Genomic DNA, 57,275 nt, shown 5'->3' on the forward strand with positions numbered 1-57,275 from the left:
CCGATTCATCAACAAAGATGCCCTCTTTGCGCCGCTCCTCGGGGATCAGCGCCATGCCCTTTTCAACGGCGGCATGGGGCGTTGAAGGCTTCCATGGCCTGCCGCGCAGCTCGCCGCGCGTAACCCGGCTGGCGCTGGCACCGAACAGTGCCTTGCACAGCTCGGTTTTCCCTGCGCCCGCCAGTCCGGCAATGCCCAGGATCTCGCCCTTACGCAGCGTCAGCGTAATATCCTTCAGCAGCTGTTCATCGTGCAGACCGTCAATATGCAGCAGGATCTCCTCGCTGAACGGTGGGCGGCGCGGTGGATAGATGTCGTCCAACTGGTGGCCCAGCATTTTTTCCACAATCTGTTCGCCGCTCAGATCCTGCATGGGTCCGCTTTCAATCAGCTCGCCATCGCGCAGCACCGTCAGGCGATCGCAGATCGCCTTCAGTTCGTGGATGCGGTGCGAGATAAACACCACGCCAATCCCGCTGTCCTGTAGCCGACGAACCACTGCAAACAGGCGCTCGCTTTCATGCTGATCCAGCGGTGCCGTTGGTTCATCCAGAATCAGGAAGCGGCAGTGATGCGATAGCGCGCGGGCCAGTAAAATCTGCTGTTTTTCCGCCAGCGTGCAGTGCTCAACCTTACGGCGGACATCTATCTGCACATCCAGCTGTTCCAGCAGCGAACGGGCCTGGCGGCGCATGGCTCCCCAGCGATACAGCTGGCCGCCTTCGGCCAGCCGGTCCAGCATGATATTTTCCGCCACGCTCAGGCCGGGAACCAGCGCCACATCCACTTCCTGCTGAACCAGGTGAATGCCCAGCTGTTTGGCATCACGCGGGGAGCGAATGCTCACCGGCTGACCGTCGAGCAGAATTTCACCGGTAAAGTGATCGTAGGCGCCTGACAAGACGGCCATCAGCGTTGATTTACCGGCCCCGTTGGCACCGGTCAGTGCATGAACAGAGTGTCCCTCGAGGGTCAGGTCGACGGATTTGAGTGCCATAAAGCCGCCAAAAGCGATGGAGATATGGCGCATTTCAAGGCGATTTTGCGCGGTCACAGGCGTGTATTCTCTGGCTAATCAATGAGGGTGCGCTGCATTTTTTAATGAATTATCACGGCAGGCAACAAACGAAAGAGCATAAGCTAACACAAAATCTTATTAGCCATCCAGATGTCCATATATAACAGAATTAAGCGCTGATCGATGGGTGATTATCAGTATGTAAAATCAGATAAATGCAATTAGCCAGCATTTTTATATGTTTGCGTGCGGAGGGATGAAAGGATACGTGTGGGAAGCAGGAAGCAGGAAGCAGGAAGCAGGAAGCAGGAAGCAGGAAGCAGGAAGCAGGAAGCAGGAAGCAGGAAGCAGGTTAAGCATCGGTATAAAAAAACCGGCAACGCATCGCGTCACCGGCTTTTATCACGCCTGCAGCAAATTACTTCGCAGCAGCGAACAGGGCAGCAGCCTGATCCCAGTTAACCACATCCCAGAATGCTTTGATGTAGTCAGGGCGTTTGTTCTGATATTTCAGGTAGTAAGCGTGTTCCCACACGTCCAGACCGATGATTGGCGTACCGGATGCACCGGAGATCGCTTCACCCATCAGCGGGCTGTCCTGGTTAGCAGTAGAAACGACCGCCAGCTTGTCACCTTTCTTAACCAGCCACGCCCAGCCTGAACCGAAACGGGTGGTTGCTGCTTTTTCGAATTCTGCTTTGAACGCGTCAACGCTGCCGAAATCTTTTTCAATAGCCGCTTTCAGATCGCCGCCCAGCGTGGTGCCGGTTTTCAGACCTTTCCAGAAGAAACTGTGGTTAGAGTGGCCACCGGCGTTGTTACGCAGTGGGCCTTTCTTATCCGCTGGCAGCTGGTCCAGTTTAGCGATCAGTTCATCAACAGGCAGGTTAGCGAATTCAGTGCCTTCCAGCGCTGCATTAGCGTTGTTAACGTAAGCCTGGTGGTGTTTGGTGTGATGGATTTCCATCGTCTGCTTGTCGAAATGGGGTTCCAGCGCATCGTATGCGTAAGGCAGGGATGGTAGTGAATAACTCATGTTCATCATCTCCATTAATATCAGGGGGGCACCAGTACGGCACCGGGTAAGCAGTCGGATCATTATAGTTAAATAAATGATCGGGAAAAGGGTTATCAATGCCCCGAACAAAGTAAGGGTATCGTTCGCAGCTGCTGAGATGCACGGGTTATAGCATTTCGCCGCAGGGTTACAATGAAATGATCTAAGGAAAATTTAACCCGGCAGTCGGGGGATCTGGCCGGTTTGACCCGGCCAGCAGAGCGGCAAACTAGCGGGTGAGCGCCGCCAGCGACTTGTCCAGCGCACCGACCAGCCAGTCGATGTCGCTTTCCTGGAATGCCAACGGTGGGCGCAGCTTCAGCACATTGCCGTAAGGCCCGGCTACTGAAGTCAGAACATGGTTGTCGCGCAACATCTCGGTAACGTCCAGCGCCAGCGGCTTGTTCGGGGTTTTGCTGGCTTTATCCGTCACCAGTTCAAAACCGATAAACAGCCCGGCACCGCGCACGTCGCCCACGCACTCGTACTTATCTTTCAGCGTTAACAGTTCCGCCAACAGTTTCGCTCCCACCACGCGGCTGTGTTCCTGTAGCTTTTCTTCTTCAATCACCTTCAGCACCGCCTGTGCTGCGGCCATCGCCACCGGGTTGCCGCCAAAGGTATTGAAGTAAGGGATATCGTCACTGAACGCGGCCAGCACGTCACTTTTGGCCAGCAGGCCGGAAACCGGTATCCCGTTGCCCATCGGTTTACCGGTGGTGATCACATCCGGCACGACGTCGTGGCGGGCGAAGCCCCAGAAGGTATCACCGGTACGAGCGAAGCCCGGCTGGACCTCATCGGCAATAAAGATACCGCCGTTCTTATGTACCACGTCAACGGCCTGCTTCAGGAAGCCTCTTGGCCCCGGCAGCACGCCGTCGGAGGAGAAGATGGAATCGGCAAGGAAACCGGCGAACTTGATGCCGTGCGCGGCCATATCGTCGATCTGCTTCTGAATTTCAGCGGCGAACCAGGCACCGAGATCGGGGCTATTAACGCGATAATGATCCGGCGGCGGCACCAGACGGGTGGTTGCTGCGAGCGGCTGTCCACTACCCAGCGCCGGAGAAGCGCCGGAAGTCAGATCGCTGGTACCGTGATAGGCTTCCTGACTGACGATAATGCCCGTACCGCCGCTGTATGAACGCGCAATACGGATTGCCAGATCGTTGGCCTCCGAACCGGTACACATATACATGGCGCGATCGACGGCGGCCGGTGCGGTGGCGAGCAGCTGTTCGGAGTAATCAAGGATCGATTCGTGCAGATAACGGGTGTGGGTATTCAGCTGCTGCATCTGCTGATATACCGCATCAATCACCGCCGGGTGGCAGTGGCCAATACTGGCAACGTTATTGTAAACGTCGAGATATTTGTTTCCCGCCGCATCCCACAGATACTGTCCCTTACCTTTCACCAGATGCACCGGCTTGCGGTAGAACAGGCGGTAGGATTCGCCCAGCACTTTGCTGCGCTTATCGGTCAGTTTACGCACGTCGGCATCCAGCCCGTCAGCGTGCTCGGCTCGAAAACTGTTGGTATCCATGATGGTTGAACGTGTAGCCATTGATTGCTCCCGTTACAAAAATGAGGTTTGCCCGGCGGCAGGCATTCAGTGATGTCTGGGGATTATCATGGCAACTTTTTCGAAAAACGCAACAAAATACACAAACGCAATAAAATACACATGCAGAGTACCGCATTGTCAGTTAGGCTATGACGGTGAGTTATCGTCAGGAAATCAGAATTATGCTGCAGGAAACACGCTTACACCGCATCCGCGCGCTGCTCAGTACGCTGAATCAGGTGAGTACCGAGCGAATCATTAAAGAGCTGGGTATCTCCCGGGAAACTGCCCGTCGTGACATTATCGAGCTGGAAGCGCAGGGCATGGCGCGCCGGGTACACGGCGGCCTGGTCGCCCTGGACGCCGCACCGGAACCGCCGCTGACCGTGCGCAGTGCCTCCATGGCAAAAGAAAAGCGGGCGATTGCCCGAGCGGCAGTGCAGCTTTTACAGCCCGGGCAGACCCTGTTTATTGATGCGGGCAGCACCACCACCATGCTGGCCGAAGAACTGCGTTCGATGTCCGGCCTGACGATTATCACCAACAGCCTGAATGCCGCGCTAAAACTTAGTGCAGCGGAAGAACACGAGACGCTGAACAACGAGGTGATCCTGCTGGGCGGCAGCATGCGGGCGGGGGCGCAGGAAACGCGCGGTGAGCTGACGGTCAGTGAAATTTATCGTTATCGTGCCGACCTGGCGCTGCTGTCGCCGGTGGGCGTGGACGCCAGGCAGGGGGCCAGCAGCTTCCATCCGCATGAGGCGGCTATCGCCAGAGCGATGACCGAACAGGCTGGCGGCCTGATCCTGCTGGCCGACCACACGAAAATCGGCATCAGCAGCCGCATAAACTACGCCAGCGTCCAGCAGATCGGTACGCTAATCAGCGATCAGGGTGCCGCCGCACTGCCTGCACTGGCGGCCTTACAGCAGAAACTTCCGCAGGTTCTGCTGGTTTAACTCAGCCGCCGATCAGCCGCTGCGGGTGGGTATACACCATCGCGCGGCCGGGCTTGCTGAAGCCGACCAGCGTCAGATTGCTGCGCTGAGCCACTTCAACCGCCAGTCGAGTCGCGGCGGAGACGGCAAACAGGATCTCCACACCGCACATCGCGGCCTTCTGCACCATCTCATAGCTGGCGCGGCTGGACACCAGCACTGCGCCCACACCCCAGTCGGCCCGGCTGCGCAGGCCAAGCAGTTTATCCAGCGCCACGTGGCGGCCAACATCTTCACAACCGGCGGTTAAATTACCGTCAGGCCGTATCCAGGCGGCGGCATGGGTGCAGCCGGTCAGCTGGCCCACCGGCTGGAAGTTACCCAACTGACGCAGGGCCGTATCAAGATGGTCGAGGTTAAAGGTCTGGCTGAACGGCAGAGCGTCGATGGGTTTGCCGATCTCTTCCAGCTGCTCCACGCCGCAAACACCGCATCCGGTACGCCCGGCCATCGCCCGGCGGCGCTCTTTCAGCCCCATAAACCGGCGGCTGGACAGCTCAACGTGCACTTCAATCCCTTCGCAGGCGGGATGAATATCGATGCCATAAATCTCCGTCGGGCTGCTGATAATCCCTTCTGATAACGAGAAACCTATGGCGAATGCTTCCAGATCTTTCGGCGTGGCCATCATCACGACGTGGGAGATGCCGTTATACACCAGCGCCACCGGAACCTCTTCCGCCAGCCAGTCCGAACGGGAGTGTTGCAGGTTGTCTCGCGGCCACACCTCAGCTAAACCGGCCCCGATAACCTCTGCCGATTTTTTGTCGATATTGTGCTGTTTTTCGCTCAATCTGTTTTATCCTTAACCAACAACCACACGGTTAATGTGGTAACATTGCGACCGTATGCGTTTAAACTGAGGCAATTGTGAACCTCTGAAGGAAGCGCCGCAAAAATAATTGAGCAACATCGATACAGGAAGAATGCGATGAATGTCAGCAGAAGACGTTTTTTTAAAATCTGCGCGGGAGGGATGGCAGGCACCACGGCTGCCGCTCTGGGATTTGTCCCGACTGCCGCGCTGGCGGAGAGCCGCCAGTACAAGCTGTTACGCGCTCGTGAAACCCGCAACACCTGCACCTACTGTTCTGTTGGCTGCGGCCTGCTGATTTACAGCATGGGCGATGGCGCAAAAAATGCCAAACAGTCAATATTTCACATTGAAGGCGACGCGGACCATCCGGTTAACCGCGGTGCGCTCTGCCCGAAAGGGGCTGGCCTGCTGGATTACATTCACAGCGACAGCCGCCTCAAATATCCCGAATATCGCGCACCCGGCTCCGATAGCTGGCAGCGCATCAGCTGGGATGAAGCCTACGATCGCATTGCCCGCCTGATGAAGGACGATCGCGATGCCAACTTTATTGCCCGCAATGAAGACGGCGTCACCGTTAACCGCTGGCTGAGTACCGGCATGCTGTGCGCTTCCGCCTCCAGCAATGAAACTGGCTATCTGACGCAGAAAATCACCCGTTCGCTCGGCATGCTTGCCGTCGATAACCAGGCGCGCGTCTGACACGGACCTACGGTAGCAAGTCTTGCTCCTACGTTCGGTCGCGGTGCGATGACCAATCACTGGGTCGACATCCGCAATGCGAATCTGATTATTGTCATGGGTGGCAACGCCGCTGAGGCGCATCCGGTGGGATTCCGCTGGGCGATGGAAGCCAAAATCCATAACAACGCCAAACTTATCGTTATCGATCCGCGCTTCACACGAACCGCGTCGGTCGCTGATTTCTATACGCCTATCCGTTCCGGCAGCGATATTACCTTCCTGTCCGGCGTTCTGCGTTACCTGATCGAACATGATACCGTCCAGCATGAATACGTCGCGTCCTACACCAATGCCAGCCTGCTGGTACGGGAAGACTTCAGCTTTGAAGACGGCCTGTTCAGCGGTTATGACCCGGAAACGCGCAGCTACGATAAGAGCAGCTGGAACTATCAGCTGGATGGCGAGGGCTATGCCCTGCGCGATCCTACGCTACAGCACCCCCGCTGCGTGTGGAACCTGCTGAAAACGCACGTCAGCCGCTATACGCCTGAAATCGTGGAGCGCATCTGCGGCACGCCGAAAGCGGATTTCCTGAAAGTCTGCCAAATGCTGGCAGAGACCAGCGCCCGCGATCGTACCGCGACCTTCCTCTATGCCCTGGGCTGGACGCAGCACTCGGTGGGTGCGCAGAACATCCGAACTATGGCGATGATCCAGCTGCTGCTTGGCAACATGGGCATGGCGGGCGGCGGTATTAACGCCCTGCGCGGCCACTCCAATATTCAGGGATTAACCGACCTTGGCCTGCTGTCGCAGAGCCTGACCGGCTATATGAACCTGCCTTCCGACAAACAGGCCACGCTGCCCGCTTATCTGGATGACAACACGCCGAAAGCGCTGCTGCCGGGCCAGGTGAACTACTGGGGCAACTATCCCAAGTTCTTTATCAGCCTGATGAAGTCCTGGTGGGGTGATAAAGCGCAGGCGGAAAACAACTGGGGCTTTGACTGGCTGCCGAAGTGGGATAAAGGCTACGACGTGCTGCGCTACTTCGACATGATGCACCGTGGCGAAGTGAACGGCTATCTGTGCCAGGGCTTTAACCCGCTGGCCTCCTTCCCGCATAAAAAGAAAGTCAGCGAGTCGCTGTCGAAGCTGAAATTCCTGGTGGTTATCGATCCGCTAAACACCGAAACCTCGACCTTCTGGCAGTCCCACGGCGAGTTTAACGATGTGCATCCGGCTGATATCCAGACGGAAGTGTTCCGCCTGCCGTCAACCTGCTTTGCAGAAGAAGACGGATCGATCGTCAACTCGGCGCGCTGGCTGCAGTGGCACTGGAAGGCGGCGGACGGTCCGGGTGAAGCGCACAACGATGGTGAAATCCTGGCCGGCATCTACTCGCGTCTGCGCAAGCTCTACTCCAGCGAGGGCGGCGCACTGCCGGAGGCGGTGCTGAACATGACCTGGGATTACCTGACGCCGGATTCACCGGCATCGGAAGAGGTCGCGCAGGAGAGCAACGGCCGCGCGCTGGTCGATCTGGTCGACGACAAAGGCACCGTACTGGTGAAAAAAGGCCAGCAGCTCAGCAGCTTTGCACAGCTGCGTGCCGACGGCATGACGGCCAGCGGCTGTTGGATCTTTGCTGGCAGCTGGACGCCGGAAGGCAACCAGATGGCGCGGCGCGATAACAGCGATCCGGCCGGTCTGGGCAATACGCCGAACTGGAGCTGGGCGTGGCCGCTTAACCGCCGCATCCTCTATAACCGTGCCTCTGCCGACCCGCAGGGGAAAGCGTGGGACCCTGAGCGCCAGCTACTGCACTGGGACGGCGCAAAATGGACCGGGCAGGACGTTGCCGACTACGGCACGGCTCCGCCGGGCAGCGAGGCCGGGCCGTTTATCATGCAGGCGGAAGGGATGGGGCGTCTGTTTGCTCTCGATAAAATGGCCGAGGGACCGTTCCCGGAACACTACGAGCCGTTTGAAACGCCGATCGGCACTAACCCGCTGCATCCTTCGGTGATTTCAAACCCGGCGGCGCGCGTCTTTGCCGACGACCTGAAGGCGATGGGCACCGCGGCGGAGTTCCCGTACGTCGGAACAACGTACCGCCTCACCGAGCATTTCCACTTCTGGACCAAGCATGCGCGGCTTAACGCCATTGCGCAGCCGGAGCAGTTTATTGAAATCGGTGAAGTGCTGGCGGAGAAGCTGGGTATTGCCAAAGGGGACTGGGTGAAGGTCAGCTCTAACCGTGGCTACATCAAGGCCGTGGCTGTGGTGACCAAACGCCTGCGGCCGCTGATGGTCGACGGCAAAACGGTCGACACCATCGGTATCCCGTTGCACTGGGGCTTTACTGGCGTGGCGAAGAAGGGGTTCCTGGCGAATACCCTGACGCCATTCGTCGGTGATGCCAATACGCAAACGCCGGAATTTAAGGCGTTCCTTGTCAACGTGGAGAAGGTGTAATCGATGGCTTATCAATCTCAGGACATTGTCCGCCGCTCTGCCACCAACGACCTCACCCCCGCGCCGCGTGCGCGGGACCATCAGCAGGAAGTGGCCAAGCTGATCGACGTTACCACCTGTATCGGCTGCAAAGCCTGTCAGGTGGCCTGCTCCGAGTGGAACGATCTGCGTGATGAGGTGGGCAGCAACGTCGGGGTGTATGACAACCCTGCCGATTTGTCCGCGCAGTCATGGACGGTGATGCGTTTCGCGGAAGTGGAAGAGAATAACCGGCTGGAATGGCTGATCCGTAAGGACGGCTGCATGCACTGTGCCGATCCCGGCTGCCTGAAGGCCTGCCCGTCCGAGGGGGCGATTATTCAGTATGCCAACGGCATCGTCGATTTTCAGTCGGAGCAGTGCATTGGCTGTGGCTACTGCATTGCCGGCTGTCCGTTCAACGTGCCGCGCATCAACCCGAAGGACAACCGTGCCTACAAATGCACGCTTTGTGTCGACCGGGTTAACGTCGGGCAGGAGCCCGCCTGTGTGAAAACCTGCCCAACCGGCGCGATCCACTTTGGCAGCAAAGAAGATATGAAAACGCTGGCGGCCGAACGCGTGGGTGAGTTGCAGGGGCGCGGCTATCAGCACGCCGGGCTATACGACCCCGAAGGTGTGGGCGGTACGCACGTGATGTACGTGCTGCATCATGCCGACAGGCCGCAGCTTTATCACGGTTTGCCGCAGAACCCGGCGATCAGTCCGGCGGTGACTTTCTGGAAAGGCGTCTGGAAACCGCTGGCGGCGATTGGTTTTGCCGCCACCTTTGCCGCTTCGGTATTCCACTATGTCGGTATCGGACCTAACCGTGTTGAAGAAGATGATGATGAGGAGGAACAGCCATGAAAAAGCCGCAGCGAATTCAGCGCTACAGCGCCCCGGAGCGTATTAATCACTGGCTGGTGGCCTTCTGCTTTGTCCTGGCCGCGGTGAGCGGCCTGGGATTCTTCTTCCCGTCGTTTAACTGGTTGATGCAGATCATGGGCACGCCGCAGCTGGCGCGTATCCTGCATCCCTTTACCGGTGTGGTGATGTTTGTGGCTTTCCTGCTGATGTTCTTCCGTTACTGGCGGCACAATTTGCTGGAGCGAAACGACATCCTGTGGGCAAAAAACATCCATAAAATCGCCCAAAACGAAGAGGTGGGAGATACCGGGCGCTATAATTTTGGTCAGAAGTGCGTATTCTGGGCAGCGATCCTCAGTTTAGTGCTGCTGCTGTTAAGCGGCGTGGCGATCTGGCGTCCCTGGTTCGCCGGCTACTTCAGCATCCCGCTGATCCGGCTGGCGCTGGTGGTGCATTCTGTCTCAGCCGTTGTGCTGATCGTGGTGATTATGGTGCACGTTTATGCGGCACTGTGGGTGAAAGGGACGATAACCGCCATGGTCGAAGGCTGGGTTAGCGTAAGCTGGGCCAAACGGCATCATCCGCGCTGGTATCGCTCACTACGCGAGCAGCAAAACCCACCGCGACAACACGAAAAAGGTCCCTGATGACGATTAGAATTATTCCGCAGGACCGGCTGGAGAAGGAAAAAAGCAACGCGGCGGGGGGCATTCCGCCGTTACTTTTCCCTCAGCTGAAACACCTGTACAGTCGCCGGGCTGCCCGTTTGCGGCAGCTGGCGGAGAAGAATCCACTGGGCGACTATCTGCGCTTTGCGGCGGTTATTGCCGCCGCGCAGGAAATCGTCCTTTACGATCATCCGCTGCGGATGGATTTGCAGGCGCGGCTGGAAGAGAGTGCCCGCCTCGGCAAACCGCCGCTGGATATCGCCACGCTGCCGCGCGATGCCCACTGGCAGCAGATGCTGCATTCGCTGATTGCCGAACTGAAGCCGGAGATGAGCGGGCCTGCATTGTCGGTACTGGAGAATCTGGAAAAAGCCTCTGCCAGCGAGCTGGAGCAAATGGCCGGAGCGCTGCTGGCCCACGACTTCGCCCAGGTGAGCAGCGATAAAGCGCCGTTTATCTGGGCGGCGCTGTCGATCTACTGGGCGCAGATGGCGGCGTTGATCCCCGGTAAAGCCAGAGCTGAATCGGGCGAACAGCGCCAGTTTTGCCCGGTGTGTGCCAGCGTGCCAGTTGCCAGCGTAATCCATATGGGCAGCCACAAAGACGGCTTGCGCTACCTTCACTGCAACCTGTGTGAAAGCGAATGGCACGTGGTGCGGGCGAAGTGCAGCAACTGCGAGCAAACGCGAGACCTGCACTACTGGTCGCTGGATAGCGAAAACGCCGCGATTAAAACCGAAAGCTGCGGCGACTGCGGGACCTACCTGAAAATGCTGTACCAGGAAAAAGATCCGGCCGTTGAGCCGGTTGCCGACGATCTCGCTTCGCTGATCCTTGACGCGCGGATGGAGCAGGAGGGTTTTGCCCGCAGCAGCCTGAATCCGTTCCTGTTCCCTGGGGAGTAAGCCATGAAGACGGCAGGCAATTTTTTTCCGCTCCGCAGGGATGAGGTGACGACTAACCGTGAGTAATCTGTTCCATCAGCTTCCGTCCATAGACAGCCTGCTGCGCCAGTCCGCGATGCAGGCGCTTTCTGCGGAATGGGGCCACGTCAGGCTGGTCGCCATTCTGCGTGAGATGCAGCAAAGCGCACGTGAGCATATCCGGCAGCATCATCAGCTCCCTGCCTGGAGCCAGGACTGGGCGAGCCATGCCCGCAGTCTGCTGCATCAGCACAGCCGCAGCGGGTTGCGTCCGGTGCTGAACCTCAGCGGTACGGTTTTGCACACCAACCTTGGCCGCGCGCAGCTGGCTGAAACCGCCGTTGCCGCCGCAGCACGGGCGATGCGATCCCCCGTGACCCTCGAATATTCGCTGGATGATGCGGGGCGCGGCCACCGTGACCGGGCGCTGGCCGATTTGCTATGCCAGCTTACCGGGGCGGAGGACGCCTGCATCGTCAATAACAATGCGGCGGCGGTGCTGCTGATGCTGGCCGCGCTGGCACCGGGTAAACAGGTGATCGTCTCACGCGGTGAGCTGGTGGAAATCGGCGGTGCTTTCCGCATCCCGGATGTGATGACTCAGGCGGGCTGTACTCTGCGCGAAGTGGGCACCACCAACCGCACCCATCTGAAAGATTACCGCCAGGCGATTGAGGAAGACACCGCGCTGCTGATGAAGGTGCACACCAGCAATTATCAGATTCAGGGCTTTACCAGGGCCGTCAGTGAAGCGGAACTGATCGCGCTCGGGGAGGAATCTGACCTGCCGGTGGTGGTTGATTTGGGCAGCGGTTCGCTGATCGATCTTAGCCAGTATGGCTTACCCGAAGAACCGATGCCGCAGCGGCTGATTGCGGCGGGTGCCAGCCTGGTCAGCTTTTCCGGCGATAAGCTGCTGGGCGGGCCGCAGGCCGGGATTATCATCGGCAAAAAAGCGCTCATCGAACGCTTGCAGCAGCATCCGCTGAAGCGCGCGCTGCGGGTTGATAAAGTCACCCTCGCCGCGCTGGAAGCCACGCTCCAGCTGTATCGTCAGCCGGATAAGCTGGCGGAACAGCTGCCCACGCTCAGATTCCTGACCCGCACCCGGCAGGATATTCATGCCCAGGGGCTGCGGCTGCTGCCCGCTGTGGAAGCCGCCTGCGGGCAACAGTTCTGCGTGGCGCTGGCACCCTGCTCCTCGCAGATTGGCAGCGGCTCGCTGCCGATTGAGCGGCTGCCCGGTACGGCGCTGACTCTGACCTCTCGCGACGGCAGCGGCAGCACTCTGATGGCGCTCACCCGCAAACTGCGTGAGGGTGATGTGCCGGTGATCGGGCGCATTCACGACGGCTCTCTGTGGCTCGATCTGCGCACGCTGGAAGACGAAGAACTGTTTATCAGGATGATAAGTGCATGATTATTGCCACCGCCGGTCACGTTGACCACGGTAAAACCTCGCTGCTACAGGCGCTGACCGGCGTGAATGCCGACAGACTGCCGGAAGAAAAATCGCGCGGTATGACCATCGATCTTGGCTATGTCTACTGGCCGCAGCCGGATGGCGCGATCGTTGGTTTTATTGACGTTCCCGGCCATGAAAAATTTCTCAGCAATATGCTCAGCGGCATTGGCGGCATCGATCATGCCCTGCTGGTGGTCGCAGCCGATGACGGTGTGATGCCGCAAACCCGTGAACATCTGGCGATCCTTCAGCTTGGCGGGCGGCCACCGTTGACCGTGGCCATCACCAAAAGCGACAGCGTGGAACCCGAGCGGCTGGCTGACGTAGCGCAGCAGATCGATGCCCTCACTCAGCAGATGGGCTGGCAGCAGGTTGCTCAGTTTCCTACCAGCACCCTGAATGGCGCAGGGATAGCGGCACTGGCGGATCATCTGCGCCAGCTGCCGGTCGGGAAGTCCCGTCGCGAGGGGCCGTTTCGTCTCGCTATCGATCGGGTGTTTAACGTCAAAGGGGCCGGGCTGGTAGTGACCGGCACCGCGCTGTCTGGCGAGATCGGCGTGGGCGATACGCTGTGGCTGAGCGGCGTGAATCAGGCAGTCCGCGTTCGCGGTTTGCACGTGCAGAATCAGCCGAGCCAGAGTGCGCACGGCGGGCAGCGGGTGGCGCTGAATATTACCGGCAGCGTGGAAAAATCAGCGATTGCGCGCGGCGACTGGCTGCTGTCTGCACTGCCGGAAACGCCCTGCGAGCGGGTTATCGTCACACTGGAACAGCACCAGCCGCTGCGGCAGGGCCAGTCGTTGCATCTTCATCACGGTGCCCGCCATATCACCGGGCGGCTGTCGCTGCTGGCGGATAATCTGGCCGAGCTGCTGCTCGACGCACCGCTGTGGCTGGCCGATAACGATCGCCTGATCCTGCGTGATATCGGCGCGAAACACACGCTTGCAGCGGCGCGGGTGCTGCTGCTGGCGTCACCGAAACGCGGCAAGCGCCAGCCCGGGTTTCTTGCCTGGCTGCACCAGTTAGAGCAGGCGCGGGAGGATGCTGAGATCATCGCTCTGTATTTGCAGCAGCGCCCACGGCCAATGTCGGAACTGAGCTGGGCGCGTCAGCTGCATGAAGAAGCGCTGGTTAATCTGGACTACCGCCTGCGTCCGGAGATTATCGCCGGGTATATGATATTGCCGCAGATGATTCAGGACTGGCAGCAGCGGCTGCTTGACGAGATGGCGCACTATCACCGCAGCAATGGCGATCGTCCAGGCCTGGGGCGCGATCGTCTGCGGCGCATGGCGTTGTCCGACCGGCCTTCTGCGCTGGCAGGCAGTTTGATCGATGGGCTGATCGGCAGCGGCAGGCTGGTGAATAGCCGGGGCTGGCTGCATCTGCCCGACTTTGCCATTCGCTTCGAGCCGCAGGAAGCCGCGCTCTGGCAGCGGGCTGAACCACTGTTTGCCGATAGCGCCCGATGGGTGCGGGACCTGGCCCTGGCGCTGACCTGCCCGGAGGATGTGATGCGGCAGGCATTGCGCAAAGCGGCACAAAGCGGGCTGATCGTCGCCGTCGTGAAGGATCGTTATTACAGCCACAGCCAGATAACCCGTTTTGCCGACATTATTCGCCAGCGTGATGCTGAAGGACTGGGCAGCAGCGCCGCAGATTTTCGCGATCGCCTGGGCGTTGGCCGCAAGCTGGCGATACAGATTCTGGAATTTTTCGACCGTAGTGGTTTTACCCGCCGTAAAGGTAATGAACATCTGCTGCGTGATGGCGGAATGTTTCTGTAAATCGTACTTCACCGATTTTATATGCCGCTGCCGTAACGTCCCCCTGAGTTGATTGACCACAAAAAAACCATTCGCAAGCTGTGGGATAAAAGTAAGTGCGCTTACTTTTCAGTGCTCTGCACTGAGCCAATCAGTACTAACAGGGGAAGTTATGAATTATTTCAGGAAAGAGGGGCGGCTGAAGCGACTGTGCGGCTGGCGTGCGCTGTTGCTGATGCTGCTGGGCCTGGCCATCGGCCTGCTGCTGGTCGCCGGTGGTGTCACCGTGATGCATAAAACCAGCGATACGGCCTTCTGCGTTTCTTGCCACAGCATGGAAAGACCGCTGGCTGAGTATCAGGGCAGCGTTCATTTCGAAAACCACGCCGGTATCCGCGCCGAGTGTGCCGACTGCCATATCCCCACGGCTCCTGTTCCCTATTTGTTGACCAAGATCGCCGCAGTTAAGGACGTTTATGGCGAAATTACCGGAAAGATAGATACCGAAGAGAAGTACAACGCCCATAAACTGGCGATGGCGGAATCGGTTTGGAAGACCATGAAGGCCAACGACTCAGCCACCTGCCGCAGCTGCCACAGCTTTGAAGCGATGGATATTCTTGCGCAGCGGCCTGAAGCCCGTAAGGCGCATCCGGTAGCGATAAAAGAGAATCAGACCTGTATTGACTGCCACCGTGGTGTGGCACATATCCTGCCGGACATGACCTCAAGTAACGCGGCCGGTGCCAGCCAGCTTGCGGCCCTGGCGACCGACGTCAAACCGGCGGACAGCCCGCTTTACAGCATTAAAACGCAGTCTTTTGTACTGGAGCCTGGCATCACCAGCTCAGCCGGTACGCTGTTCCCGTCTGCACCCGTGATCCCGTTACGTCATCAGGGTTTGCTGACTGAAGCGCGCCTGGAAGGCTGGCAGCAGGACGGTGTAACCGGGGTGATCTATGGCGCTCCCGGCCGGCGAATTATTCGTGCGGTGCTGGATGAAAATAGTCAGCAGCAGTTGAAAACGCTGGGATCGCAAACCGACAGCCAGACCGATACGCAGTGGCATCATGTTGCTCTGACCGCCTGGTTCCCCTCCAAGGCGCTGATCGCCAACCAGCAAAAGATCTGGCAGTACGCCAGCGACTTGATGTCCGCTAACTGTACCGGCTGTCACGGCCTGACCGCACTGGATCACTTCACCGCAAATCAGTGGATTGGCGTGATGAAAGGTATGGCCTCGCGTACCGCGCTGAACGAGGAGCAGCTGCGCATTTTGACGCTGTACGCGCAAAACCACGCCAGCGATATGCCACCTGCCGGACAGCCCTCTGAACAAGGAAGCTCTCGTGAAAAATAATGTACTCTCCGGCCTGTCGCGCCGTCGTTTTCTGCAACTGGGCAGCACGCTGCTGGCCGCCAGCTCGTTAGATCTGCTGTTTTCTCCTTCCGCCGTGGCCCGGGCGGTAAGCCAGGCGATGCCGCTGTTTGCCGCGCTGCGCCCGGCGAAGAAAGGCATTCTGACCTCCGCTCACTGGGGGGCTTTTGAAGCCATTGTTGAGCAGGGAAAAATGGTGGGTGTGCAGCCGGTTCAGGACGATCCGGCACCCAATGAACTGATTGAGATGGCGCCGTGGCAGGTGCACGCCGCCAATCGGATTACCTCACCGGTCGTGCGTAAGAGCTGGCTGGAAAATGGCCCCGGCAGTCGCAACGATCTGCGCGGGCGCGATGAATGGGTGAAGGTCAGCTGGGAAAAAGCCATCCAGCTGGTTAGCGATGAAATCCGTCGATTGCAGTCGGCCTATGGCCCTTCCTCGATTTATGCCGGGTCCTGCGGCTGGAAAAGTACCGGCATGCTGCATAACTGCCGGGCGCTGCTGCATCGCCTAATGAATCTGAGCGGCGGCTTTCTGAGCTACAGCGGCGACTACTCTACCGGTGCTGCGCAGGTGATCATGTCCCACGTTGTCGGTTCGACCGAGGTATACGATCAGCAAACCACCTGGCCCAACGTGATTGATAACAGCGAACTGGTGGTGCTGTGGGGATGTAACCCCTACACCACGCTGAAAAACAGCTGGAACGTGCCGGATCACGTCGGGCTTGAAGGCTTTGCCGCACTGTCGAAAAAAGGCACGCGGATTATCGCCATCGACCCAATCAACAACCCCGGTTCAAAACAGCTGAACGCGGAGTGGATCGCGCCGCACGCCTACACCGATGCGGCGATGCTGCTGGGTATTGCGCATACTCTGCTGAGTGAAAAACTGCATGATGAAGCCTTCCTGCAGCGCTATACCACCGGCTTTGCTCCGTTCCGCGAAAGCCTGCTTGGCGAGCATGACGGCGTGGCGAAAACGGCGGAATGGGCCAGTGCGATTTGCGGCGTTGAAGCGGAAACGCTGCGCCAGCTGGCGCGCGATATGGCGAAGAAGCGGACGATGATTATGGCGGGCTGGGGCATCCAGCGGCAGCATCACGGTGAACAGCCGCACTGGCTGCTGGTGACCGTGGCTGCCATGCTTGGCCAGATTGGCCTGCCGGGCGGTGGTTTTGGCTTTAGCTATCACTACTCTTCCGGCGGTAGCCCGTCGGCGAAAGGCGGTATTCTGTCCGGCATCAGCGCCGGAGAAGCGCCACAAAACTCACCCGTTCCGGTTCCGGTGGCCAGAATGGCCGACTGCCTGGCCAATCCGGGAAAAACCATTGATTACAACGGCCGCCAGGTCACCTATCCCGACGTTAAAATGGTCTACGTCGCCGGCGGTAACCCGCTGGTACACCAGCAGGATACCAATAATCTGCGGCAGGTCATGCAGCATCCTGAAACCATCATCGTGCATGAACCCTGGTGGACGTCCACGGCAAAATTCGCCGACATCGTCCTGCCGTGCACCACCAGCTATGAGCGCAACGATATGGATATGGGCGGCGACTATTCCCAGCGCTATGTTTTCCCGATGCACCAGTGCGTGCCGCCGCAGCACGAGTCGCGTAACGACTTCGATATTTTCCGCGATATTGCCGCGCGGCTTGGCGTTGAGCAGGCGTTTACCGAAGGGCGCGATGAAATGCTGTGGCTGAAAACGATGTACGACAATATGAAGACCCAGGCCCGTAATGCGGGCGTGCCGCTGCCGCCGTTCGATCAATTCTGGCAGTCGAACAATTACATCCGCTTCCCTGTCCCGGAAGAGAATAAAAACTGGATACGCTTTGCCGATTTCCGTTCCGATCCACTGCTCAACCCGCTGGGTACGCCGAGCGGACGTATCGAAATTTTCTCCCGCAGCGTGGCAAAAATGGGTTACGACGACTGCCCGGGGCTGCCGGGCTGGTTCCCACCGCACGAATGGCGCGGCAGCGACGTTGCGCAGCGCTATCCGCTGTCGTTGAACTCCTCGCACCCGGCGCACCGCCTGCATTCGCAGCTGGATAATACGCCTCTGAGAGACAAATATGCGGTCAGCAATCGGGAGGCGATTCTGATCAATACCCAGGATGCTGCGGCCCGGAAAATCCAGTCCGGGGACCTGGTGCGCGCGTACAACGACCGTGGGCAGATCCTGGTGGGAGCGCTGGTGAGTGATGATATCCGACCCGGCGTGGTTCGGGTGTGTGAAGGGGCCTGGTACGACCCGGCAGATTTGTCAGAGCCTAAAACCCTGTGCAAAAACGGCAGCGTTAACTGCCTGACCTTTGATATCGGCTCCTCCCGGTTAGCGCAGGCTAACTGCGGCCATATGGCCCAGCTGGAGGTGGAAAAATATTGCGGCGAGGAGCAGAAAAACACCGCACATTCGGTGCCTTTTGGCGCTTAAACGGTTAAATTCAGTACCCAACCCGTTAATAAGGAATGTTATCTATGCAACGCTGTGGCTGGGTATCTGAAGATCCGCTATATATCGCCTATCACGACCGCGAGTGGGGCGTTCCCCATCATGACGCCCGTTCGCTGTTTGAAATGATTTGTCTGGAAGGCCAGGTTGCCGGGCTGTCCTGGCTGACCGTGCTGAAGAAAAGAGAAAACTATCGCCAGCATTTTCATCACTTTGACGTTCAGGCCGTTGCCCGGATGGATGAAGACGATATTGAACGACTGATGCAGGAGAGCGGCATTATCCGCCACCGGGGAAAGATTAACGCAATTATCGCCAACGCCCGTGCGCTGCTGGCGATGGAAGCCGCCGGTGAATCGTTCAGAGACTTCGTCTGGAGTTTCGTTGATAACGAACAGCAAATCACCCGCTTCGGCCACTACCGTGAGGCACCGACCACCAATGCGGCTTCCGATGCACTCTCTAAAGCGCTGAAAAAGCGCGGATTTAAGTTTGTCGGCTCCACGACCTGCTACTCATTTATGCAGGCCTGCGGATTAATCAGCGAACACACGACCGACTGTTTTTGCCACCCGGATAACATTAAATAGCTTTCTCTTACACTTTGAGAATTCGCCTGAGTATTTTCCTCACAATTGAGCGCCATAATTGGCGCTTACAGGCGACGTTGCCTGCGGTGAACGAAATGAAAGGAATACTCATGAAAAAAAGCGCTATCACTCTTTCCCTGATATTGAGCGGCACGCTTGCGCTGGCCGGTTGTACCACTAACCCTTACACCGGTGAGCGTGAAGCAGGGAAGTCCGGTATTGGTGCGGGTATCGGTGCCGCGGTAGGCGCCGGGGTGGGTATGCTTTCTTCTTCGAAGAAAGATCGCGGCAAAGGCGCACTGATTGGTGCAGCCGCCGGTGCCGCTCTCGGCGGCGGCGCGGGTTATTACATGGACGTGCAGGAAGCGAAGCTGCGCGACAAAATGAAAGGTACCGGAGTCAGCGTGACCCGCAACGGCGACAATATCGTGCTGAATATGCCGAGCAACGTCACCTTTGACAGCAGCAGCAGCACGCTGAAACCTGCCGGAGCCAACACGCTGACCGGCGTGGCGATGGTACTAAAAGAGTACCCGAAAACCGCCGTAAACATTATCGGCTATACCGACAGCACCGGCAGCCGCCAGCTGAATATGTCTCTGTCGCAGCAGCGTGCGGACAGCGTCGGCAGCTCGCTGATTACTCAAGGTGTTGAAGCAAACCGCGTGCGCACCAGCGGAATGGGGCCGGATAATCCGGTGGCTTCAAACGCCACTGCCGAAGGGAAAGCTCAGAACCGCCGTGTAGAAATCACTCTCAGCCCGCTGCAGTAATCCCCCAGGCCCCGGCACACAACGTGCCGGGGCCGTTATTCTCTTTTTTGGGAATAATCATTCAGGACCATAGTGACCATTAGCAGTTTGTGCTACCCTGCGCAAAAACTGATCAGTATTCACACATCATGTCACTGAAAGATATTGCCTCCGCGCTGGGGCTCTCTGTTACCACCATCAGCCGCGCGCTCAACGGCTATGACGATGTGGCTGAGGAAACGCGCCTGCGCATTCAGCAGGAAGCCCAACGGCGAGGATACCGCCCTAACCCGGTCGCCCGCAGCCTGAAAACCGGAAAAACCAACGCCCTGGGTTTGCTCTTTCCCTCTTCACCTCTTCCTTTTAACGGCACCAGTTTTGTCGATGTGATCGGCGCTATCGCCCAGGCGCTGGCCGAGCGTGAAGTGGATCTGCTGATCTTTGCCGACACGCCTGAAAACGACCACCGCTCTCTGCAGCGGATGCTGCGCTCGCGCTACGTCAGCGGCCTGATTGTGGCGCATACCGTACGGCACGACAGTCGGCTGGCCAAACTCCAGCAGCTGAATTTTCCGTTTCTGGCGCTGGGCCGCAGCGAGCTGAAAGAACCTTATGCCTGGTTCGATTTTGATCATCATACCGGGCCGCGCCTGGCCGTTGACCACTACGTTGCGCAGGGTCTGCACCGTATCGCCTGGCTTGGCAGCCACCTCGATCAGGCCTTTGTCAGCCAGCGGCGAGAAGGTTATCTGAGTGCGATGCAGCGGCACGGCTTCGACAGCGACCTCTGCTGGCAGGCAGAGCCCAGTCGCCTTGAGGGCTACCGCACAACCCGGCAGCTGCTTGCTTTGCCACAGCCTCCGCAGGCGCTGATTGCCGATTCCAGCTCGCTGGGTGAAGGCGCTGCAATCGCTTTGCGTGAGATGGGCCGCCTGAGCGGTCCTGAACGTATCGAGTTGATGATCTACAACGGTTTGCCCACAGATTCGGTGATCGATGTGCCCGTTGCCAGCATTGCTCAGGCCACCTGGCCTGCTATCGGGCAGCAGGTGGCAGAGATGGCGCTGCGGCTGATGGCGGGAGGGCCGGTGTCTTCGTTGCAGGAACTGTGGCAGCCGGAGCTGAAAATACCCTGATGCTGCCGCCGGCGGGCAGTTATGGTAGTCTCACGCTATTCACATCATCAGGGACAGCCATGAATAACAAGGCCGCTAAAGCTACCATCAGCGACGTCGCCAAAGAGGCGCGTACCGGAAAAACCAGCGTTTCGCGCTACCTGAACGGTGAATTCAGCGCGCTTTCTGACGATCTGAAGCAGCGCATTGAGGCCGCTATCAGCACGCTTAACTATCGCCCCAGCCAGATGGCGCGCGGCCTGAAGCGTGGGCGTACCCGACTGATTGGCCTGATTATCGCGGATATCACTAACCCCTATTCCGTGGATGTGCTGAGCGGCATTGAGTCCGCCTGCCGCAGCCACGGCTTCACGCTGCTGATGTGTAACACCAATAACGAAGTCGATCTTGAGCAGTACTACCTTAATCTGCTGAACAGCTACCAGGTGGAAGGCATTGTCGTCAACGCGGTGGGCATGCGCGAAGAGGCGCTGAATCAGCTGCAAAAATCGCTGCTGCCGATGGTACTGATCGACCGAAAAATACCGGATTTCGCCTGCGATGTCGTCGGGCTGGATAACCACGCGGCGGCACTGCAGGCCACTGAACATCTGCTGTCGCAGGGTTATCGTGCGCTGCTGTTTATCAGCGAGCCGCTTGGTCTGGTTAACACCCGTCTGGAGCGTATTCACGCGTTCCATGAACGCATGGCGCAGCAGCCCGATCTGATTGCCGAACACGCCGAAGTGAAACTGGATGATGAAACCCGTATGCAGCAGGTGCTGAGTGAGTTCTATCAGCGTCACCAGGGAGCGCCCTGCGCGGTGATGGCCGTTAACGGCGCGTTGACGCTACAGGTTGCCCGCGCCCTGCGTCGGCTGAATCTGAACTGGGGCGAACAGCTGGGCCTGCTGGGCTTCGACGAGCTGGAGTGGGCTGAGCTGGCGGGCGTTGGCATCACTACCCTGAAGCAGCCGACCTGGCAGATTGGCTATGCTGCGCTGGAGCAGGTGATCAGCCGCATTGAGGGCGGAGATCAGCCGCTGCAAGAACAGGTATTTTCCGGGGAACTGGTGGTGCGGGGCTCAACGCAGCCGATTGTCCGCTAAGCACATGTCCTCGTAATAACCCGGGGCCGATCGTGCCCCTGCAAGACTTCTCATCCCACCCTGGCGTTCCTCTATTTCACGCAGAAAAGCGTTCACTCCGTGAGCGCCGTCATAAAATGCCGCTTTGGTACTTTTCTTTGGAACCGGTTCCATTTACCGTTTTTCCATCAAATCGGGTGAATTAACCGGAGAAATCATGAAAAGAGAAGTCATCGTTGTCACCGCGGCCTACGGCAATAAACAGGTGCGTGAGCTGGGGGGACAGCAGGCGCTGCTGCCGATTATTGCTGCCGCAGGTGCCGACGGCGTGGAGATCCGCCGCGAACTGCTGGATGAACAGGAACTGGGCCAGCTTTCTGCGCTGGGCGCGGACATTGCTTCTAAAAAACTGATCGCTTTTTACTCGGTGCCGGAAGCGCTGTTTACCGAAGATGGCTCGCTCAACCCGCATCTGGACCAGCATTTTGTGGAAGCGGAACAGCTGAATGCCCAGCTGATTAAATATTCGCTGGGCAACTATCATCACGATTTCGACAGCAGCGAACTCCGCAGCAAGCTTGCCGGTAAGAAAGTGCATCTGGTGGTGGAAAACGACCAGACCGAATACGGCCGTTTTGCCGCCCTCGATGGCTTTTTCCACGCCTGCGGCGAAAGCCGCATCTGCAACGGCATGACCTTTGATACCGGCAACTGGCTGTGGGTCGGCGACCAGCCGCTTCCGGCGGCGGAAAGCCTGAGCCGCTACGTCAGCTATATCCACGTTAAAGCGGCGGTGCCGCACGGCGAAAGCTGGCGCGCTATCCCGCTGGATGAAGCCGATAACCTGTGGCGCGAGACGCTCGCCCTGCTGCCATCTGACGTGCCGCGCGCTATTGAATTCCCACTGGAAGGCCCGGACCTGGTGGCGGTGACCCGTCACTATGTTGACCTGCTGCGCGAGGCATAAATCATGACGACCCATATCAACGGCACGCTGGATGTCGTCACGATTGGTGAAGCCATGGCGATGTTTGTCGCGGCAGAAAACGGCGACCTGGCTTCGGTTGAGAAATTTACCAAACGCATCGCCGGTGCCGAACTGAACGTGGCAATCGGTCTGGCGCGCCTGGGCCTGAAAGTGGGCTGGGTCAGCCGCGTCGGCGATGACTCATTTGGCCGCTTTACCTGCCAGCAGCTGGATCGTGAAGGCGTCGATCGCCAGCAGGTGACGCTGGACGCGCGCTTCCCTACCGGTTTTCAGCTGAAGTCGAAGGTGGACGATGGCTCCGATCCGCTGGTGGAGTATTTCCGCAAAGGCTCGGCCGCCAGCCATCTCTCCTGCGACGACTTTAACCGCGACTACTTCGGTGCCGCACGCCACCTGCACCTGAGCGGCGTGGCCGCTGCGCTTTCTGACAGCTCGCTGGCGCTGTCGAAACATGCCGCGAAGGAGATGAAGACGATGGGGAAAACCCTTTCCTTTGACCCCAATCTGCGCCCGGTGCTGTGGTCCAGCGAACGGGAAATGGTGACCCGGCTGAACGAACTGGCGTCTTATGCCGACTGGGTTCTGCCTGGCATCAAAGAAGGCAAAATCCTCACCGGCTATGACCAGCCGGAAGCGATTGCCGACTTCTATCTGGCGATGGGCGTAAAAGCCGTGATTATCAAAACCGGCTGTGAAGGCGCGTGGTTTAAAACCGCCGACGGCGTGAAAGATCGGGTCCCGGCGGTTATGACCACCAACGTAGTGGATACCGTCGGTGCCGGAGATGGCTTTGCGGTAGGGACGATCAGCGCCCTGCTGGAAGGAAAATCGCTGCCTGCGGCCATCCGCCGCGGCAATAAAATCGGTTCCCTGGCGATCCAGGCAATCGGTGACAGCGAAGGACTGCCAACCCGGGCGGCACTGGGCGATTTTTAACCCTGACGGCCGGCCGGAAACATAACATCACCACATCGTTCCCCTACAGAACAGAATGTGGCCCCTCAACAGAGGAAACACCATGAACGAGCAGACGAAGCAGACAATCGCGCCAAAACGCTGGTGGTACATCATGCCCATCGTGTTTATCACCTACAGCCTGGCGTATCTGGACAGGGCGAACTTCAGCTTCGCCTCCGCCGCAGGGATTAATGAGGATCTCGGCATCACCAAGGGGATTTCTTCCCTGCTTGGTGCGCTGTTTTTCCTTGGCTACTTCTTTTTCCAGATCCCCGGCGCGATCTATGCCGAACGCCGCAGCGTAAAAAAACTGGTGTTCTGGTGCCTGGTGCTGTGGGGCGGCTGTGCCTCGCTGACCGGAATGGTGAGCAATATTCCGATGCTGGCGGTGATTCGCTTTACGCTCGGCGTGGTGGAGGCGGCGGTGATGCCCGCGATGCTGATTTATATCAGCAACTGGTTCACTAAGTCCGAACGTTCACGCGCCAATACCTTCCTGATCCTCGGTAATCCGGTGACCGTGCTGTGGATGTCGGTGGTGTCCGGCTACCTGATCAACGCCTTCGGCTGGCGTGAAATGTTTATTATTGAAGGCTTCCCGGCGGTGATCTGGGCCGTGGCCTGGTGGTTCCTGGTGCAGGATAAACCGTCGCAGGCGAAGTGGCTGAGCGATGCCGAAAAAGCCGCATTGCAGGCGCAGCTGCAGAAAGAGCAGGAAAATCTGAAGGCGGTGCGTAACTACTCTGAGGCCTTTAAGTCGCGTAACGTTATCCTGCTGTGTGCGCAGTATTTTGCCTGGAGCATCGGTGTGTACGGTTTTGTGCTCTGGCTGCCGTCCATTCTGCGTAACGGCACGCAGATGGGCATCGTTGAGGCCGGATGGCTGTCGGCGGTGCCGTATCTGGCAGCGACCATCGCGATGATCGTCGTTTCCTGGGCCTCTGATAAGTTACAAAACCGCAAATTGTTTGTCTGGCCGTTACTGTTGATTGGTGCATTAGCCTTTTTAGGCTCATATTTGGTGGGTTCCGACAATTTCTGGCTGTCCTATGCCCTGCTGGTGATTGCCGGTGCGTCGATGTATGCACCGTACGGTCCCTTTTTCGCCATCATCCCGGAAATGCTGCCGCGCAACGTTGCCGGGGGCGCGATGGCGCTGATTAACTCGATGGGAGCGCTGGGTTCATTCCTCGGCTCCTGGGTGGTGGGATACCTCAACGGTGCCACCGGCAGTCCATCTGCATCCTATATCTTTATGGGGAGCGCATTACTGGTGGCCGTGTGGCTGACGCTGATCGTCAAGCCGTCGCAGGACCGGCAGGATCCGCTGCCCCATGATGCAAAACATGCTTAACTTAAAACGGGTCAATGCTGGCCCGTTTCACTGTACTGAACAGGGAGAACCGTATGAAACCGTCTGTGGTGTTGTATAAGTCGTTACCTGAAGATCTGCGAGCGCGGCTGGATGCGCATTTCAACGTGACCGAAATTAACGGCTTAACCCCAGAAAATATCGCTGCTCACGCCGAAGCTTTCCGTCAGGCGGAAGGCATCCTTGGCTCCGGCGGCAAAGTTGATGCTGAATTTCTGCAGCAGGCACCTAAGCTGCGTGCGGCCTCCACGATTTCCGTGGGCTATGACACCTTCGATGTGGCGGCGCTGAACGATAAAGGCATCGTACTGATGCATACCCCGACCGTGCTGACTGAAACCGTCGCGGATACCATGATGGCGCTGGTGCTGAGCAGCGCCCGCCGGGTGGTGGAACTGGCCGAGCGGGTGAAGGCCGGGGAGTGGCAGAAAAACATTGGCCCTGACTGGTTCGGCATTGACGTGCACCATAAGAAGCTGGGCATTCTGGGTATGGGGCGTATTGGCCTGGCGCTGGCGCAGCGTGCTCACCTTGGCTTCAGCATGCCGATTCTCTACAACGCGCGTAAGCATCATCAGGAAGCGGAAGATCGTTTTGATGCGCAGTACTGCGATCTGGATACGCTGCTGGCAGAGTCCGATTTCCTCTGCATCAGCCTGCCGCTGACCGCCGAAACCCATCATCTGATTGGCCGCGAGCAGCTGGCGAAAATGAAGCCGAGCGCGATTCTGATTAATGCGGGTCGCGGGCCGGTGGTAGATGAGCAGGCGCTGGTTGATGCGCTGAAGGACGGGACTATTTTTGCTGCCGGTCTGGATGTGTTTGAGCAGGAGCCGCTGCCGGTGAATTCCGAGCTGCTGAAGCTGCGTAACGTGGTGCCGCTGCCGCATATCGGTTCCGCGACGCACGAGACGCGTTACGGGATGGCGCGCGATGCGGTGGATAATTTGATTGCCGCGTTGACCGGGAAGGTCGAGAAGAACTGCGTGAATCCGCAGGTATTGAAGCAGGGTTGATTGCCTGAAGGCTTCGGTGTTGCTTGTGGATTCAGGTTGCTGCACGCTCTGCGCCCGGGCTTATCGGGGCTGGTCGGAACGCGGACCCGCTGTCACGTCCATGTCCGCTCGGCCTCGCACATCCCTGTGCTCGGACGGTCCGCTAACCCGTCCATCCCCGATTGCCTGAAGGCTTCGGTATTGCTGCTTGAATAACTGATTTCCTCTGGCAGCAACGCAATGATTTGAAAGGGGAACCGTTACGGGACAGGTTAGCCGGGTGTCTGCCGCAAGGATGCGGCAGCCAAGCCCCCAGGGACTGGGTTTACGGCGACCCGGCGATCTGCCCGTAACGGTCGCCCCGGTCACGGACCCCACCGCGACCTGCCCCGTAACGGTAGCCCCGTTCACTGATCTCATCGCGACCAGCCACGTAACGAGCATCATCGGCTTCCGCCAGGCTACGGCCGAATAAACCGCACATAAATAAACCGCACGATATAAAACTCCACCGCACCCAGCAGCAAAAACCATAAACAAAACACCAGCGTATACAGCTGACCAATATCTTCCAGATGGAACATCTCCACCAGCCTGCGGGTCAGCGCCAGGCCAAACCACGGGGCGGGCAGCAGCAGCGCGGAAAGAAAACCGAACATCAGCGTGCTCAGCGGCATTAAAAAGGTTTCAAATGGACTTTTCATCATCATTCCGGCGTGTAAACAGTTGCGCCATTTTCAGCGATCCCTCCCGCAGGTTCAATCCTTAAACCGCCAGCGCTAACGGCAGCTGTTCGTGCAGCCAGGCAATAAAACTACTGCGCTTTTCCGACGGGCTGAGATCCTGGCGCCACAGCAGATGGATCGGGCGGCTGGCCTGCTGCCACTGTTGCAGTACCGGCACCAGCCTGCCCGCGGCAATGTCTTCCGCCAGCAGGATTTCCGGCTGTAGCACCAGCCCGGCTCCGGCTAATGCGGCCTGACGCAGCGCCTGGCCGTCGTTGCAGATAAAGCTGCTGTCCGCAGGCCAGAACACATCGCCCAGTTGCCAGGCATTGCTCTTATTCCACGCCATATTGGCCAGGCAGCGATGCTGGTACAGCGCCTCCGGGGTCTGCGGCGTGCCGTGCTGCGCCAGATATTTCGGCGCGGCGCACACCACCATACGGTAATCACCGATTTTTTTTGCCACCAGCGGTTCAGCCGGATTGAGGCTGCCAATGCGAATAGCAAAATCGAACCCCTGGCCGATGAGATCGACAAAGCTGTCGCTGAGATCCAGCTCGATCCGTACCTGCGGATAGTTCAATTGATAGCGGGCAACCAGGGTGGCGATCGCCGCCGATCCCAGATTGAGCGGTGCGCTGATCCGCAGCAGCCCCGACGGCGTGCGCTTCATATTCTCTACCGTATCTTCCGCCAGCCGCAGCTGAGCCAGCGCGGCTTTGCACTGCTGATAGTAGCTTTCCCCGGCTTCGGTCAGATGCTGTCGGCGGGTATTACGCTGGAGCAGGCGGCTGTCGAGCAGCTTCTCCAGCTGACGCACGTGTTTGCCGACCATCACGGCGCTGATATCCAGGCGGCGTGCAGCCTCGGTGAAATTGCCGCTTTCCACCGCGCAGATAAAGGCCTCGATGCTGCTTAATTTATCCATGATTACAAACCTGTGGTTCGGAGTTATCGAAAGTATGGTCCGTTTATCCACCTCTGACACTGCTTCATGATGGGGTAACCGTTATTTACAGAGGAAATGCGATGAAAATTTTAGTGATTGGGGCGTCAGGCACCGTCGGCCAGGGCATCGTTAACGAGCTGAGCCGTGATAATCAGGTGATCCGCGTGGGGAAAACACGGGGTGATTATCAGGTGGATTTAACCAGCGAAGAGAGTGTTCGCGCGCTGTTTGCCCAAACCGGTAACGTGGATGCGGTGATCTCCGCCACCGGCGGCGTACACTTCGGCCCGCTGTCAGAGATGACCAGCGAACAGTTTAACAGCGGCCTGCAGGATAAACTGTTGGGCCAGGTACGGCTGGTGCTGATTGGCAAAGAGTTCGTCAATCCGGGCGGCTCGTTCACCCTGACCACCGGCATTCTGGCGCAGCAGCCGATCCGTACCGGTGTGAATGCGACGGCGGTAAATACCGCGCTGGAAGGGTTTGTGTTTGCCGCCGCCAACGAACTGTCGGGTCTGCGGATTAATGCCGTTAGCCCAACGGTGCTGACCGAAGCGCTGGACAGTTACGGCCCGTTCTTCCCCGGATTTGAAAGCGCACCCGCCAGCCGCGTGGCGCTGGCCTATCGCCGCAGCGTAGATGGTGTAGAAAGCGGTAAGGTTTATCGCGTCTGGTAGCCGGAAATTATTTTGGGGAAATGATGCGGTAAAGTGCTGAAAATTTCCCCAACCCCTTCGCGGTTATATATCCCCACGCTCTGTGTAACACGGTAATTCTTTTAGAGTTTCCCGCCGTCATTTACGCGCCAAAATAGCATCCGTTAAAAAGTATAGCCGATGCTATACTCAAATCCATGATTTTGTTGTCTTTTTTTCTGGCGATTCGCGTGATAGGATGCGCTTCACTTGAACGGACCAGTGGTTATTTTTCCTACATAACCTGGGGTTTTAACGATTTGGAACGCACCCGACGCTTCAAACCGGGATAAATACAATGAACCTATACGCAACTCTGATTCTGGCTTTTGCCATGTCGATGGACGCCTTCGCCGCGGCCATTGGTAAAGGTGCAAGCCTGCATCGCCCAAGCCTGAAAGAAGCCCTGCGCACCGGTCTGATCTTCGGTGTGATTGAAGCGCTGACGCCGCTGGTCGGCTGGGCTATCGGCCTTGCCGCCAGCAAGTACGTGATGGCGTGGGACCACTGGGTAGCGTTTGGTTTACTGCTGATCCTCGGCGGACGAATGATCGTTGAGGGGATACGTAAAAAAGAGTGCCGGCCGGAAGAAGCCCCGCAGAGCCACGGTTTCTGGCTGCTGGCCTGTACTGCCGTTGCGACCAGTCTGGATGCGATGGCCGTTGGCGTCGGGCTGGCATTTTTGCAGGTCAACATTGTCACCACCGCGCTGGCAATCGGCGCTTCCACCATGATTATGGCGACTCTCGGCATCCTGCTGGGGCGTTTCCTTGGCCCGGTGATGGGCAAATGGGCGGAAATTTTTGGTGGTGTAGTGCTGATCGGCATCGGTTGTAGTATTTTGTTCGAACATCTGGGCAAATAAGCAGAAGGCACGCCCGGTCACTTGCGCGGGGCGGCTATGGCATTATCGGTAGTAGACTGGAACACCCGGAATAATATTGAGTGCTCGCACCTCACCGCCAGCAACGCGGCTTTTCCGCTGCATACCCACGAAGAATATGCGATCAGCGCCAACCTTAGCGGCGTAGAAAAACTCTTTCTGAATCGAAAAAACCTGTCGGTCCTCGCCGGGGATATCACCGTTTATAATCCTGGAACGCTACAGTCGTCAGAGTTTGGCGGGCAGCCGGTCGAGTTTTTCAGCGTTCATTTACCGGCGGCTGTTTTTGCCGATCTGGCGGATCGTCCACTGCCGATCCTGCATGAAGGCGTTCTGCGCGATCCGCAGCTGTTTGATGCGATCTGCCATTTCGTTCGTTCTCCTGACGACGATCAGGTTCAGCAGCAAAACCTGCTGTGGCTGACCAGCCGGCTGCTGCATCACAGCAGCGAGAAGGATGTTGCACTGGCTCCTGCATCCGTAGGACGTGCCCTGGAACATATGCGCGATAATCTGACGCAGAAACTGACACTGGATGAGCTGGCGGTAACCTGCGGGTTGAGTAAGTATCACTTTGTCCGCCAGTTCCGTCAGGAGATGGGCGTGGCACCGCTGCAGTATCATATGCAGCTGCGTCTGCTGGCGGCACGTAATTTGTTACGGCACCGCAGCAGCGCATTAGATGTGGCCCATCAGCTGGGTTTTTACGATCAAAGCCACTTTATTAACAGCTTTCGCAAGATGCTGGGCATCACCCCGCACCACTATCTGCGTATGCTCAGCCGATAAACTCGCGATAGCCCGAAAGGATGACGTATCCGGCGAAGTAGCAGAAAATCACTGCCGAAGCGATATACGACCAGCGTAACATCTTCGTACCGAGCATACGCCCACCGATGCTGCCCACTGCGCACAGGGCTATCGTCCACATCACGCCCGCGAGGAAAAAGCCGGAAAGGAACCAAGCCGATGCCGCCGTACTGCCGGTACCCATTCGTGAAATCAGTGCGCCTCCCACGGCGGCAAACCACAGGATCGCCGAAGGAGACGACATCGCGAGGAATATTCCCCGCAGGAAATTCTGCCGAGGGCTGAGTGCTTCGCCAATGTCACCCGCACTCAGTGTTGCGGCGGGTTGCAGCGCGCTTTGCACCATTTTCCACGCAAACCACAGCAGGATCAGCGAACCGCCAATCCACAGCACCCAGCGCACACTGGTGAACTGGAGCAGTACCGCCATTCCGGCCATGGCGAGGATCGCATAGATCAGATCGCCGATGCAGGTGCCGATCCCCAGCCAAAAGCCGTGAAAAAATCCGCGCTGCATGGCCAGGGTGATCATCGCGATATTGGCGATGCCGATATCAAGGCACAGGGAAAGACTCAGTAAAAAACCATTAGAAAAGGGCATAGCATTGGCATCCGTTAAGCGTAGTGTGGCGATTATCGACACATGCAGCGCAGATATATTGGAAAAAATTGCGCAGCGCCGGACAATTTTCCTGGCATAAACATGTAAGCCAGCAGATTGTCGCTTTGCGGCATACCTCACTGTTTTTGGCCATCAAAGCCCAGTTTTTGTGATCTGCTTCAAAAAATCTTGCCTGGAAAAGCACCGTTCGTTATAATTTGTGGTGTATTTTTCAACAATATTTGTCACAGGCAATCATGAAAAAATTCTTCCGCAACGTGTTTTGTTCCTATGTAAATACCTTCAAACACGTTCCGCCGGGCGCGGTTCGCTAAACCCGCCGAGCTTACACCCTCGATAACCGCGGTCAGGGACTGGACCGATGGTTATCACTTATTCCCGCTGTTCCCATTCTTTATCTATCGAAAAAAACGTGCCAGCAGCACGGTGATATGCAATTCTGTGGGTTATGAAAATGACCCCGCTGTTCCTCACCGTGACCACCACTACCACCACGACCGCTTCTGGCGGGGCGAGGTCGGTTTGCGTGCCTGAGAAATAGCAAATCCGCTTCATCCCGCCGGTTTCCGACGGGGTTCTGTGTTTCTCCGTCGTGGCCGGTTAACGGTAATCAAGGAGAAATACCATGCCCGATGCGTCCGCACTGTTAGTGATAGATATGCAGGCAGGTTTGCTGCATGCCCCACAGCCCCCTCACCAAAAAGAGCAGCTGATTACCCATACCGTCGGGCTGATCCATGCCGCCCGCGCGGCACAAAGCCCGGTATTTTTTGCCCGACACACCGGGCCGGAAGGATCGCCAATCGCGGCAGGCAGCCCGCTGTGGCAGCTGGCGGATGAACTGCCTCTTGAGGCGGGCGACAGGTACTTTAATAAAACCCGCCCCAGCTGTTTTTTCAATACGTCGCTGCTGGCAGAACTACAGCAGGCGCAGGTGAAGCGGCTGGTGATTGTGGGCATGAAAACCGACTACTGCGTGGATACCACCTGTAGGGCGGCGGCGGATTTGGGATTTGACGTGGTGCTGGTGAGCGATGCGCACAGCACTACCGATAACGCGGTGCTCAGCGCGGCGCAGATCGTCGCTCATCACAATGCGACGCTGGCGGGGCCGTTTGTCACCCTGCTGGCAACGGATGACGTCATTTTTTAACGCCAGGTAAAAGGGGCAGCCATCGTTGATGGCTGCCCCTTCAGGCAACAGATTTGGAAACCTGGTTCGCTAGCGACAGGGAATCCGACCCGTTAGTGATTACTCGAAATCAACCCAGGTCGCGCCCGCGTCGGCGGACTCAACGCAGCGCTCAACCCACTGCACGCCCGTCACACCGGCGTGAACGTCCGGATACCAGAAGTTCTCCAGCAGTGCTTTATCACCACGGTCGCTGGCATCCATCGCCACCGCGAAGCGGCGGTAAAGGTTAGACCAGGCTTCGAACAGCCCTTCCGGATGGCCGCCGCCGATGCGGTCTTCTTCCAGCGCGCGTGGAGCCAGGTAGCCCATGCCGCGTTCCAGAATTTGTACCGGCTCGCCCTGCACTTCATAGCGCAGCTGGTTAGGCTGTTCGTCCCACCACTCCAGGCTGGCTTTCGATCCGATCACGCGGATCTTCTGGCCGTGCATCGATCCGCAGTTCACCGCAGAGCACCACAGCGATCCCACCGCACCGTTATCGTATTCCATCAGCACAAAGGCGTTATCTTCCAGCGGCGCGCGGGTTTTCACAAAGCTCTGGCGCGAACACATCAGGCGTTTAATTTTCAGCTCTGGCAGCATAGTTTCCGCCAGGAACAGTGGGTGAGTCGCGAGGTCGCCCAGCACGTAGCTTGGCCCAACAAATTTCGGGTCCACGCGCCAGCGGGTGCTCGGGTTCGCCAGCTCCACGGCTTCGTTGTGGAAACCGTGGGAGAACGACATATTCACAATGCGGATCTCGCCCAGCAGCCCTTCGGCGATCATGCTGCGCGCCTGCTGAATCAGCTGGTGGCCGGAGTAGCCGTAGGTGACGCCGATAATTTTGCTCTTCGCTTCGCTCAGCGCCGCCAGCTCTTTGGCTTCTTCGGTGGTAAAGCACAGCGGCTTTTCACACACCACGTGCAGGCCTGCTTCCAGCGCCGCCTTGCAGATGGCGAAGTGGGTGTTGTTCGGCGTGGCGATCGATACCGCTTCAATACCGTCAGCGCGCTCGGCTTCCTGCTGGAACAGGGTCTGATAGTCCGGGTAGCAGCGGTCGCCCGCCACGCCCAGGCTGGCACCGAAGGCGCGTCCGCGCTCGGCATCAATATCAAATGCACCGGCCAGCAGGGTAAAGGTGTTATCGCGCAGCGCCGCTGAACGATGGATATAGCCGATCTGGCTGGTGCCGCCGCCGCCAACCATGCCCCAGCGAAGGGAGCGATCGAGAGGTTTAATGCCGTTAATCATCTGGTGTTCCTCAATTAAAATCCAACGGAGTTCAGGTAGCGCAGGCTTTCGGTCACATCGTGCAGGCTGCCGTCGGCATTGCGCGGGTCGCGCTCCTGTTCAATGGTGATCCAGCCCTGATAGTTACGCTCGGCCAGGAAGGCACGCACGGCCGGATAGTCGATAGCGCCTTTACCAATCGGGCACATCACGCCTTCCGCACAGGCGCTAAAGAAGTCCACTTCGCGGGCGATAACATCGCGGAATACGGTGTCGTTAACGTCTTTAAAGTGGATGTAGTCGATGCGATCGAAGTAGCGGCCAAGCCAGGTAATCGGGTCCATATCGGAGTAGTAGAGGTGGCCAGTATCCAGACACAGACCGGCTACGCTGTGCGGAATATCCTGCACCAGCTGTTCGATCTCGTCGGCGTACTCAATGCAGCCACCGGCATGCGGATGAATAACCGGGCGCACGCCGTACTCCTGCGCAATGCGGCTGATTTCGGTGATGTGCGACATCATGCGCTGCCAGTCGCTGTCGGACAGGCGCGGGGCTTTGTGGTATTGCCCGGCCAGCCGTGCGCGTTCGGCGTTGCCGAAATCAATAATCACCAGATACGGTGAGGGGAAGTTATCACCGTGGGTTTTGGTCGCGGTCGGCACTTTTGACAGGTTACGGCAGATGTTGTGCGTCAGCTCAATCATCGCCGGGAAGTTCTCTTCGCTAACCAGGTCGTCAAAAATGGTTCCGGCAACCAGCGACAGGCCGTACTGATTCAGTTTCTCGGTCAGCACCTGCGGGTCGGTCGGCAGATAGGTCCACGGCCCCAGTTCGATGCTCTTATAACCGGCCTGGGCGGCTTCTTTCAGCACTTTCTCATACGGCGGCAGATGCGGGTTTTTCGGGTCGTCCACGCCCCAGCTGCAGGGTGCATTAGCAATATGAATGGTCATTTCGGTGTCCTTTAAATCAATGAGTGACTGTTTTGCTTTCGCGTTGAGTGGTTTCAAAGCGTTCCAGAATCAGGGCTTCCATTTTTTCCAGCGAAACGCCTTTGGTCTCCGGCAGCAGCGCCTTAACGAACCACCAGGAGGCCAGCGAGCACACCGCGAACAACAGCAGCGGGAAACCGCCGTGGAAGTTATCGTTGAGGTAGGCGCTCTGGTTCATCATCGGGAAGGACTGACTGACAAAGAAGTTGCCTGCCCACATGGCGCAGATAGAAAAGCCCATACCGGCTCCGCGCAGGCGGGTCGGGAAGATTTCGCCGATCACCGTCCACACCACCTGTCCCCAGGTGCCGCCGAACAGGAACATAAAGCCGAACAGGCCCAGCACGGAGATCACGCCGGTCATCCCGCTGTAGAAGGTCCAGAAGGTGAACAGCAGGCAAACGGTGGAGCCGAGTGAACCGATCAGCAGCAGCGAACGGCGGCCCATCTTATCGATCAGCATCATGCCAACGATCACACCAGCGAACTGCAGCACCGCCAGCCAGATGGTCATAAACATTGCTTCCTGCATGTTGTGGGTGACGTTCATCAGCAGCGTCGGGCCAAAGTACTGAATGACGTTGATGCCGGTCAGCTGGTTGAAGATGGCCAGACCCACACCAATGACCAGGAAAATGGCCGTTTTGCGGTTAAAGCTGACACGTTCGCGGTTCACTTCGCTGCTGGCGGAAAGCTGGAGTGAGGTCTGAATTTCACCCATCAGGCGCTTCGCGTGCTCTTCCGAAGAGATACGGGTCAGGGTTTTCATCGCGGCTTCGTTGCGGCCGACCATGATATTCCAGCGCGGGGATTCCGGGATAAAACCAACGAACAGGAAGAACAGCACGCAGGGCACGAAGGCCGCACCCAGCATCCAGCGCCAGCCGTAGGCGTTCAGCCACTCCGGATCGGCATTTTTCGCAATCAGGTAGTTGGTCAGCAGCACCAGCACCTGGCCGCCCACGCAGCAGATCATGTGCATGGTCATCGCGCGGCCGCGGTAATCCTTAGGCGCCACTTCCGCGATATAGATCGGCGAGATAACCGACGCCAGGCCAATGCCCAGCCCACCGATAATGCGGAACACCACGAAGGTGGTGAAGTTTGGCGCCAGCGCAGTACCGGCAACCGACACGACAAACAGAATCGCGGTGATAATTAACATCGATTTGCGGCCGTAGCGGTCCGCCAGTTTACCGGCGATCAGGCAGCCGATTACGCAGCCGATAATCACGTTAGAGACGGCCCAGCCGGTTTCCGCCGGGGAAAGCTGGTAGTGATGGGTGATAGGTTCGATAGCGCCGGAGATGACCGAAGAGTCATAGCCGAACAGCAGCCCGCCGAGTGCGGCAACCGCGCAGATGGCCATCACGTAGGCCATATTGTGTTTTGGTGTTTGCAGAGGCACGGAACAATCCTTCATGTTTTAATTTGAAGGAAGTATCAAACGAATGTTCCATTATCAGCAATGATAGAATGTTTGTTTTTTGATGGCGATCGCACTATTAATGATAGATTTTTTTGATAAAAATCTATCATTTTCACATTATCAGCGGGTTAAACGGCGAACGTCAGCGGTGATTTAAATCCAAAAAAGTCGTTTTGCCGTTTACACATTCTCTTTGGTAATCAGCTCAAAACTGCTGTGAAGTGAAATGAAATTTCCATGCGCCTCGGAATTTGCCTGCAGCATGGCTTCCACCACGGAACCGGCCAGCTCTTCAAGGCGGTGTGACACCATAATATCAAGGGTGCCGTCGATTAGCGCCAGCTGCGCATCCTGTAGAGGGCCGTGGCAGATAAGGGTGATCTCATCCTTCTTGCCGCTGTCGCGCAGGGCATTGACCACGCCTTCAACCCCGCCGCAGGGGGCATAAATCACCGACAGATCGGGATGGCTCTGGATCAGCTGCGTGGTCGCGTGATAGCCCTGCTCGACGTTTTCAAAGCTGGTGACCGGCTCCAGCACGGTATGCCCGGTGGCGTGTTCGCGCAGGTACGAGCGGAAGCTGATTTCGCAGGTTTCCTGACACAGGAAGCGGTTATCGCCGATGATCACCCCAACTTTGCCCGGTGGACCGCTCAGGCGCTGGACGATCCAGGCGGCGGTGCGGCCCGCTTTGCGGTTATCCAGGCCGATGTAGCCGGTGTGATCGCAGGGAGAGAGGTCAGAAAGCAGCGTAAAGACTTTCACCCCTTTTTTTGCGGCTTTCTGTACCGCGCGCCGTACCAGCGCATTGTCCAGCGCGATCAGCACCAGCGTATTCACGCGATTGCTCATTTCATCAATGCTGGCGGCGGCAGCTTCCACTGCGTGGATGTCGTGGAAAACAAACTCCACCCGGGTGCCGGGCTGGCAGTGCGGCGAGGCCTGCTTTTCCAGCGAACGGGCAAAGGTATCGTAGAAGGAGTAGTCGCGCGACAGCAGGATCACGCCGATGCGCAGCGCTCCGCCGCTACCGGAAGTACCGTCTGCGGCGGCATCGGCCAGAAACTCCGGTGAAAAACGATAACCGAGGCGCGTTGCGGCCTGAACCACGCGATTTTCCGTCTCGGCGCGTACGGGAGCCCGCCGGTTGAGTACCCGGTCTACGGTGGCGACCCCGACTCCGGCTTCGCGGGCGATATCGGTGAGCGTGGTTTTTTTCATCGAAAGTTCCAACTGAATCTGAATGAGGAAAAACTATCATAAATCCCGCAGGGACAGGGAGATAAGATGCTAAAGATATGACAGCGCTCAGATTATATTTTTTAACAATCCGTTGATAAAGCATAAAAATTTCATTTTCATGTTCTGCGCGCTGCCTCTCGATCCAGGCGTTTTCTGTGCTTTTTTACTTTATCCTTGAAGATTAGTTTTATCTGAGCGTCATCATTTTATGGTATTTTACAGGCAACATACCGTGCGGTATCTTTCTTGTATTAATCTGTAAATTTAAATGAAACAGCTAATTGAATCAGATATACCTCAGAATACGGGGCCGGATAAAACGGCCTATAACCGAAAAAAACAGCCCGAGCAGGTGCGAAACGCCCTGATTGAATCTGCCGCTGCGCTGGCCGTTAGCCGGGGGCTGAACGGTATCACCGTGCAGGCGGTCGCCCAGGCCGCCGGTGTGACCAAAGGCGGCTTCTTTCACCATTTTCCCCACAAGCAGGCACTGCTGGACGCCATGTTTGATGCCTTTCTTGCGGAAAGCGAGCGGGAGATTGATCGACTGATTGCTGAGGATAGTCAGGAATCGGGCTGCTTTAGCCGTGCCTATGTCATCGTGGCCTTTAATGAAATCCAGCAGGGCTTAAACAGCATGCGGGTACCGCTGTCGCTGTCGATGATGGCTTCTCCGGCGCTGTGTCAGCGCTGGTCTGCGTGGCTGAAAGGACGGCTTGAACGCCATCGGCGTACGGACAGTTTGCCGCTGCATCAGATGGTGCGGCTGGCTGCGGACGGTGCCTGGCTTGCCCAGTCGCTGGTGCGCGGCGATACCATCCGCGATATGCAGGTGCTGCGCGACGATTTGTTGGCGCTTATCAGGGAGAGTGATAAAGAGTGAAAACCACATTTAAGCAGGAAGTTGTGCATCAGCTGCTGCGCTGGCTGGAAGGCAATATCCATACGCCGCTGACCATTAACGACTTCGTTGAGAAGTCGGGCTACTCGAAATGGCACCTGCAGCGTATTTTTAAAGAGGTCACCGGGCAAAAACTGGCCTCCTACTGCCGACAGCGCAGGCTGACCTCCAGCGCGGTGATGCTGCGGCTGTTCGACAAGCAGATTGATTCGGTGGGCAGCGAGCACGGTTTTTCCAGCCATAATGTTTACCATAAAACCTTTAAGCGCCACTTTAACGTTACGCCAGCTCAATACCGCGATGCGCCGCACTGGTCGTGCGAGGGGCTTTGCCCACCGATCAATCTGACCACAATGAACGTGCCGGAAGGTGAGCTGGTTGAGCTGGATGGATTGCATTTGAGCGGCTGTGTGAACAACTACGCCTTTACGCTGGACACCATTGTTGATTTTTCCTGGCGCGAGCGCGACAGCTTCTGGCAGCGGCGGCTTAATGCGCTGGCCGAACAGCCGGATATGCTTTACGGGCTGATTAACGTCATTCGGGGCGGACCGCGAACGGGCGATCGTGCCACGTTGCAGTATCTGACGTGCCTGGAACAGGATACCTGTGCGACCGATGCGGCGCAGATGCAGATTAGCATCGAAAAACAGCCCTATCTGAAGTTCAGCTATCGGGGTGATGAGCGTCTTTACAGCACGTTTATTGATCTGATTTATCAGCATGCGCTGCCGACAGTCGGAGCCGTGCGCCGTGATGGCTATGATGTTGAACGCATCGATCGTCGGGAACCACTGGAGGGCAGGATGGTGGTGGTAGATTATTTTGTGCCGGTGCTGGCCGAAAATTACAGCATGCCCGTTCCCTGAGTGTCAGGGTTCGGGCACTGCCGTTACTGCGATAAGACGCCTTATTTGATCAGCTGAGCTGTCATATGCACGCCGTTGTTGCTGTTGGCTTCAATGATGCGGTAAGACGTACCGGCCTGCTGAGCCTGGGCGGCAATTTTCGCTTCAGCGCTGTCGATAGTTGCACCGGTTGCGGTCACGGTCTGAGCGAAGCTGCCGAAAGAAACTACGGACAGGGCGATAACTACAGCAAAAGTTTTGATAGATTTCATGGTGTCATTCCTTCAGTTGTTTTGTTTGTGTAAGGCGGTGTGCCTTCGTTGAAAACAATGATAGGCCGATGGAAGACATTGCGATAGCGGAGTGATTTGCTTATCTTTGTCAAAAAAATTGATGCATTAATCCGGGCCACATACGGCAAGGCAGCCCCGATGGTTTTACTTCATATACGAACGAATCACCGCCACAATCTGCTCTAAATCCTGCTCGCGCTGAGCAGCTTCACTTTGCTCATCGAGCAGATGTACACGAATATGCCCTTCCAGCACTTCCGCCATTAATCCATTCACCGCACCGCGAACGGCGGCGATCTGCTGCAAAATATCGATACAGGGCGTCTCCGCCAGCAGGGCTTTTTCCAGCGCGTCTGCCTGGCCGCGAATGCGGCGTACGCGGGTCAGAAGTTTCTTTTGTCCGGCAATTGTGTGTGACATCGCTGCTTCCATCTTGTGGGTTAGTATACTGGGGTATAGTATATTTACGGTGTTCTTCTCCCTATGATAGCTTCTCCGAGGCAAAAAAATGATGGATTTTACTGCGCTGTTGCAGCAGGGGGCCGGCAACGTCTGGCTGTTTATTCCCGGTGCTATTCTGTTAGGCGCACTGCACGGGCTGGAGCCCGGACACTCCAAAACGATGATGGCGGCGTTTATTATTGCGGTGCGAGGGACGGTCAAACAGGCGGTGTTGCTGGGACTGGCAGCGACGATTTCCCACACGCTGGTGGTGTGGGCGATTGCGCTGGGCGGCATGATGCTCAGCCGTCGCTTTGATGCGGCAACGACAGAGCCGTGGTTCCAGCTGGCATCCGGGGTGATTATTCTGGCCACCGCGGCATGGATGTTCTGGCGCATCCGCCGCGAAAGCCAGCACGCTCACGATCATCATCACGGGCACAGTCATTCCCATGACCACGCACACGATCATCATCACGGGTACAGTCATTCTCATGACCATGACCACAGCCATAAGCATGGGCATCATCATCAGCCTGATAGCCACCATCATGCCGACTCCGCTCGCCAAAGCCTGCCGCATGTATATCGGCCCGTTCAGGTGCAGGGGCAGATCCTCAGCGCCCGTTACGCTCCCTACCATCACGACCGTCATACGCATGAACATAATGACCACCGACATGAACATGCATCCGGGCATCATCACGGCGAGGCTGTTCACTCCACGCAGGGGGCACTGACGCTGCCGCGTATCGATCTGCGCAGCGAGGAATATCAGGACGCCCATGCGCGTGCCCATGCCAGCGATATCCAGCGCCGTTTCGCCAATCGCAACGTGACCACCGGACAGATCGTACTGTTTGGCTTAACCGGCGGGCTGATCCCCTGTCCGGCGGCGATCACCGTGCTGCTGCTGTGTATTCAGATGAAAGCGCTGTCGTTGGGGGCGCTGCTGGTTTTCTGCTTCAGTATCGGCCTGGCACTGACGCTGGTGACGGTTGGCGTGGTGGCGGCGATGAGTATGCGGCAGGCGACGAAGCGCTGGAGCGGATTCAATACGCTGGCGCAGCGGGCACCCTGGTTCAGCAGTGCGCTGATTGCGCTGGTGGGGATTTATATAGGGATACACGGCTGGATGGGCATTACGGGCAGCTGAAATACAGCATGCCCGTCCCCTGATGGTCAGGGTTCGGGCACTGCCGGTACTACGGTAAGACGTCTTATTTGACCAGCTCTGCAGTCATATGCACAACGTTGTTGCTGTTGGCTTCGATGATGCGGTAAGAGGTGCCTGCCTGCTGAGCCTGAGCGGCAATTTTCGCTTCAGCGCTGTCGATGGTTGAACCGGTCGCGGTAACGGTCTGAGCGAAGCTGCCGAAAGAAACTACGGACAGGGCGATAACTGCAGCAAAAGTTTTGATAGATTTCATGGTGTCATTCCTTCAGTTGTTTTGTATGTGTAAGGCGGTATGCCTTCGTTGAAAACAATGATAGGCCGATGGAAGGCATTGCGATAGCGGAGTGATTTGCTGATCTTTGTCAAAAAAATTGATTGCTTGGTGCGGGTGGGAGAGTGGGGATAGATTGACTGGATTATAGTGGGAACACTTCACTGGAGCAGGAGCAGGAGCAGGAGCAGGAGCAGGAGCAGGAGCAGGAGCAGGCAGTCGTGCTGCCGCACCGAAAGGCACGGCAGCAGCGGGTTTATCAGGCATCCACGATCGGGTCGCGGACGATAAACAAATAGGAGAGTGCACCGATCACCGTTACGCAGGCACAAACAGTTAGCGCCATGCTGAATGAGCCGGTGGTATCGAGGATCCAGCCGGTCAGGACCGGAGCAAACGAGGCAAACACGAAGCTGGCAAAGTTCTGAATACTGCCCACCGAGGCGGTCATACGCGCGGTGACCGAGCAGTGGATCAGGCCCCAGCACGATGTACCGGCGAAGTGGATGCAGAACAGCGCCATGCCGATCAGCAGGACCGCGCTCCATGTTGTAGTGGCATGCGGCACGACGGCGGTAAAGGCGGCAGAAAGCAGCATACCGGCAATAATGCACACCTTACGGGTTTTCAGCGGATGCGCGCCGCGGTTGACGACTGCATCAACCACATAGCCGTTCAGCAGCATGCCCGCTGCGCCAAACAGGAACGGGATCGCGGTCATCCAGCCGGTGCTTTTCAGGTCCAGGTTGTAGGTTGCCTGCAGGTAGCCCGGCAGCCAGGCCAGATACAGCCACGCGGTGTAGTTGATGCCGCTGAAGCCGATCATCATGCCCCACATGGTGCGGTTCTTGAACAGGCCGCGCCATTCTTTCATGGTCATCGGCTCTTTTTTCGCCACTACGCTGCCCGCTTCCAGATAGTTAATTTCTTCCTGGGTCAGGGTGTTGTTGTTGCGGTTGCGATAAATGGTGTACCAGCCGATGGAGAGGAAAATCCCCAGCACGCCGATAGTAATAAACATCGCACGCCAGCCCATAGTCAGCATCATTGCTGCCAGAATCGGCGGGCTGATAGCCAGACCAATAGTGGACGCGGCGTTGAAAATACCCATCGGCATACCGCGATGGCGGATGTTAAACCAGTCGTTAATCACCTTAACGCCGCACGGGTTCATCGGTGCTTCACCGATCCCCAGGCCGATACGTACCAGCACAAACTGGGTAAAGTTCTGCACCATACCCGCCATGGCCTGGAAGCAGGACCAGACGAACATACCAACGCCGAGCATAATGCGCGGGCCTTTACGGTCCAGCAGCAGGCCGCACGGCAGCTGAGCGATACCATAAGCCAGCGAGAAGGCGGAAAGCAGAATACCGATTTCGGTGCCGCTCAGGCCCAGGTCACCACGGATGGTCTGGTTAGCCACGGACAGCGAGCTGCGGTCGAGGTAGTTAATAATCGCCGCGAGGAACAGCAGGATCATCGCGGTGGTTTGTACGCGCTTAATGCGCGCCGAGCGCTGCAGCGGACCGCGCTCTGGCACCACGGTGGCCTTTGGCTCTTCGTGGTTGGCAGGGCGGTTTTGACCGCGAACGGTCTGGCTATTTTCCATACGGTACTCCCCGGGTATAAAAAGTATTGTTATTAGCATCGGGCCGGGGTACTGCTTTAAAAACCACGGCCAGAACAGGGTTGAAGTAAGGCTGAATAGCAGACTAGTGGCGGCCGAAGTCGGTGTTGCCAACTTGTTATCTTTTTCGTGCGGCAGGCGGCGATTTACGGTTTTTAATCGGCTTTTAATTACTGTGGTTGATGGCTTTTATCGATAAAAAGCCAAAATTGGTTAAAAAATCACCCTCTGTACTGGCGGATTGAACGCTGCATCGACTCCTTGGCGGTAATCAGATGGCGGTGAAATTCGATGATCGCTTCCACATCGTTGCGGCTGACCAGCGCGGTGAGGATCGCCAGATGCTCCTCCAGCGCCACGATGTTGCGCTGCTTCAGGTCGCTTTCATCCCACAGATAATGGAAGTGGAAAATGACCGAAATCACCTCAAGAGACTGATCGAAAAAGGGATTATTCGCCGCTGAGAGGATGAGTTTGTGCATCTCGCGGTCCAGCTGCGAGAAGTTACGATAGCTGGTGGCGATGGTGTCGCGCATCTGGCGGTGGCGGCTCAGCAGGTCACGGGCGGCAATCCAGCGCGGGTCGTCGGCGGGCAAATTGATAAAGCGCTTCAGGGCGTGGATCTCCAGCATCTCGCGCAGCTCAAACAGCTTCTCCGCGTATTCCTGGTCAAATTTCTTCATCAGCCAGTGGCCGCGCCGCACGTTTTCAATCAGCCCGTAGCGGCAGAAGCGCAGCAAAAACTCCCGCGCCGCCAGCGGACTAACGCCCACCGCCTGCGCCAGCTGCAGTTCGGAAAAACTGTCACCGGCCATCAGCTGGCGCTGGTTAATCATTTGAAAAAACGCCTGTTCTACCAGATTTGTCTGCGCTTCCGGCCCCGGCAGCGTTGCGGCAAAGCCATCGGCATCATCGGGCTGACGGGCAATGACCCAGCTGCCGTTGACCTTTTCCAGCACGCCACACTGCTCCAGGTGGTCCAGCGAGTGGCGCACGGTGGTGCGGCTGATGTTAAACATTTCCGCCAGGGCGGCCTGGGGCGGCAGCGGTGAAGGAATGTGCTGCTGGGCGATGGCTTCCAGCATCTGATTCACGACGTTATGACGAAGATTCTGCGTGCGGCTCATGGCTTCTCCCGGTTTTTTATCTATTAAAAACCAATTCAGAACAGCGAAAGGCGCGCTGGCTCACAGATCCAATTCTTTAACAAAACGCGCCGATTGATTTGCGCCATAACCCTGTGCAGACAACGGAGAAAAACCATGACAACGATGAATACGCTGGTGTGTCTGGAGCCGAAACAGATGGCTTACCAGACGCGTAATAAACCGCAGCCTGCTGCGGGTGAAGCGCTGCTGAAAATTATCAGCGCCGGAATTTGCGGCACCGATATTCACGCGTGGGGCGGCAATCAGCCGTTTTTCAGCTATCCACGCGTGCTGGGGCATGAACTCTGCGGCGAGGTGGTGGAGCTGGGCGAAGGCGTTAGCGGCTGGAAAGTGGGCCAGCGCGCGGCGGTGATCCCGTACCTCTCCTGCGAACAGTGTTCAGCCTGCCTGAGCGGCAAAACCAACTGCTGCGAAAACATCTCGGTGATCGGCGTGCATCAGGACGGCGGTTTCTGTGACTACCTCAGCGTGCCGGTGAAAAACCTGCTGTCGGCAGAGGGCATTGACCCTGACGCGGCAGCGCTGGTTGAGCCTTTTGCCATCAGCGCACATGCGGTACGCCGCGCGGCACCGGAGCCGGGCAGTAATCTGCTGGTCGTGGGTGCCGGGCCGATCGGGCTGGGCGTTGCCGCCATTGCTCATGCGTCTGGCGCTAACGTGGTGGTAGCGGATACCAGCGAGTTCCGCAGGCAACACGTGGAGCAGAACCTGAAGCTGGTGGCGCTGGATGCGGCGGCGGAAGATTTCCCGCAGCAGCTGCGTAATCAATTCAACGGCCAGCTGCCGTCCACGGTGATTGATGCCACCGGGAATGCGGCGGCGATGAACGGCGCGGTACGTCTGATGGCCCACGGTGGCACGCTGGTTTTCGTTGGCCTGCACAAGGGTGATATTCAGATCCCTGACCCGGAATTCCACAAAAAAGAAACCACGCTGATGGGCAGCCGCAACGCCACCCGCCAGGACTTTGAGCGTGTTGCCAGCCTGATGGCTGAAGGAAAAATTACCGCCGAGATGATGCTCAACCAGCGCTTTGAGTTTGCCGCGCTGGCTGAGATTTTCGAACAGCAGGTGATTAACAACCGCGGGCTGATTAAAGGCGTTATCCGCTTCTGAGCCCCGCAGGTTTAACCGCGTAGCGCCGCCAGGAAATGCGCTTTGACCCGTTCGCTGTCCACCGCCAGGCACAGTTTCTGAATGCCGGCAGCGGCAAACGGGTCATCGCGTGAAGCCAGCGGATGCAGACGGTGCAGCGTCTGGCCGCGTGAAATCCCTTCCGTCACCACCCGCACCGGTGATTCGGTAATGCCGAATAGTTCGGGATGATTCAGCCAGGCAATGGTCAGCGTATCGTGCAGCGCCATCCCTTCAAATCCTTCTTTCTCCAGGCTGTATTGCAGATAGCTGCGGGAAATCGCCTCCAGTTCCGGTCGGTTCAGGCTACGAATATCTTCTCCGCTAATCTGCACCTGATGGGTGACATCCAGCGGCAGTACCACGATTTTCAGCTGTGAGCTGAGCACCTGATCCGCCGCGTGCGGATCTTTCCAGATATTGAATTCGGCAAACGGCGTGACGTTGCCGCCGTGGCCCAGCGTGCCGAAAGCGCCGCCCATAATCACCAGCTGCGCCACCTTCGCCACGATATCCGGGGCCTGATTAATGGCGGTGGCGATATTGGTCAGCGGCCCGATGGCGACCAGGGTGATCGCTCCGGGATGCTGGCGAACGCTGTTGATAATAAAGTTAATGGCGTTATCCGCCTCGCCGCTGCACGGATTTTCAAAAACGCCGCCGAGGCCGTCTTTGCCGTGAACCTGAAGGGCGGGGGCGGAAGGTGCACAGGCCAGCGGGCGCGAACTGCCGCGATAAATCGGCACATCCAGGCCGATTTTCTGGCTGAACAGGCGGGCGTTTTTGACCGCCTGCTCCACCGGCACGTTGCCAAATACCGTGGTAATGCCGAGGATATCGGTGCTTTTCGCCGCATAGGCCAGCGCGAAGGCGTCATCCACGCCGATATCGGTATCAAAAATAATTTTCTGCATCAGATTCTCCTTTCCGTAATGACTGACATCCCTGTGCGCGTTATCAGGTGGTCAGCAGGGTGTGCAGCGTCTGCAAGTCCTGTTTTACCATCTCCAGCTCCTGGGCAAAACGATCATCTGAGAGCAGCGGCTGGCGGAACACCGTAATCAGCACCTGCGATCCGGTGCCGTTGGCGACAATACGCATCGGCACAAAAATCTCTTTGCTGAGGCCGGTATCCACGTAGTGATCCATAATGCAGAACGGGTTATGTTCGGTAAAACGCACTTTCACCGCACCCAGCGGGCCTTTACCGCGCCAGATGTTGCCATCCTGCTCCAGCGGCGTTTTGCTCAGCCCGGAAGCCCATTTAGGAAAGAATTCCGGTTTCCAGATGGTTTCATATAAATCGACCCAGTTACGGGGAATAGCGATGCTAAGGGTATGTGAGGACAGCATAAAACCTCCGATCGATGATGAATCAACCCTTCATCGTTTAAAGTAAAGTGCAGATAGCGGATTTAAGCACCCTGGCAGACTAATGAGAAGTCTTTCACATTCTCACCTTTCCAGATCACGACACAGCTCCCACTTTCCGTTAACAAATCCCCATGGCCGATAACGGCTTGTTTTGCCGAACGGCGAGGCATATAACTACTCTTTCCGCTGACGGGATCGCCCTGCGGCAGTGAATTTTATCAACGGGAGAAGTGAGTGAGACAAGGGGATATGGGTCGTTTACTGCTGCTTGCCGCCATCTGGGGCGCCAGCTTTCTGTTTATGCGAGTTGCCACGCCGGTTTTTGGCTCGCTGAATACCGCTTTTCTGCGCGTTTTCTTCGGCTGCCTTGGCCTGATTGCGCTGCTGCTGATCCTGCGGGTGAAGTTGACCTTTAACGGTAAAGCGCTGCCGGCAGTGCTGCTGGGGGTGATCAACTCCGCCGTGCCGTTTGTGATGTACTGCCTGGCGGCAAAATGGCTGCCCGCAGGCTATTCCGCCATTCTGAATGCCACCACGCCGCTGATGGGCGTACTGATCGGCGGCCTGCTGTTCAGCGAGCAGTTTACGCTGCGTAAGCTGAGCGGCGTGGTGCTGGGATTAGCGGGAATTGTGCTGCTGACCACCACCGGCAGCCTGGCGCTGACCCACGATGTGCTGCTGGGCATCGCCGCCTGTCTGGTCGCCACCGCCTGCTACGCGATGGCGGGATTCCTTACCAAAAAATGGATCGGCGATCGCGGGGGGCTGGATGCCAAACTGGTGGCGCTCGGCAGCCAGATCGGGGCCACCCTGTTTATGCTGCCGATCTTTATCACCTCGGTCGCCGTCCAGCCGGCGGTGGACTGGCAGCACCCCGGCGTCTGGCTCTGCGTGCTGGCGCTGGGACTGGTGTGCACCGCCTGGGCCTATATTCTGTTCTTCCGCCTGATTGCCGATATCGGTCCGTTGAAAACGCTCACCGTTACCTTCCTGATCCCACCCTTTGGCGTGCTGTGGGGCTACCTGTTCCTCGGCGAGACGATCTCCAGCGGCTTTATCGGTGGCGGGCTGGTGATTATCGTCGCGGTGTGGCTGGTGACCGGCAGTGTAAAACCGAAGGCGGAGATTAAGGACGTCTCGCTGAAGTCCTGATGCCGCGCATTAGCCAAAAGGTATAGCGGGTTAGCTTTTCAGTCATATTCACGGCCGCCGGGCGCATCACATACTGGGGGCCGTGACTCACTGAGGAAGATAACCATGACCGAGACGGTTTACGATCTCCGCTCCGCGCTGGCGCGGCTGGCGGCAATGGACGGCGAGCTGGTCAGCACCGACACCGAAGTTGACCCCCATGCCGAGCTGTCGGGCGTTTATCGCTATGTTGGCGCGGCCGGGACCACCCGGCGACCAACGCGTGAAGGCCCGGCGATGTTGTTTAATCGGGTGAAAGGCTTTGCGGATTTCCGCGTGGTGACCGGGGTGCTGGCCTCGCGACGCCGCGTCGGTGCGCTGCTGGGCTGTGAGCCGGACAGGCTGGGCCATCTGCTGATGAACTCGGTGAAAAATCCCCTTCCTCCCGTCCTGACGCAGAGCGCGCACATTCCCTGCCAGGAGGTGGTTCACCTCGCCAGCGAGCCGGGTTTTGATATCCGCACGCTGCTGCCCGCGCCGACCAATACCGAAGAGGATGCCGGTCCCTATTTCACCATGGGGCTGTGCTACGCCACCGACCCGGAAACCGGCGAATCCGATATCACCATTCACCGCCTGTGCATGCAGGGGCCGGACGAGCTGTCGATGTACTTTGCCCCCGGACGCCACCTTGACGTCTTCCGCGCGAAAGCGGAAGCGGCAGGCAACGCGCTGCCGATCACCATCAGCCTTGGGGTCGACCCGGCGATTTATGTCGGTGCCTGCTTTGAGCCGCCGACCACGCCGCTGGGCTTTGACGAGCTGAACATTGCCGGGGCGCTGCGCGGTAAGGCGGTAGAGCTGGCGCAGGGCATAGCGGTGAACGCCCGGGCGATAGCTCATGCGGAGGTGGTGATCGAAGGTGAGCTGATGCCGGAGGTGCGCTACCGGGAAGATCGCAATACGAATACCGGTAAAGCGATGCCGGAGTTCCCCGGCTATACCGGCCCCGCAAACCCGTCGCTGCCGGTGATCAAGGTGAAGGCGGTCACCCATCGCCGCCATCCGATCCTGCAGCACACCATCGGCTGTAGCGAAGAGCACGTCAACATGGCCGGAATTCCCACCGAGGCCAGCATTCTCGGCATGGTGGAGCGGGCGATGCCGGGCCGCCTGCTCAACGTTTTCGCCCACTCTTCCGGCGGCGGCAAGCTGATGGCGGTGATGCAGTTTAAGAAAAGCATTCCGGCGGATGAAGGACGCCAGCGCCAGGCTGCGCTGCTGGCCTTTGCGGCATTCCCCGAGCTGAAGCATGTGATGCTGGTAGACGAAGACGTGGATATTTTCGACAGCAACGACGTGCTGTGGGCGATGCAGACGCGCTATCAGGGCGATGTGGATACGGTCTTTATTCCCGGCGTGCGCTGCCATCCACTCGACCCGTCGCAGATCCCGGAATACAGCCCGAGCATTGCCGCGAAGGGCATCGCCTGCAAAACCATTTTCGACTGTACCGTGCCGTATGCGCTGAAAAGCCACTTCCAGCGCTGCGAGTTTAAAGAGGTCGACGTGCGGCGTTTTCTGCCGGATTTTCACTATTGATATCTAAGCGGGCACGATGCGTGGTGTTTCTGTACCGAACGTTGGTGTAAAAAAGGAGTTATCTGGTTCTTCGGTACAGGAAAACTCTGCGATGTTGAAACTCAAGCCCCTGTATTACTTTAAAACGGTAGTGGAGAAAGGCTCGATTTCGGCGGCTTCTGCGGTGCTGTTTACCGCCCAGCCGCCAATCAGCAAGGCGCTACAGCAGCTGGAAGCCCAGTGGGACGTGGTGCTGTTCGAGCGAACGTCGCGCGGGATGATCCCCACCGATGCCGGGCGCTACCTCTACCAGCGCGCCGGGGATCTGCTGTTGCAGGCGCAGAATATCGACAGTGAAATGCGCGCTTTCAGCGAAGGTCAGCGTGGCGTGGTGCGCCTGGGCTGCGTGGATATGGGCATCAGCCTGCTGGCCGAAGCCATCGCCGCGCTGCGTTTGCGCTACCCCAATCTGCAATTCTCGCTGTATCAGGGCGACCCGCCGTGGCTGGAAGAACTGCTGGAGCGGCGTCAGGTGGATGCCGCGCTGATCCATTTGCCGCTGACGCTGAACCCGCACAATATCGCCAGTATCCCACTCAATCAGCTCAACGTCCGCGCCCTGTGCCTGGCCGATACACCGCTGGCCGCACGGCCCTCCGTCACGCTGGCACAGCTGGCCGCGCAGCCGCTGGTGCTGCTGCGGCGTAAAACCGGTTTCGGCATGTACGATCGGGTGATGCAGTGCTTTACCCAGGCCGGGCTGACGCCGAACATTGTGGCGCAGGCCAGCGATCTGCCGGTAATGAAGCAACTGGTGCGGCAGGGCGTGGCGGTGGCGCTGGTGCCGTCGCTGGCCGAGGCGGAAACTGAAGCCGGGCTGATCTCGCTGCCGGTGCCGGAGCTACAGGCAGCCGCCGACAGGCTGGCCCTGATTTACTACCAGCAGCATGCGGAGAGCGCGGTGCTGAAGCCGCTGCTGGAATACTTTTTCTCGCGCTGATGGCAATGCCATCCTGCGTGCCGCTGTTGGGCTGAGCGGGCCATAACTGCTGAAAAATCAGTCCATTTTTATACTTTTTTTACACCCTGACCCCGCATTTTTACACCAACTTTGCACGCCGCTCGCAACAATATCAGCCATCTGAAACGCCTCTGGAGGTGTGCTGTGAGCGCTGCTGTTATAACCGGCATTGTGCTGGTGTTTGCCCTGTTGGGTTATCTGATTTATGCCCTGCTTAACGCGGAGGAGTTCTGATGGCTGCCTCCGCCTTTTTACTGATCGGCTGTTACATGGTGCTGCTGCTGGTGCTTGCCCGTCCGCTGGGCAGCGGTCTGGCGTGGCTGATTGCCGACCGTCCCGTGCCGGGGTTGGCCGCTACCGAGCGCCTGCTGTGGCGGGTGAGCGGCGTTGCGCCGGGGGGGATGAACTGGCAGCGCTATCTGCTGGCAATCCTGCTGTTTAATGCCCTTGGGCTGGTACTGCTGTTCCTGATGCTGCTTAACCAGGCACACCTGCCGCTGAACCCGCAGGGGCTGCCGGGGCTGAGCTGGCATCTGGCGCTGAACACCGCGGTCAGCTTTGTCACCAACACCAACTGGCAGTCCTACGCCGGGGAAAGCACCCTGAGCTATTTCAGCCAGATGGTCGGCTTAACCGTGCAGAACTTCCTCTCTGCCGCCACCGGTATCGCCGTTGCCTTTGCGCTGATCCGGGGCTTTGCCAACCGCGCGCTGGACGATTTGGGTAACGCCTGGCGCGATATCACCCGTATCACCCTTTATGTTCTGCTGCCGCTCTCTCTGCTGATGGCGCTGTTCCTGGTCAGCCAGGGCGTAATTCAGAACCTGCACGGCTACGTGGAGCTGACCACGCTGGAGGGCGCGAAACAGGTGCTGCCGATGGGGCCGGTGGCCTCGCAGGAAGCGATCAAAATGCTCGGGACTAACGGCGGCGGCTTCTTTAACGCCAACTCCGCGCACCCGTTTGAAAACCCCACCGTGCTGAGTAACTTCGTGCAGATGCTGTCGATTTTCCTGATCCCGGCAGCGCTGTGCTTTGCCTTCGGCGACGCGCTGCGCGACCGGCGTCAGGGCCATACGCTGCTGTGGGCGATGTCGCTGATGTTTATCGCCGCCGTGGCGGTGGTGATGTGGGCGGAGCTACAGGGCAACCCGCATTTCCTGACGCTGGGGGCGGATACCGCCGCCAATATGGAAGGGAAAGAGACGCGGTTCGGCATCCTTAACTCCAGCCTGTTCGCAGTGATCACCACGGCGGCCTCCTGCGGTGCGGTAAGCGCGATGCACGACTCCTTTACCGCGCTGGGCGGCATGGTGCCGATGTGGCTGATGCAGATCGGTGAGGTGGTGTTTGGCGGCGTGGGTGCGGGACTGTACGGCATGCTGCTGTTCGTGCTGCTGGCGGTGTTTATCGCCGGGCTGATGATCGGTCGCTCGCCGGAATACCTCGGCAAAAAGATCGACGTCTGGGAGATGAAAATGACCGCGCTGGCGATCCTGGTGACGCCGACGCTGGTACTGCTGGGCACTGCGCTGGCGATGATGACCGACGCCGGACGCAGCGCAATGCTGAACCCCGGCACCCACGGATTCTCCGAGGTGCTGTACGCGGTTTCGTCGGCGGCCAACAACAACGGCAGCGCCTTCGGTGGACTCAGCGCCAACACGCCGTTCTGGAACCTGCTGCTGGCGTTCTGCATGCTGGTGGGCCGTTTCGGCATCATCATTCCGGTACTGGCTATTGCCGGTTCTCTGGCGCGGAAGAAAATCCAGCCGCAGGGCAACGGTACGCTGCCTACCCACGGCGCGCTGTTTATTGCCCTGCTGATTGGCACCGTGCTGCTGGTGGGCGCGCTGACCTTTATCCCGGCACTGGCTCTGGGCCCGGTGGCGGAACATCTGCACATGCTCAGTCGTTAACGAGCGGAGAATCACGAGATGAGTCGGAATCAACAGGCGCTGTTTGACAGCGCGCTGATCGGCGTGGCGCTGCTTGATGCGCTGAAAAAACTGGACCCGCGCGTACAGGTGCGCAATCCGGTGATGTTTGTGGTGTGGCTGGGCAGCGTCATTACTACACTGCTGGCGATCGCCATGGCGGCAGGGAAAACCCCGGGTGAGGCGGGCTTCACCGCCGCTATCTCCCTGTGGCTGTGGTTTACCGTGCTGTTCGCTAACTTTGCCGAAGCGCTGGCGGAAGGGCGCAGCAAGGCGCAGGCCAACAGCCTGAAAGGCGTGACTAAAACCAGCTTTGCCAAAAAGCTCAGCGAGGCGCGCTACGGAGCCAGTCATCAGCCGGTGGCGGCGGACAGCCTGCGCAAAGGCGACTGGGTGCTGGTGGAAGCCGGGGACATCATCCCCTGCGACGGTGAAGTGCTGTCCGGCGGCGCGTCGGTGGATGAAAGCGCCATCACCGGGGAGTCTGCGCCGGTGATCCGTGAATCCGGCGGGGATTTTTCCTCGGTGACCGGCGGGACGCGCATTCTTTCCGACTGGCTGGTGGTTCAGTGCAGCGTGAATCCGGGGGAAACCTTCCTCGATCGAATGATTGCCATGGTGGAAGGCGCAACGCGGCGTAAAACGCCGAACGAGATCGCCCTGACCATCCTGCTGGTGGCGCTGACCATCGTCTTCCTGCTGGCCACCGCAACGCTGTATCCGTTCTCCGCCTGGGGCGGCAGCACGGTCAGCATCACCGTTCTGGTAGCGCTGCTGGTCTGCCTGATCCCCACCACCATCGGCGGCCTGCTGTCGGCGATCGGCGTGGCGGGCATGAGCCGCATGCTGGCGGCCAACGTGATTGCGACCAGCGGCCGCGCGGTTGAGGCGGCGGGTGACGTTGACGTGCTGATGCTGGATAAAACCGGCACCATCACCCTCGGCAACCGGCAGGCGACGCAGTTTCTGCCCGCGCCGGGCGTGACGGCGGAACAGCTGGCCGATGCGGCGCAGCTGGCGTCGCTGGCCGATGAAACCCCGGAAGGGCGCAGTATTGTGGTGCTGGCGAAGCAGAAATTTAACCTGCGCGAACGCGATCTGAGCAGCATGGACGCCACTTTTATTCCGTTCTCGGCGCAGACGCGCATGAGCGGGGTTAACGTGCAGCAGCGGGCGGTGCGCAAGGGCGCGGTGGATGCAGTGCGCCGCCATATTGACAGTAACGGCGGCCAGTTCCCGCCGGAAGTGAACGGCCTGGTAGAACAGGTGGCGCGGGCGGGTGGCACGCCGCTGGTGGTCTGCGACGGCGCGAAAGTGATGGGCGTGGTGGAGCTGAAGGACATCGTTAAAGGCGGTATCAAAGAGCGCTTCGCTGAAATGCGCAAAATGGGCATTAAAACCATCATGATCACCGGCGATAACCCGCTGACCGCCGCTGCCATCGCCGCCGAAGCCGGGGTGGATGACTTCCTCTCGGAAGCCACGCCGGAAGCCAAGCTGGCGCTGATCCGCCAGTATCAGGCGGAAGGCCGCCTGGTGGCGATGACCGGTGACGGCACCAACGATGCGCCAGCGCTGGCGCAGGCCGACGTGGCGGTAGCGATGAACTCCGGTACTCAGGCAGCGAAAGAGGCGGGGAACATGGTCGATCTGGACTCCAACCCGACTAAGCTGCTGGAGGTGGTGCATATCGGTAAGCAGATGCTGATGACCCGCGGGTCGCTGACCACGTTCAGCATCGCCAACGACGTGGCGAAATATTTCGCCATCATCCCGGCGGCTTTTGCGGCGACCTACCCGCAGCTGAATATGCTCAACGTCATGCACCTGCATTCCCCTACCTCGGCGATGCTGTCGGCGGTGATCTTTAACGCGCTGATTATCGTGTTTCTGATCCCGCTGGCGCTGAAGGGCGTGAGCTACCGTCCGCTGAGCGCGGCGGCACTGCTGCGCCGTAACCTGTGGCTGTACGGCGTGGGCGGGCTGCTGGTGCCGTTCGCCGGTATCAAGCTGATCGATATGCTGCTGACCGTTACCGGTCTGGCGTAAGGAGAACTATCATGAGTCAATGTCGCCCCGCACTGTTTTTACTGTTACTACTGACGCTGGTTGTCGGCGTATTTTATCCTTTACTGACCACCGGGCTGGCACAGTGGTGGTTCCCGCATCAGGCCGCCGGTTCACTGATTGAGCTGCGGGGAGAAGCGCGAGGTTCCGCACTGATCGGGCAGAACTTCAGCCAGCCGGGCTATTTCCAGGGGCGTCCTTCGGCTACCGGTGATGCGCCCTATAATCCGCTGGCCTCTTCCGGCAGCAACCTGGCGGCGAGCAACCCGGCGCTTGACCAGGCGCTGGAACAACGTGCGGCAGCGCTGCGTGCGGCCAATCCGCAGGCCGTGGGTTCGATACCGGTGGATCTGCTGACCGCATCCGGCAGCGGACTCGACCCGGAGATTTCACCGCAGGCGGCGCGCTGGCAGGCTCCCCGCATTGCGGCAGCGAGGCAGCTGCCGCTGGGCGTGGTGCAGAAGCTGATTGAGCAGCAGATCCACACGCCGATGCCTGCGTTTATCGGCGACCCAACGGTCAACGTGCTGGCGCTGAATCTGGCCCTGGATGGCATGTAGTCCAAAGGTGGCCTTAATGGGCTGATGTAACGGGCCGCACGGCGATGTTAATCCGGTGCGGCTTTTCGCCGTTTTGATCACAGGGAGCATTATGAACGATGAACTCCAGCGCCCGGACCCGGATGCGCTGCTGCGCCAGGCGGCGGTTGAGGGCCGTGGCAAACTAAAAATCTACTTTGGTGCCTGTGCCGGGGTGGGTAAAACCTGGTCGATGCTGCAGGAGGCACAGCGCCTGCGCGGCCAGGGGCTGGAGGTGCTGGTCGGCATCGTTGAAACCCACGATCGCCCGGAAACTGCGGCGCTGCTGGCCGGGCTGACCGTACTGCCACGCCGCGCCACCGGGCAGCAGCGCTACCCGGAGTTTGACCTTGATGCCGCGCTGGCCCGTCATCCGGCGGTGATCCTGATGGACGAGCTGGCGCACAGCAACGCCCGTGGCTCGCGTCACCCCAAACGCTGGCAGGATATCGAAGAACTGCTGGACGCGGGCATTGATGTGATGACCACGGTTAACGTGCAGCACCTCGAAAGCCTGAACGACGTGGTGGGCGGCGTGACCGGTATTCGCGTGCGGGAAACGGTGCCGGACCCGTTTTTTGACGCCGCCGACGAAGTGGTGCTGGTGGATCTGCCGCCGGACGATCTGCGCCAGCGGCTGAAAGAGGGCAAAGTCTACATCGGTGCGGGGGCCGAGCGCGCCATCGAAAACTTCTTCCGCAAGGGCAACCTGATCGCTCTGCGCGAGCTGGCGCTGCGCCGTACCGCCGATCGCGTCGACGACCAGATGCGCGCCTGGCGTGAGACGCAGGGCCGTGAAAAAGTCTGGCACACCCGCGATGCGATCCTGCTGTGCATCGGCGACAACGGCGGCAGCGAAAAGCTGGTGCGCAGCGCCGCCCGGCTGGCAGGCCGACTCGACTGCGTCTGGCATGCGGTGTACGTGGAAACCCCACGCCTGTATCGCCTGCCGGAAGCGCGGCGGCGCGGAATTTTACGCACGCTCCAGCTGGCGCGCGATCTGGGGGCAGAAACTGCCACCCTCTCCGACACCCGCGAAGCCCGCGCGGTGCTGCGCTACGCCCGCGATCATAACCTCGGCAAAATTATCCTTGGCCGCCGCCCCAGTAAACGCTGGTGGCGCGAGCGCTTTGCCGATCGCCTGGCGGAGCTGGGGCCGGATCTCGATATTTTGATCGTCGCCCTCGACGATCCGCCTGCGGATGTCGGCCCGCCGCTGGCAAGGCAGAACGCCGCGAACGATAGCCGCTGGCGCGCACAGCTGCACGGCTGCGTGGCGGCGCTGCTGCTGTGCGTTGTGGTGACATTGGCCGGGCGCTGGCTGCTGCCGCGCGTTGATTCCGTCAACCTGGTGATGGTCTACCTGCTGGCGGTGGTGGTGGTGGCGCTGCGCTACGGTCGTTGGCCGTCAGTGGTGGCCACGCTGCTGAATATTATTGCCTTTGACCTGGTGTTTGTTGCACCCACCGGCACCATGGCGGTGTCGGATGTGCAGTATCTGGTGACCTTCGGCGTGATGCTGGCGGTGGGGGTGATCGTCGGCAATCTGACGGCGGGCGTGCGCTATCAGGCAAGGGTGGCGCGCTATCGCGAGCAGCGGGCGCAGCATCTGTACGGTATGGCAAAAGCACTCAGCCGCGCGCTCAGCCAGCAGGACATCGCCGCGATCCTCCAGCACAGCCTGGAAAGTACCTTACAGGCGCGCAGCGAGCTGCATCTGCCTGATGAGCAGGGCGAGCTGAAGGTGGTGGGCGAACCACATCTCAGCGCTCAGCCGGACCGCGCTATCGCCCACTGGAGCTTTACCAAGGGCCAGCCCGCCGGCGCCGGGACCGACACGCTGCCCGGCGTACCCTGGCTGATGCTGCCGTTAAAAAGCGGCAGCGAGACGCTTGGCCTGCTGATCCTCGAACCGCTGAATCTGCGCCAGCTGATGATCCCGGAACAGCAGCGGCTGGTGGAAACCTTTACCGTGCTGATCGCTAACGCGCTGGAGCGCATGGCGCTCAGCCAGCGGGAGGCGGCGTCCAGACTGGCGGCGGAGCGCGAACAGCTGCGCAACGCGTTGTTATCCGCGCTTTCCCACGACCTGCGTACGCCGCTGACGGTGCTGTTCGGCCAGGCGGAAATCCTGACGCTGGATCTCGCCAGCGAAAACTCGCCGTATGCGCCGCAGGCCAGCGCGATGCGTGAACAGACGCTGAACACCATCCGGCTGGTCAATAATCTGCTGGATATGGCGCGGCTACAGTCCGGCGGCTTCCACCTTAAACGCGAGTGGATGGCGCTGGATGAGCTGATTGGCAGCACGCTGCGTACCATGAATGCTTCGCTGGCCGACCGCACCGTTCAGCTGGATCTGCCGCCGGAGCTGCTGCTGATTGACGTGGACGCACCGCTGATGGAGCGGGTGCTGGCGAATCTGCTGGAGAACGCTTTGAAATATGCCGGGGCGGAGGCCGAGCTGGGCATTCGCGCTCGCAGGACTGAGGGGGCGGTTTCACGGCTGGAGATTATCGTGTGGGACAGCGGTCCGGGGATACCTGCCGGGCAGGAGAGGAAGATTTTTGAAAAATTCTCTCGCGGCAATAAAGAGTCATCGGTGCCGGGCGTTGGGCTGGGGTTAGCAATCTGCCAGGCGATTGTCGCGATGCATGACGGGGAGATTCATGCGGAAAACCGCCCGCAGGGTGGCGCGAATTTTGTGATTTCGCTGCCGATGACGGCACCGCCGGAACTTGAGGATTATGAGTGAACTTGGGGATAGCTTGAGGATGAAGAAGACGGTGATGCAGTAAACGTACCTGGTATTATCCTCGCTGAGTGCTGCATGACGCTCGTTTAAAACATTTCCAAACGCTGAAAACCAGAAGAGACCGCCCATCGGGCGGCCTCTTCTGGCATATCCTTATGCGACCATTTTTATTTGATCAA

General features: G+C 58.4%; 54 protein-coding genes (2 of these 54 running past the window's edge). 34 read left to right on the top strand and 20 right to left on the bottom strand.

All coding sequences use genetic code 11. The features are described from left to right. The 3 genes from OMR58_RS15545 to OMR58_RS15555 form a co-directional block, all read right to left on the bottom strand. Nucleotides 1–1,054, bottom strand: partial view of a sugar ABC transporter ATP-binding protein gene (locus tag OMR58_RS15545; RefSeq protein ID WP_264546346.1) — the 5' portion only. It extends 452 nt beyond the left edge of the window; the window shows 1,054 of its 1,506 coding nt (coding positions 1–1,054); the start codon lies at nt 1,052–1,054; the stop codon falls past the left edge of the window. Between the two features lie 382 nt (nt 1,055–1,436). Beyond that, nucleotides 1,437–2,054, bottom strand: coding sequence for a superoxide dismutase [Mn] (gene sodA, locus OMR58_RS15550; protein WP_105593634.1), 618 nt, complete (start codon nt 2,052–2,054; stop codon nt 1,437–1,439). A 250-nt stretch (nt 2,055–2,304) separates the two neighbouring features. Next, nucleotides 2,305–3,645 (bottom strand): aspartate aminotransferase family protein, encoded by a 1,341-nt coding sequence (locus tag OMR58_RS15555; RefSeq protein ID WP_200560694.1) that lies wholly within the window; start codon nt 3,643–3,645, stop codon nt 2,305–2,307. A gap of 182 nt (nt 3,646–3,827) precedes the next feature. Between OMR58_RS15555 and OMR58_RS15560 the strand changes: the two genes are divergently transcribed. Beyond that, nucleotides 3,828–4,604 (top strand): DeoR/GlpR family DNA-binding transcription regulator, encoded by a 777-nt coding sequence (locus OMR58_RS15560; protein WP_105593632.1) that lies wholly within the window; start codon nt 3,828–3,830, stop codon nt 4,602–4,604. Between the two features lies 1 nt (nt 4,605). Here the strand turns inward: OMR58_RS15560 and fdhD are convergent, their stop codons facing one another. Further along, complete coding sequence (gene fdhD, locus OMR58_RS15565; RefSeq protein ID WP_347710572.1) at nt 4,606–5,391, bottom strand: formate dehydrogenase accessory sulfurtransferase FdhD; 786 nt, start codon at nt 5,389–5,391, stop codon at nt 4,606–4,608. Nucleotides 5,392–5,574: 183 nt separating this feature from the next. On the opposite strand from fdhD, the gene fdnG reads away from it, so the two are divergent. The 16 genes from fdnG to ghrB all read left to right on the top strand — a co-directional run bounded on the left by fdnG (nt 5,575) and on the right by ghrB (nt 26,055). Continuing rightward, entirely contained in the window at nt 5,575–8,622 is a 3,048-nt protein-coding gene (gene fdnG, locus OMR58_RS15570; protein WP_264546347.1) for a formate dehydrogenase-N subunit alpha, read from the top strand. Between the two features lie 3 nt (nt 8,623–8,625). Further along, entirely contained in the window at nt 8,626–9,510 is an 885-nt protein-coding gene (fdxH, locus tag OMR58_RS15575) for a formate dehydrogenase subunit beta (protein ID WP_200545922.1), read from the top strand. After that, the gene (gene fdoI, locus OMR58_RS15580) at nt 9,507–10,157 is read left to right on the top strand and encodes a formate dehydrogenase cytochrome b556 subunit (RefSeq protein ID WP_264546348.1); all 651 of its coding nucleotides are present in this window, start codon (nt 9,507–9,509) and stop codon (nt 10,155–10,157) included. The genes fdxH and fdoI overlap by 4 nt, the downstream gene beginning before the upstream one ends. After that, nucleotides 10,157–11,083 carry a formate dehydrogenase accessory protein FdhE gene (gene fdhE, locus OMR58_RS15585; protein WP_200560698.1) on the top strand — a complete coding sequence of 309 codons (927 nt, stop codon included), beginning with the start codon at nt 10,157–10,159 and terminating at the stop codon, nt 11,081–11,083. Before fdoI ends, fdhE begins: the two co-directional genes overlap by 1 nt. Nucleotides 11,084–11,141: 58 nt before the next feature. Next, on the top strand, nt 11,142–12,521 hold the full coding sequence (gene selA, locus OMR58_RS15590; protein ID WP_200560699.1) for an L-seryl-tRNA(Sec) selenium transferase: 1,380 nt from the start codon (nt 11,142–11,144) through the stop codon (nt 12,519–12,521). Next, nucleotides 12,518–14,356 (top strand): selenocysteine-specific translation elongation factor, encoded by a 1,839-nt coding sequence (gene selB / locus OMR58_RS15595; RefSeq protein ID WP_264546349.1) that lies wholly within the window; start codon nt 12,518–12,520, stop codon nt 14,354–14,356. Before selA ends, selB begins: the two co-directional genes overlap by 4 nt. A gap of 151 nt (nt 14,357–14,507) precedes the next feature. Next, nucleotides 14,508–15,695 (top strand): NapC/NirT family cytochrome c, encoded by a 1,188-nt coding sequence (locus tag OMR58_RS15600; protein WP_264546350.1) that lies wholly within the window; start codon nt 14,508–14,510, stop codon nt 15,693–15,695. Further along, the gene (gene torA / locus OMR58_RS15605) at nt 15,685–18,159 is read left to right on the top strand and encodes a trimethylamine-N-oxide reductase TorA (RefSeq protein ID WP_264546351.1); all 2,475 of its coding nucleotides are present in this window, start codon (nt 15,685–15,687) and stop codon (nt 18,157–18,159) included. The genes OMR58_RS15600 and torA overlap by 11 nt, the downstream gene beginning before the upstream one ends. A 44-nt stretch (nt 18,160–18,203) precedes the next feature. After that, nucleotides 18,204–18,767, top strand: a complete 564-nt coding sequence (locus OMR58_RS15610; protein ID WP_200545928.1) for a DNA-3-methyladenine glycosylase I — start codon at nt 18,204–18,206, stop codon at nt 18,765–18,767. A 110-nt stretch (nt 18,768–18,877) separates the two neighbouring features. Next, entirely contained in the window at nt 18,878–19,540 is a 663-nt protein-coding gene (locus OMR58_RS15615; protein ID WP_200560702.1) for an OmpA family lipoprotein, read from the top strand. Nucleotides 19,541–19,668: 128 nt separating this feature from the next. After that, nucleotides 19,669–20,655: a LacI family DNA-binding transcriptional regulator gene (locus tag OMR58_RS15620; protein WP_264546352.1), complete on the top strand. Its 987-nt coding sequence runs from the start codon at nt 19,669–19,671 to the stop codon at nt 20,653–20,655. Nucleotides 20,656–20,714: 59 nt separating this feature from the next. Next, nucleotides 20,715–21,743, top strand: coding sequence for a LacI family DNA-binding transcriptional regulator (locus tag OMR58_RS15625; RefSeq protein ID WP_200560704.1), 1,029 nt, complete (start codon nt 20,715–20,717; stop codon nt 21,741–21,743). A 196-nt stretch (nt 21,744–21,939) separates the two neighbouring features. Beyond that, entirely contained in the window at nt 21,940–22,689 is a 750-nt protein-coding gene (locus tag OMR58_RS15630; RefSeq protein ID WP_264546353.1) for a sugar phosphate isomerase/epimerase family protein, read from the top strand. A gap of 3 nt (nt 22,690–22,692) precedes the next feature. Continuing rightward, the gene (locus OMR58_RS15635) at nt 22,693–23,646 is read left to right on the top strand and encodes a sugar kinase (protein WP_200560706.1); all 954 of its coding nucleotides are present in this window, start codon (nt 22,693–22,695) and stop codon (nt 23,644–23,646) included. 82 nt (nt 23,647–23,728) lie between these two features. Next, nucleotides 23,729–25,021, top strand: coding sequence for an MFS transporter (locus tag OMR58_RS15640; RefSeq protein WP_200560707.1), 1,293 nt, complete (start codon nt 23,729–23,731; stop codon nt 25,019–25,021). A 53-nt stretch (nt 25,022–25,074) separates the two neighbouring features. After that, nucleotides 25,075–26,055 carry a glyoxylate/hydroxypyruvate reductase GhrB gene (gene ghrB, locus OMR58_RS15645; RefSeq protein WP_264546354.1) on the top strand — a complete coding sequence of 327 codons (981 nt, stop codon included), beginning with the start codon at nt 25,075–25,077 and terminating at the stop codon, nt 26,053–26,055. Between the two features lie 304 nt (nt 26,056–26,359). Here ghrB and OMR58_RS15650 read toward each other — a convergent pair whose 3' ends face one another. The 3 genes from OMR58_RS15650 to OMR58_RS15660 form a co-directional block, all read right to left on the bottom strand. Next, nucleotides 26,360–26,518 carry a hypothetical protein gene (locus tag OMR58_RS15650; RefSeq protein ID WP_264546355.1) on the bottom strand — a complete coding sequence of 53 codons (159 nt, stop codon included), beginning with the start codon at nt 26,516–26,518 and terminating at the stop codon, nt 26,360–26,362. After that, nucleotides 26,496–26,738, bottom strand: a complete 243-nt coding sequence (locus OMR58_RS15655; protein WP_105593615.1) for a DUF1158 family protein — start codon at nt 26,736–26,738, stop codon at nt 26,496–26,498. The genes OMR58_RS15650 and OMR58_RS15655 overlap by 23 nt, the downstream gene beginning before the upstream one ends. Before the next feature lie 61 nt (nt 26,739–26,799). Next, a complete protein-coding gene (locus OMR58_RS15660) occupies nt 26,800–27,687 on the bottom strand; it encodes a LysR family transcriptional regulator (RefSeq protein WP_264546356.1) in 888 nt (295 codons plus the stop codon). Nucleotides 27,688–27,788: 101 nt separating this feature from the next. On the opposite strand from OMR58_RS15660, the gene OMR58_RS15665 reads away from it, so the two are divergent. From OMR58_RS15665 to OMR58_RS15675, 3 genes are all read left to right on the top strand, one after another. Continuing rightward, complete coding sequence (locus OMR58_RS15665) at nt 27,789–28,385, top strand: short chain dehydrogenase (protein WP_264546357.1); 597 nt, start codon at nt 27,789–27,791, stop codon at nt 28,383–28,385. A 316-nt stretch (nt 28,386–28,701) separates the two neighbouring features. Beyond that, entirely contained in the window at nt 28,702–29,268 is a 567-nt protein-coding gene (gene mntP / locus OMR58_RS15670; RefSeq protein WP_105593612.1) for a manganese efflux pump MntP, read from the top strand. A 36-nt stretch (nt 29,269–29,304) separates the two neighbouring features. Then, complete coding sequence (locus OMR58_RS15675; protein WP_200563962.1) at nt 29,305–30,075, top strand: helix-turn-helix transcriptional regulator; 771 nt, start codon at nt 29,305–29,307, stop codon at nt 30,073–30,075. Here the strand turns inward: OMR58_RS15675 and OMR58_RS15680 are convergent. Further along, entirely contained in the window at nt 30,065–30,697 is a 633-nt protein-coding gene (locus OMR58_RS15680; RefSeq protein WP_200563965.1) for a LysE family translocator, read from the bottom strand. The two genes, OMR58_RS15675 and OMR58_RS15680, sit on opposite strands and share 11 nt — an antisense overlap. Nucleotides 30,698–30,954: 257 nt before the next feature. Here OMR58_RS15680 and azuC point away from each other — a divergent pair, with 257 nt between their 5' ends. Together azuC and OMR58_RS15685 are read left to right on the top strand one after the other, a co-directional pair. Further along, nucleotides 30,955–31,032 carry a stress response protein AzuC gene (gene azuC / locus OMR58_RS26060; protein WP_444861324.1) on the top strand — a complete coding sequence of 26 codons (78 nt, stop codon included), beginning with the start codon at nt 30,955–30,957 and terminating at the stop codon, nt 31,030–31,032. A gap of 311 nt (nt 31,033–31,343) precedes the next feature. Next, nucleotides 31,344–31,871 (top strand): cysteine hydrolase family protein, encoded by a 528-nt coding sequence (locus OMR58_RS15685; protein WP_200563968.1) that lies wholly within the window; start codon nt 31,344–31,346, stop codon nt 31,869–31,871. A gap of 99 nt (nt 31,872–31,970) precedes the next feature. Here OMR58_RS15685 and OMR58_RS15690 read toward each other — a convergent pair whose 3' ends face one another. The 4 genes from OMR58_RS15690 to OMR58_RS15705 form a co-directional block, all read right to left on the bottom strand. Then, nucleotides 31,971–33,143, bottom strand: a complete 1,173-nt coding sequence (locus OMR58_RS15690) for a Gfo/Idh/MocA family protein (RefSeq protein WP_105593607.1) — start codon at nt 33,141–33,143, stop codon at nt 31,971–31,973. Between the two features lie 14 nt (nt 33,144–33,157). After that, complete coding sequence (locus OMR58_RS15695; protein WP_264546358.1) at nt 33,158–34,078, bottom strand: sugar phosphate isomerase/epimerase; 921 nt, start codon at nt 34,076–34,078, stop codon at nt 33,158–33,160. A 16-nt stretch (nt 34,079–34,094) separates the two neighbouring features. Further along, entirely contained in the window at nt 34,095–35,525 is a 1,431-nt protein-coding gene (locus tag OMR58_RS15700) for a sugar porter family MFS transporter (RefSeq protein WP_264546359.1), read from the bottom strand. Between the two features lie 201 nt (nt 35,526–35,726). After that, entirely contained in the window at nt 35,727–36,767 is a 1,041-nt protein-coding gene (locus tag OMR58_RS15705; RefSeq protein WP_200547956.1) for a LacI family DNA-binding transcriptional regulator, read from the bottom strand. Nucleotides 36,768–37,056: 289 nt separating this feature from the next. On the opposite strand from OMR58_RS15705, the gene OMR58_RS15710 reads away from it, so the two are divergent. Continuing rightward, on the top strand, nt 37,057–37,671 hold the full coding sequence (locus OMR58_RS15710) for a TetR/AcrR family transcriptional regulator (protein ID WP_200563976.1): 615 nt from the start codon (nt 37,057–37,059) through the stop codon (nt 37,669–37,671). Then, a complete protein-coding gene (locus tag OMR58_RS15715; protein ID WP_105593602.1) occupies nt 37,668–38,558 on the top strand; it encodes a helix-turn-helix domain-containing protein in 891 nt (296 codons plus the stop codon). Before OMR58_RS15710 ends, OMR58_RS15715 begins: the two co-directional genes overlap by 4 nt. Nucleotides 38,559–38,599: 41 nt before the next feature. Here OMR58_RS15715 and OMR58_RS15720 read toward each other — a convergent pair whose 3' ends face one another. Next, a complete protein-coding gene (locus OMR58_RS15720; RefSeq protein ID WP_200563979.1) occupies nt 38,600–38,809 on the bottom strand; it encodes a YdgH/BhsA/McbA-like domain containing protein in 210 nt (69 codons plus the stop codon). A gap of 165 nt (nt 38,810–38,974) precedes the next feature. Next, a complete protein-coding gene (locus tag OMR58_RS15725; protein WP_200563981.1) occupies nt 38,975–39,250 on the bottom strand; it encodes a metal/formaldehyde-sensitive transcriptional repressor in 276 nt (91 codons plus the stop codon). 88 nt (nt 39,251–39,338) lie between these two features. Between OMR58_RS15725 and OMR58_RS15730 the strand changes: the two genes are divergently transcribed. Beyond that, the gene (locus OMR58_RS15730) at nt 39,339–40,427 is read left to right on the top strand and encodes a nickel/cobalt efflux transporter (RefSeq protein WP_264546360.1); all 1,089 of its coding nucleotides are present in this window, start codon (nt 39,339–39,341) and stop codon (nt 40,425–40,427) included. Nucleotides 40,428–40,491: 64 nt separating this feature from the next. Here OMR58_RS15730 and OMR58_RS15735 read toward each other — a convergent pair whose 3' ends face one another. The 3 genes from OMR58_RS15735 to OMR58_RS15745 all read right to left on the bottom strand — a co-directional run bounded on the left by OMR58_RS15735 (nt 40,492) and on the right by OMR58_RS15745 (nt 43,476). Then, complete coding sequence (locus OMR58_RS15735; protein WP_200563986.1) at nt 40,492–40,701, bottom strand: YdgH/BhsA/McbA-like domain containing protein; 210 nt, start codon at nt 40,699–40,701, stop codon at nt 40,492–40,494. Between the two features lie 277 nt (nt 40,702–40,978). Beyond that, nucleotides 40,979–42,331, bottom strand: a complete 1,353-nt coding sequence (locus tag OMR58_RS15740; RefSeq protein ID WP_105593598.1) for an MFS transporter — start codon at nt 42,329–42,331, stop codon at nt 40,979–40,981. 239 nt (nt 42,332–42,570) lie between these two features. Further along, entirely contained in the window at nt 42,571–43,476 is a 906-nt protein-coding gene (locus OMR58_RS15745) for a GntR family transcriptional regulator (RefSeq protein WP_105593597.1), read from the bottom strand. Nucleotides 43,477–43,611: 135 nt separating this feature from the next. Between OMR58_RS15745 and OMR58_RS15750 the strand changes: the two genes are divergently transcribed. Continuing rightward, on the top strand, nt 43,612–44,634 hold the full coding sequence (locus tag OMR58_RS15750; protein ID WP_200547949.1) for a zinc-binding alcohol dehydrogenase family protein: 1,023 nt from the start codon (nt 43,612–43,614) through the stop codon (nt 44,632–44,634). An 11-nt stretch (nt 44,635–44,645) separates the two neighbouring features. Here the strand turns inward: OMR58_RS15750 and OMR58_RS15755 are convergent, their stop codons facing one another. Continuing rightward, nucleotides 44,646–45,566: a nucleoside hydrolase gene (locus tag OMR58_RS15755; RefSeq protein ID WP_205067397.1), complete on the bottom strand. Its 921-nt coding sequence runs from the start codon at nt 45,564–45,566 to the stop codon at nt 44,646–44,648. A 43-nt stretch (nt 45,567–45,609) separates the two neighbouring features. Beyond that, the gene (locus OMR58_RS15760; protein ID WP_105593594.1) at nt 45,610–46,005 is read right to left on the bottom strand and encodes a polyketide cyclase; all 396 of its coding nucleotides are present in this window, start codon (nt 46,003–46,005) and stop codon (nt 45,610–45,612) included. Nucleotides 46,006–46,260: 255 nt separating this feature from the next. On the opposite strand from OMR58_RS15760, the gene OMR58_RS15765 reads away from it, so the two are divergent. The 8 genes from OMR58_RS15765 (at nt 46,261) to kdpD (ending at nt 57,096) form a co-directional block, all read left to right on the top strand. Next, complete coding sequence (locus OMR58_RS15765; RefSeq protein ID WP_264546361.1) at nt 46,261–47,178, top strand: DMT family transporter; 918 nt, start codon at nt 46,261–46,263, stop codon at nt 47,176–47,178. 105 nt (nt 47,179–47,283) lie between these two features. Further along, on the top strand, nt 47,284–48,759 hold the full coding sequence (locus tag OMR58_RS15770; protein WP_264546362.1) for a UbiD family decarboxylase: 1,476 nt from the start codon (nt 47,284–47,286) through the stop codon (nt 48,757–48,759). A 91-nt stretch (nt 48,760–48,850) separates the two neighbouring features. Continuing rightward, the gene (locus tag OMR58_RS15775) at nt 48,851–49,738 is read left to right on the top strand and encodes a LysR family transcriptional regulator (protein WP_264546363.1); all 888 of its coding nucleotides are present in this window, start codon (nt 48,851–48,853) and stop codon (nt 49,736–49,738) included. A 165-nt stretch (nt 49,739–49,903) separates the two neighbouring features. Next, entirely contained in the window at nt 49,904–49,993 is a 90-nt protein-coding gene (gene kdpF / locus OMR58_RS15780; protein WP_105593590.1) for a K(+)-transporting ATPase subunit F, read from the top strand. Next, nucleotides 49,993–51,678, top strand: a complete 1,686-nt coding sequence (kdpA, locus tag OMR58_RS15785) for a potassium-transporting ATPase subunit KdpA (RefSeq protein ID WP_264546364.1) — start codon at nt 49,993–49,995, stop codon at nt 51,676–51,678. The genes kdpF and kdpA overlap by 1 nt, the downstream gene beginning before the upstream one ends. Before the next feature lie 18 nt (nt 51,679–51,696). Beyond that, nucleotides 51,697–53,745 (top strand): potassium-transporting ATPase subunit KdpB, encoded by a 2,049-nt coding sequence (gene kdpB / locus OMR58_RS15790; protein WP_200547943.1) that lies wholly within the window; start codon nt 51,697–51,699, stop codon nt 53,743–53,745. 11 nt (nt 53,746–53,756) lie between these two features. Next, entirely contained in the window at nt 53,757–54,323 is a 567-nt protein-coding gene (kdpC, locus tag OMR58_RS15795) for a potassium-transporting ATPase subunit KdpC (protein ID WP_264546365.1), read from the top strand. A 91-nt stretch (nt 54,324–54,414) separates the two neighbouring features. Beyond that, nucleotides 54,415–57,096 (top strand): two-component system sensor histidine kinase KdpD, encoded by a 2,682-nt coding sequence (gene kdpD, locus OMR58_RS15800; protein ID WP_264546366.1) that lies wholly within the window; start codon nt 54,415–54,417, stop codon nt 57,094–57,096. A gap of 167 nt (nt 57,097–57,263) precedes the next feature. Here the strand turns inward: kdpD and OMR58_RS15805 are convergent, their stop codons facing one another. After that, nucleotides 57,264–57,275 carry the end of a YdgH/BhsA/McbA-like domain containing protein gene (locus OMR58_RS15805; RefSeq protein ID WP_105593585.1) on the bottom strand. 204 nt of this gene lie beyond the right edge of the window, so only the last 12 of its 216 coding nucleotides appear in the window; the start codon falls outside the window, past its right edge; it ends in the stop codon at nt 57,264–57,266.

Origin of the sequence: Erwinia sp. INIA01 (genome assembly GCF_025947915.1) — a bacterium.
Classification (GTDB): domain Bacteria; phylum Pseudomonadota; class Gammaproteobacteria; order Enterobacterales; family Enterobacteriaceae; genus Erwinia; species Erwinia coffeiphila.

Coding starts and splice junctions, on each gene's coding strand:
- OMR58_RS15745 (WP_105593597.1), bottom strand. CDS start 43,476: ATGAGCCGCACGCAGAATCTTCGTCATAACGTCGTGAATCAGATGCTG.
- OMR58_RS15675 (WP_200563962.1), top strand. CDS start 29,305: ATGGCATTATCGGTAGTAGACTGGAACACCCGGAATAATATTGAGTGC.
- OMR58_RS15725 (WP_200563981.1), bottom strand. CDS start 39,250: ATGTCACACACAATTGCCGGACAAAAGAAACTTCTGACCCGCGTACGC.
- OMR58_RS15740 (WP_105593598.1), bottom strand. CDS start 42,331: ATGGAAAATAGCCAGACCGTTCGCGGTCAAAACCGCCCTGCCAACCAC.
- OMR58_RS15720 (WP_200563979.1), bottom strand. CDS start 38,809: ATGAAATCTATCAAAACTTTTGCTGTAGTTATCGCCCTGTCCGTAGTT.
- OMR58_RS15650 (WP_264546355.1), bottom strand. CDS start 26,518: ATGTGCGGTTTATTCGGCCGTAGCCTGGCGGAAGCCGATGATGCTCGT.
- azuC (WP_444861324.1), top strand. CDS start 30,955: ATGAAAAAATTCTTCCGCAACGTGTTTTGTTCCTATGTAAATACCTTC.
- sodA (WP_105593634.1), bottom strand. CDS start 2,054: ATGAGTTATTCACTACCATCCCTGCCTTACGCATACGATGCGCTGGAA.
- kdpC (WP_264546365.1), top strand. CDS start 53,757: ATGAGTCAATGTCGCCCCGCACTGTTTTTACTGTTACTACTGACGCTG.
- OMR58_RS15600 (WP_264546350.1), top strand. CDS start 14,508: ATGAATTATTTCAGGAAAGAGGGGCGGCTGAAGCGACTGTGCGGCTGG.
- kdpB (WP_200547943.1), top strand. CDS start 51,697: ATGAGTCGGAATCAACAGGCGCTGTTTGACAGCGCGCTGATCGGCGTG.
- OMR58_RS15615 (WP_200560702.1), top strand. CDS start 18,878: ATGAAAAAAAGCGCTATCACTCTTTCCCTGATATTGAGCGGCACGCTT.
- OMR58_RS15705 (WP_200547956.1), bottom strand. CDS start 36,767: ATGAAAAAAACCACGCTCACCGATATCGCCCGCGAAGCCGGAGTCGGG.
- OMR58_RS15640 (WP_200560707.1), top strand. CDS start 23,729: ATGAACGAGCAGACGAAGCAGACAATCGCGCCAAAACGCTGGTGGTAC.
- fdoI (WP_264546348.1), top strand. CDS start 9,507: ATGAAAAAGCCGCAGCGAATTCAGCGCTACAGCGCCCCGGAGCGTATT.
- OMR58_RS15770 (WP_264546362.1), top strand. CDS start 47,284: ATGACCGAGACGGTTTACGATCTCCGCTCCGCGCTGGCGCGGCTGGCG.
- ghrB (WP_264546354.1), top strand. CDS start 25,075: ATGAAACCGTCTGTGGTGTTGTATAAGTCGTTACCTGAAGATCTGCGA.
- OMR58_RS15690 (WP_105593607.1), bottom strand. CDS start 33,143: ATGATTAACGGCATTAAACCTCTCGATCGCTCCCTTCGCTGGGGCATG.
- fdxH (WP_200545922.1), top strand. CDS start 8,626: ATGGCTTATCAATCTCAGGACATTGTCCGCCGCTCTGCCACCAACGAC.
- OMR58_RS15710 (WP_200563976.1), top strand. CDS start 37,057: ATGAAACAGCTAATTGAATCAGATATACCTCAGAATACGGGGCCGGAT.
- OMR58_RS15560 (WP_105593632.1), top strand. CDS start 3,828: ATGCTGCAGGAAACACGCTTACACCGCATCCGCGCGCTGCTCAGTACG.
- kdpA (WP_264546364.1), top strand. CDS start 49,993: ATGGCTGCCTCCGCCTTTTTACTGATCGGCTGTTACATGGTGCTGCTG.
- OMR58_RS15750 (WP_200547949.1), top strand. CDS start 43,612: ATGACAACGATGAATACGCTGGTGTGTCTGGAGCCGAAACAGATGGCT.
- OMR58_RS15680 (WP_200563965.1), bottom strand. CDS start 30,697: ATGCCCTTTTCTAATGGTTTTTTACTGAGTCTTTCCCTGTGCCTTGAT.
- fdhE (WP_200560698.1), top strand. CDS start 10,157: ATGACGATTAGAATTATTCCGCAGGACCGGCTGGAGAAGGAAAAAAGC.
- OMR58_RS15730 (WP_264546360.1), top strand. CDS start 39,339: ATGATGGATTTTACTGCGCTGTTGCAGCAGGGGGCCGGCAACGTCTGG.
- OMR58_RS15735 (WP_200563986.1), bottom strand. CDS start 40,701: ATGAAATCTATCAAAACTTTTGCTGCAGTTATCGCCCTGTCCGTAGTT.
- OMR58_RS15630 (WP_264546353.1), top strand. CDS start 21,940: ATGAAAAGAGAAGTCATCGTTGTCACCGCGGCCTACGGCAATAAACAG.
- OMR58_RS15755 (WP_205067397.1), bottom strand. CDS start 45,566: ATGCAGAAAATTATTTTTGATACCGATATCGGCGTGGATGACGCCTTC.
- OMR58_RS15655 (WP_105593615.1), bottom strand. CDS start 26,738: ATGAAAAGTCCATTTGAAACCTTTTTAATGCCGCTGAGCACGCTGATG.
- OMR58_RS15665 (WP_264546357.1), top strand. CDS start 27,789: ATGAAAATTTTAGTGATTGGGGCGTCAGGCACCGTCGGCCAGGGCATC.
- OMR58_RS15760 (WP_105593594.1), bottom strand. CDS start 46,005: ATGCTGTCCTCACATACCCTTAGCATCGCTATTCCCCGTAACTGGGTC.
- OMR58_RS15775 (WP_264546363.1), top strand. CDS start 48,851: ATGTTGAAACTCAAGCCCCTGTATTACTTTAAAACGGTAGTGGAGAAA.
- OMR58_RS15620 (WP_264546352.1), top strand. CDS start 19,669: ATGTCACTGAAAGATATTGCCTCCGCGCTGGGGCTCTCTGTTACCACC.
- mntP (WP_105593612.1), top strand. CDS start 28,702: ATGAACCTATACGCAACTCTGATTCTGGCTTTTGCCATGTCGATGGAC.
- selB (WP_264546349.1), top strand. CDS start 12,518: ATGATTATTGCCACCGCCGGTCACGTTGACCACGGTAAAACCTCGCTG.
- kdpD (WP_264546366.1), top strand. CDS start 54,415: ATGAACGATGAACTCCAGCGCCCGGACCCGGATGCGCTGCTGCGCCAG.
- OMR58_RS15660 (WP_264546356.1), bottom strand. CDS start 27,687: ATGGATAAATTAAGCAGCATCGAGGCCTTTATCTGCGCGGTGGAAAGC.
- OMR58_RS15555 (WP_200560694.1), bottom strand. CDS start 3,645: ATGGCTACACGTTCAACCATCATGGATACCAACAGTTTTCGAGCCGAG.
- OMR58_RS15610 (WP_200545928.1), top strand. CDS start 18,204: ATGCAACGCTGTGGCTGGGTATCTGAAGATCCGCTATATATCGCCTAT.
- OMR58_RS15695 (WP_264546358.1), bottom strand. CDS start 34,078: ATGACCATTCATATTGCTAATGCACCCTGCAGCTGGGGCGTGGACGAC.
- OMR58_RS15625 (WP_200560704.1), top strand. CDS start 20,715: ATGAATAACAAGGCCGCTAAAGCTACCATCAGCGACGTCGCCAAAGAG.
- OMR58_RS15635 (WP_200560706.1), top strand. CDS start 22,693: ATGACGACCCATATCAACGGCACGCTGGATGTCGTCACGATTGGTGAA.
- OMR58_RS15685 (WP_200563968.1), top strand. CDS start 31,344: ATGCCCGATGCGTCCGCACTGTTAGTGATAGATATGCAGGCAGGTTTG.